The organism is Falsiroseomonas sp. HW251, assembly GCF_050563545.1.
Lineage (GTDB): Bacteria > Pseudomonadota > Alphaproteobacteria > Acetobacterales > Acetobacteraceae > Falsiroseomonas.
The window spans coordinates 1-56138 of sequence record NZ_JBNXUM010000024.1; the positions used below are offsets into that span (position 1 = coordinate 1).

Annotated in this window: 53 protein-coding genes and 3 pseudogenes (1 of these 56 running past the window's edge); 22 read left to right on the forward strand and 34 right to left on the reverse strand. The window is 69.5% G+C overall.

All coding sequences use genetic code 11. The features are described 5' to 3' along the window. Nucleotides 1-73 precede the first annotated feature (73 nt). The 7 genes and pseudogenes from ACLF3M_RS24680 to ACLF3M_RS24710 all read right to left on the reverse strand — a co-directional run bounded on the left by ACLF3M_RS24680 (nucleotide 74) and on the right by ACLF3M_RS24710 (nucleotide 6945). The gene (locus ACLF3M_RS24680) at nucleotides 74-1204 is read right to left on the reverse strand and encodes a M24 family metallopeptidase (protein WP_430659646.1); all 1131 of its coding nucleotides are present in this window, start codon (nucleotides 1202-1204) and stop codon (nucleotides 74-76) included. A gap of 11 nt (nucleotides 1205-1215) precedes the next feature. Continuing rightward, the gene (locus ACLF3M_RS24685) at nucleotides 1216-2490 is read right to left on the reverse strand and encodes a TRAP transporter large permease (protein WP_430659647.1); all 1275 of its coding nucleotides are present in this window, start codon (nucleotides 2488-2490) and stop codon (nucleotides 1216-1218) included. 12 nt (nucleotides 2491-2502) lie between these two features. Continuing rightward, nucleotides 2503-3021, reverse strand: coding sequence for a TRAP transporter small permease (locus ACLF3M_RS24690; RefSeq protein WP_430659648.1), 519 nt, complete (start codon nucleotides 3019-3021; stop codon nucleotides 2503-2505). A 4-nt stretch (nucleotides 3022-3025) separates the two neighbouring features. Next, complete coding sequence (locus ACLF3M_RS24695) at nucleotides 3026-4021, reverse strand: TRAP transporter substrate-binding protein (RefSeq protein ID WP_430659649.1); 996 nt, start codon at nucleotides 4019-4021, stop codon at nucleotides 3026-3028. 27 nt (nucleotides 4022-4048) lie between these two features. Beyond that, nucleotides 4049-5182: a M24 family metallopeptidase gene (locus ACLF3M_RS24700; protein WP_430659650.1), complete on the reverse strand. Its 1134-nt coding sequence runs from the start codon at nucleotides 5180-5182 to the stop codon at nucleotides 4049-4051. Nucleotides 5183-5694: 512 nt separating this feature from the next. Beyond that, nucleotides 5695-6470 (reverse strand): annotated as a pseudogene (locus ACLF3M_RS24705) (IS5 family transposase). 232 nt (nucleotides 6471-6702) lie between these two features. Further along, entirely contained in the window at nucleotides 6703-6945 is a 243-nt protein-coding gene (locus ACLF3M_RS24710; RefSeq protein WP_430659651.1) for a hypothetical protein, read from the reverse strand. 186 nt (nucleotides 6946-7131) lie between these two features. On the opposite strand from ACLF3M_RS24710, the gene ACLF3M_RS24715 reads away from it, so the two are divergent. Beyond that, nucleotides 7132-9090: a tetratricopeptide repeat protein gene (locus ACLF3M_RS24715; protein ID WP_430659652.1), complete on the forward strand. Its 1959-nt coding sequence runs from the start codon at nucleotides 7132-7134 to the stop codon at nucleotides 9088-9090. A 653-nt stretch (nucleotides 9091-9743) separates the two neighbouring features. Here the strand turns inward: ACLF3M_RS24715 and ACLF3M_RS24720 are convergent. After that, the gene (locus tag ACLF3M_RS24720; protein ID WP_430659653.1) at nucleotides 9744-11147 is read right to left on the reverse strand and encodes an MATE family efflux transporter; all 1404 of its coding nucleotides are present in this window, start codon (nucleotides 11145-11147) and stop codon (nucleotides 9744-9746) included. Further along, on the reverse strand, nucleotides 11144-11962 hold the full coding sequence (locus ACLF3M_RS24725) for an SDR family NAD(P)-dependent oxidoreductase (RefSeq protein WP_430659654.1): 819 nt from the start codon (nucleotides 11960-11962) through the stop codon (nucleotides 11144-11146). The genes ACLF3M_RS24720 and ACLF3M_RS24725 overlap by 4 nt, the downstream gene beginning before the upstream one ends. Before the next feature lie 128 nt (nucleotides 11963-12090). Between ACLF3M_RS24725 and ACLF3M_RS24730 the strand changes: the two genes are divergently transcribed. After that, nucleotides 12091-12663, forward strand: coding sequence for a TetR/AcrR family transcriptional regulator (locus ACLF3M_RS24730; RefSeq protein ID WP_430659655.1), 573 nt, complete (start codon nucleotides 12091-12093; stop codon nucleotides 12661-12663). A 146-nt stretch (nucleotides 12664-12809) separates the two neighbouring features. Next, nucleotides 12810-14247: pseudogene (locus tag ACLF3M_RS24735) on the forward strand (IS1182 family transposase). A 235-nt stretch (nucleotides 14248-14482) separates the two neighbouring features. Here ACLF3M_RS24735 and ACLF3M_RS24740 read toward each other — a convergent pair. Continuing rightward, a complete protein-coding gene (locus ACLF3M_RS24740) occupies nucleotides 14483-15541 on the reverse strand; it encodes a GlxA family transcriptional regulator (protein WP_430659656.1) in 1059 nt (352 codons plus the stop codon). Between the two features lie 119 nt (nucleotides 15542-15660). On the opposite strand from ACLF3M_RS24740, the gene ACLF3M_RS24745 reads away from it, so the two are divergent. The 5 genes from ACLF3M_RS24745 (at nucleotide 15661) to ACLF3M_RS24765 (ending at nucleotide 22048) form a co-directional block, all read left to right on the forward strand. Continuing rightward, on the forward strand, nucleotides 15661-16944 hold the full coding sequence (locus ACLF3M_RS24745) for a vanadium-dependent haloperoxidase (protein ID WP_430659657.1): 1284 nt from the start codon (nucleotides 15661-15663) through the stop codon (nucleotides 16942-16944). Between the two features lie 26 nt (nucleotides 16945-16970). Continuing rightward, entirely contained in the window at nucleotides 16971-17222 is a 252-nt protein-coding gene (locus tag ACLF3M_RS24750) for a hypothetical protein (protein WP_430659658.1), read from the forward strand. 34 nt (nucleotides 17223-17256) lie between these two features. Next, nucleotides 17257-17421, forward strand: a complete 165-nt coding sequence (locus ACLF3M_RS24755; protein ID WP_430659659.1) for a hypothetical protein — start codon at nucleotides 17257-17259, stop codon at nucleotides 17419-17421. A gap of 54 nt (nucleotides 17422-17475) precedes the next feature. Then, nucleotides 17476-17865: a methyltransferase domain-containing protein gene (locus ACLF3M_RS24760; protein WP_430659660.1), complete on the forward strand. Its 390-nt coding sequence runs from the start codon at nucleotides 17476-17478 to the stop codon at nucleotides 17863-17865. A 427-nt stretch (nucleotides 17866-18292) separates the two neighbouring features. Then, nucleotides 18293-22048, forward strand: a complete 3756-nt coding sequence (locus tag ACLF3M_RS24765; RefSeq protein ID WP_430659661.1) for a PAS domain-containing protein — start codon at nucleotides 18293-18295, stop codon at nucleotides 22046-22048. Here ACLF3M_RS24765 and ACLF3M_RS24770 read toward each other — a convergent pair. The 5 genes from ACLF3M_RS24770 to ACLF3M_RS24790 form a co-directional block, all read right to left on the reverse strand. Next, entirely contained in the window at nucleotides 21956-22339 is a 384-nt protein-coding gene (locus ACLF3M_RS24770; RefSeq protein ID WP_430659662.1) for an undecaprenyl-diphosphate phosphatase, read from the reverse strand. The genes ACLF3M_RS24765 and ACLF3M_RS24770 overlap by 93 nt on opposite strands. Before the next feature lie 45 nt (nucleotides 22340-22384). Beyond that, on the reverse strand, nucleotides 22385-22558 hold the full coding sequence (locus ACLF3M_RS24775; RefSeq protein ID WP_430659663.1) for an IS3 family transposase: 174 nt from the start codon (nucleotides 22556-22558) through the stop codon (nucleotides 22385-22387). A 161-nt stretch (nucleotides 22559-22719) separates the two neighbouring features. After that, nucleotides 22720-23697 carry a Bug family tripartite tricarboxylate transporter substrate binding protein gene (locus tag ACLF3M_RS24780; RefSeq protein ID WP_430659664.1) on the reverse strand — a complete coding sequence of 326 codons (978 nt, stop codon included), beginning with the start codon at nucleotides 23695-23697 and terminating at the stop codon, nucleotides 22720-22722. Between the two features lie 58 nt (nucleotides 23698-23755). Further along, a complete protein-coding gene (locus ACLF3M_RS24785; RefSeq protein WP_430659665.1) occupies nucleotides 23756-24817 on the reverse strand; it encodes an amidohydrolase family protein in 1062 nt (353 codons plus the stop codon). A 37-nt stretch (nucleotides 24818-24854) separates the two neighbouring features. Beyond that, nucleotides 24855-25610: a TetR/AcrR family transcriptional regulator gene (locus tag ACLF3M_RS24790; protein ID WP_430659666.1), complete on the reverse strand. Its 756-nt coding sequence runs from the start codon at nucleotides 25608-25610 to the stop codon at nucleotides 24855-24857. A 143-nt stretch (nucleotides 25611-25753) separates the two neighbouring features. Here ACLF3M_RS24790 and ACLF3M_RS24795 point away from each other — a divergent pair, with 143 nt between their 5' ends. The 12 genes from ACLF3M_RS24795 to ACLF3M_RS24850 all read left to right on the forward strand — a co-directional run bounded on the left by ACLF3M_RS24795 (nucleotide 25754) and on the right by ACLF3M_RS24850 (nucleotide 37770). Further along, entirely contained in the window at nucleotides 25754-26653 is a 900-nt protein-coding gene (locus ACLF3M_RS24795; RefSeq protein WP_430659667.1) for an N-acyl homoserine lactonase family protein, read from the forward strand. Then, complete coding sequence (locus ACLF3M_RS24800; RefSeq protein WP_430659668.1) at nucleotides 26653-28209, forward strand: class I adenylate-forming enzyme family protein; 1557 nt, start codon at nucleotides 26653-26655, stop codon at nucleotides 28207-28209. Before ACLF3M_RS24795 ends, ACLF3M_RS24800 begins: the two co-directional genes overlap by 1 nt. A gap of 43 nt (nucleotides 28210-28252) precedes the next feature. Beyond that, on the forward strand, nucleotides 28253-29443 hold the full coding sequence (locus ACLF3M_RS24805) for an acyl-CoA dehydrogenase (RefSeq protein WP_430659669.1): 1191 nt from the start codon (nucleotides 28253-28255) through the stop codon (nucleotides 29441-29443). A 7-nt stretch (nucleotides 29444-29450) separates the two neighbouring features. Continuing rightward, entirely contained in the window at nucleotides 29451-30575 is a 1125-nt protein-coding gene (locus tag ACLF3M_RS24810; protein ID WP_430659670.1) for an acyl-CoA dehydrogenase family protein, read from the forward strand. A gap of 1 nt (nucleotide 30576) precedes the next feature. Further along, entirely contained in the window at nucleotides 30577-31626 is a 1050-nt protein-coding gene (locus ACLF3M_RS24815) for an alcohol dehydrogenase catalytic domain-containing protein (RefSeq protein WP_430659671.1), read from the forward strand. After that, nucleotides 31620-32495, forward strand: coding sequence for a branched-chain amino acid ABC transporter permease (locus tag ACLF3M_RS24820; RefSeq protein WP_430659672.1), 876 nt, complete (start codon nucleotides 31620-31622; stop codon nucleotides 32493-32495). Before ACLF3M_RS24815 ends, ACLF3M_RS24820 begins: the two co-directional genes overlap by 7 nt. After that, nucleotides 32492-33466, forward strand: a complete 975-nt coding sequence (locus ACLF3M_RS24825) for a branched-chain amino acid ABC transporter permease (protein ID WP_430659673.1) — start codon at nucleotides 32492-32494, stop codon at nucleotides 33464-33466. Before ACLF3M_RS24820 ends, ACLF3M_RS24825 begins: the two co-directional genes overlap by 4 nt. After that, nucleotides 33456-34235 carry an ABC transporter ATP-binding protein gene (locus tag ACLF3M_RS24830; protein WP_430659674.1) on the forward strand — a complete coding sequence of 260 codons (780 nt, stop codon included), beginning with the start codon at nucleotides 33456-33458 and terminating at the stop codon, nucleotides 34233-34235. The genes ACLF3M_RS24825 and ACLF3M_RS24830 overlap by 11 nt, the downstream gene beginning before the upstream one ends. Further along, nucleotides 34228-34941 (forward strand): ABC transporter ATP-binding protein, encoded by a 714-nt coding sequence (locus ACLF3M_RS24835; protein WP_430659675.1) that lies wholly within the window; start codon nucleotides 34228-34230, stop codon nucleotides 34939-34941. Before ACLF3M_RS24830 ends, ACLF3M_RS24835 begins: the two co-directional genes overlap by 8 nt. A 73-nt stretch (nucleotides 34942-35014) precedes the next feature. Further along, complete coding sequence (locus ACLF3M_RS24840; protein WP_430659676.1) at nucleotides 35015-36169, forward strand: ABC transporter substrate-binding protein; 1155 nt, start codon at nucleotides 35015-35017, stop codon at nucleotides 36167-36169. A 39-nt stretch (nucleotides 36170-36208) separates the two neighbouring features. Then, a complete protein-coding gene (locus ACLF3M_RS24845; protein ID WP_430659677.1) occupies nucleotides 36209-37024 on the forward strand; it encodes an enoyl-CoA hydratase-related protein in 816 nt (271 codons plus the stop codon). After that, nucleotides 37021-37770 carry an enoyl-CoA hydratase-related protein gene (locus tag ACLF3M_RS24850; RefSeq protein WP_430659678.1) on the forward strand — a complete coding sequence of 250 codons (750 nt, stop codon included), beginning with the start codon at nucleotides 37021-37023 and terminating at the stop codon, nucleotides 37768-37770. Before ACLF3M_RS24845 ends, ACLF3M_RS24850 begins: the two co-directional genes overlap by 4 nt. Before the next feature lie 179 nt (nucleotides 37771-37949). On the opposite strand, the gene ACLF3M_RS24855 is transcribed toward ACLF3M_RS24850, so the two are convergent. Further along, a complete protein-coding gene (locus ACLF3M_RS24855) occupies nucleotides 37950-38156 on the reverse strand; it encodes a hypothetical protein (RefSeq protein WP_430659679.1) in 207 nt (68 codons plus the stop codon). A gap of 26 nt (nucleotides 38157-38182) precedes the next feature. On the opposite strand from ACLF3M_RS24855, the pseudogene ACLF3M_RS24860 reads away from it, so the two are divergent. Then, nucleotides 38183-38749 (forward strand): annotated as a pseudogene (locus ACLF3M_RS24860) (tripartite tricarboxylate transporter substrate binding protein); the annotation flags it as partial. A gap of 99 nt (nucleotides 38750-38848) precedes the next feature. Here ACLF3M_RS24860 and ACLF3M_RS24865 read toward each other — a convergent pair. From ACLF3M_RS24865 to ACLF3M_RS24875, 3 genes are read right to left on the reverse strand one after another with little or no spacing between them, the layout of a single operon-like run. After that, on the reverse strand, nucleotides 38849-38995 hold the full coding sequence (locus tag ACLF3M_RS24865; protein ID WP_430659680.1) for a hypothetical protein: 147 nt from the start codon (nucleotides 38993-38995) through the stop codon (nucleotides 38849-38851). 30 nt (nucleotides 38996-39025) lie between these two features. Then, nucleotides 39026-39838: an enoyl-CoA hydratase-related protein gene (locus ACLF3M_RS24870; RefSeq protein WP_430659681.1), complete on the reverse strand. Its 813-nt coding sequence runs from the start codon at nucleotides 39836-39838 to the stop codon at nucleotides 39026-39028. A 32-nt stretch (nucleotides 39839-39870) separates the two neighbouring features. After that, nucleotides 39871-42000 (reverse strand): acetate--CoA ligase family protein, encoded by a 2130-nt coding sequence (locus ACLF3M_RS24875; protein ID WP_430659682.1) that lies wholly within the window; start codon nucleotides 41998-42000, stop codon nucleotides 39871-39873. A gap of 23 nt (nucleotides 42001-42023) precedes the next feature. Between ACLF3M_RS24875 and ACLF3M_RS24880 the strand changes: the two genes are divergently transcribed. Continuing rightward, complete coding sequence (locus ACLF3M_RS24880; protein WP_430659683.1) at nucleotides 42024-42809, forward strand: enoyl-CoA hydratase; 786 nt, start codon at nucleotides 42024-42026, stop codon at nucleotides 42807-42809. Nucleotide 42810: 1 nt separating this feature from the next. On the opposite strand, the gene ACLF3M_RS24885 is transcribed toward ACLF3M_RS24880, so the two are convergent. The 15 genes from ACLF3M_RS24885 to ACLF3M_RS24955 form a co-directional block, all read right to left on the reverse strand. Next, nucleotides 42811-43785 (reverse strand): NAD(P)H-dependent flavin oxidoreductase, encoded by a 975-nt coding sequence (locus tag ACLF3M_RS24885; protein WP_430659684.1) that lies wholly within the window; start codon nucleotides 43783-43785, stop codon nucleotides 42811-42813. A 3-nt stretch (nucleotides 43786-43788) separates the two neighbouring features. Then, entirely contained in the window at nucleotides 43789-44880 is a 1092-nt protein-coding gene (locus tag ACLF3M_RS24890; protein ID WP_430659685.1) for an acyl-CoA dehydrogenase family protein, read from the reverse strand. Then, complete coding sequence (locus ACLF3M_RS24895; protein ID WP_430659686.1) at nucleotides 44877-46073, reverse strand: acyl-CoA dehydrogenase family protein; 1197 nt, start codon at nucleotides 46071-46073, stop codon at nucleotides 44877-44879. Before ACLF3M_RS24895 ends, ACLF3M_RS24890 begins: the two co-directional genes overlap by 4 nt. Then, nucleotides 46070-47041 carry a Bug family tripartite tricarboxylate transporter substrate binding protein gene (locus ACLF3M_RS24900; protein ID WP_430659687.1) on the reverse strand — a complete coding sequence of 324 codons (972 nt, stop codon included), beginning with the start codon at nucleotides 47039-47041 and terminating at the stop codon, nucleotides 46070-46072. Before ACLF3M_RS24900 ends, ACLF3M_RS24895 begins: the two co-directional genes overlap by 4 nt. Before the next feature lie 10 nt (nucleotides 47042-47051). Beyond that, nucleotides 47052-47864 carry a Bug family tripartite tricarboxylate transporter substrate binding protein gene (locus ACLF3M_RS24905; protein ID WP_430659688.1) on the reverse strand — a complete coding sequence of 271 codons (813 nt, stop codon included), beginning with the start codon at nucleotides 47862-47864 and terminating at the stop codon, nucleotides 47052-47054. An 11-nt stretch (nucleotides 47865-47875) separates the two neighbouring features. Beyond that, entirely contained in the window at nucleotides 47876-48037 is a 162-nt protein-coding gene (locus ACLF3M_RS24910) for a hypothetical protein (protein ID WP_430659689.1), read from the reverse strand. Nucleotides 48038-48056: 19 nt separating this feature from the next. Beyond that, nucleotides 48057-48956 (reverse strand): cyclase family protein, encoded by a 900-nt coding sequence (locus ACLF3M_RS24915; protein ID WP_430659690.1) that lies wholly within the window; start codon nucleotides 48954-48956, stop codon nucleotides 48057-48059. 55 nt (nucleotides 48957-49011) lie between these two features. Next, nucleotides 49012-50004 (reverse strand): Bug family tripartite tricarboxylate transporter substrate binding protein, encoded by a 993-nt coding sequence (locus ACLF3M_RS24920; protein ID WP_430659691.1) that lies wholly within the window; start codon nucleotides 50002-50004, stop codon nucleotides 49012-49014. Between the two features lie 33 nt (nucleotides 50005-50037). Further along, nucleotides 50038-50673: an NIPSNAP family protein gene (locus ACLF3M_RS24925; protein ID WP_430659692.1), complete on the reverse strand. Its 636-nt coding sequence runs from the start codon at nucleotides 50671-50673 to the stop codon at nucleotides 50038-50040. A gap of 4 nt (nucleotides 50674-50677) precedes the next feature. Further along, on the reverse strand, nucleotides 50678-51814 hold the full coding sequence (locus ACLF3M_RS24930) for an amidohydrolase family protein (protein WP_430659693.1): 1137 nt from the start codon (nucleotides 51812-51814) through the stop codon (nucleotides 50678-50680). A gap of 14 nt (nucleotides 51815-51828) precedes the next feature. After that, entirely contained in the window at nucleotides 51829-52914 is a 1086-nt protein-coding gene (locus ACLF3M_RS24935; RefSeq protein WP_430659694.1) for an amidohydrolase family protein, read from the reverse strand. A gap of 94 nt (nucleotides 52915-53008) precedes the next feature. Beyond that, a complete protein-coding gene (locus tag ACLF3M_RS24940) occupies nucleotides 53009-53947 on the reverse strand; it encodes a tripartite tricarboxylate transporter substrate-binding protein (protein WP_430659695.1) in 939 nt (312 codons plus the stop codon). 5 nt (nucleotides 53948-53952) lie between these two features. Then, nucleotides 53953-54894, reverse strand: a complete 942-nt coding sequence (locus ACLF3M_RS24945; protein WP_430659696.1) for a Bug family tripartite tricarboxylate transporter substrate binding protein — start codon at nucleotides 54892-54894, stop codon at nucleotides 53953-53955. Nucleotides 54895-54905: 11 nt separating this feature from the next. Further along, entirely contained in the window at nucleotides 54906-55889 is a 984-nt protein-coding gene (locus tag ACLF3M_RS24950; protein ID WP_430659697.1) for a Bug family tripartite tricarboxylate transporter substrate binding protein, read from the reverse strand. A 14-nt stretch (nucleotides 55890-55903) separates the two neighbouring features. After that, on the reverse strand, nucleotides 55904-56138 hold the end of the coding sequence (locus ACLF3M_RS24955; RefSeq protein WP_430659698.1) for a CaiB/BaiF CoA transferase family protein. Its footprint extends 941 nt past the window's final position; the window shows 235 of its 1176 coding nt (coding positions 942-1176); the start codon falls outside the window, past its right edge; its stop codon occupies nucleotides 55904-55906.

Genomic DNA, 56138 nt, shown 5'->3' on the forward strand with positions numbered 1-56138 from the left:
ATCACAAACCAACTCCGCGCCGGAATCCCTCACCGATTCACAGTTCCGGCACGAGGCTCTAGCGTGCTTGCTGCTACCCGATGGTCGGGATCTCGGTCGGCGCGAGGCCGAGTGTCAGCAGGCGCGTGCCGGTGTCCGTCACCACGACGAGGTCCTCGAGATGGAAGTAGGTGTTGGATTCGTCCATCACGCTGCATTCGACGTTCAGCACCATGCCTGGCGCGAATTCGGTCTTCTCGCCGGGGCGCATCACCGGCGCCTCGTGCAGCTCGACGCCGAGGCTGTGGCCCACCAGGCCCATGCGGAAGGTCAGGCCGCGCCTGGCGTATTCGCGGGCGCAGAGGGCGTGGATCTCGTGCGCCGCCACGCCAGGCTTCACGGCCTCGATGGCAAGCTCTTCGATCTCGCGCAGGGCGGCATAGGTGCGGCGCTGGAGGTCGGTCGGCTTGCCGCTGGAATAGGTGCGCGCGAAGTCGGAGCAGTAGGGGCCGTAGATGCCGCCGACGTCGAAGCGGATGATCTCGCTCTCCTGCAGCCTCCGGTCCGACGGCAGGCCGTGCGAGATCGCTGTGCGGTCGCCGCTGAGAAGATAGAGGAAGAAGGGGCGTTCGGCACCGCTGCGGGCGATGCCGTCGCCGATGCGGCCGACCATCTCCTTCTCGGTGTCCCCGAGCTTCGTCGCGCGCATCGCCTCAATCGTGGCGCGGTGGGTGCCTTTCGCCGCGGCCTCCAGCGCCGCGACCTGGGACGGCGTCTTGATCGCGCGGATCGCGGTGAGCTCCTTGTGCGTATCGACGAGCGTGATGTTGGGCAGGTGGGCCATCAGGCGCTGGCAGGAGGCGAGCGGCAGGAAGTCGGCGTCGATGCCGATGCGCGCGTTGGTCAGGCCGCGCGCGGCGAGCCGCTCCGCCAGCTTGTCCATGGGATCGTCGAGGAACTCGCGATAGGTGTTGATGGTCTCGATCCAGCTCTGGGACGCCGTCCAGGTCTTCTCGATCGCGCAGACCATCAGCTCCGGCTCACCGCGTGCGGGCAGCATGGCAAAGGCCTGGCGGTGCCGGATCAGGACCATGGTGTCGATGCGCGCGCCGGAGACGCCGGTGAAGTTCTCGGGGCTGATCGCGACGATGGCATCCAGACCGAGCTTGGCGGGCAAGGCACGCAGGGTGGCTTCCAGCGCGGGATCGGTGGCGGCGGAGGGCATGGTCGGAACTCCTAGGGCAGCAGCAGCCTGGGCAGGAAGGTCGCGAGCTGCGGCACGAAGCAGAGGATGACGACCGCGCCCGTCATCGCCCAGCAGAACGGCCAGGCGACGACGCGCCCGATCGGGATGCGCGCGATCGCGGCCGCGATGTAGAGCTGCATACCCACGGGCGGCGTCACCGTGCCGATCATGATCGTCATGATGACGATCAGCGCGAACTGCAGGGGATCGACGTGGTAGACGTCCACCAGCGGCGCGAAGACCGGCACCACGATCAGCAGCGCCGCGATACCGTCCAGGAAGATGCCGACCACCGTCAGCAGCGCGACGATAATCAGCAGGAAGGTCAGCGGGTCCTGCGTGATGCCGGACAGGAAGTCGCCAATCATGAAGCCGAGCCCATGCGCCGTCAGCATGAAGCCGAAGACGGACGAGGTGGCCAGGATGTACATCGGCACAGCCGTCATCTCGACCGCGTCGGCTAGCAGCGACGGCATGTCGGCCAGCCTGAGGTCGCGATAGACGAAGAATCCGACGAAGAGGCCGTAGACGCACGCGATGACGCCGGCCTCGGTCGCGGTGGCGACGCCGGAGAACATGCCGCCCAGGATGATGACCGGCGCCAGCACCGCCGGCAGCGCCGCGCCGATCGCGCGAAGCCGGTCCGTCCAGCCGACGCGCGGCGCGCGGGGATAGCCGCGCCTGCGGGACATGTAGGCCACCATCAGCATCAGCGTCACGCCGATCAGGATTCCGGGCAGGATGCCCGCCAGGAACAGCGCGCCGATCGAGAGGTTGGTGATGGAGCCGTAGATCACCATCACGATGGAAGGCGGGATGATCGGCCCCATCGTCGCCGCGCTGGCCGTCACGCCGGCGGCGAAGCCGGGGTCGTAGCCTTCCCGCTTCATGGTCGGGATCAGCATGGACCCGATCGCCGCGGCGTCGGCCGAGGCCGAGCCCGAGATACCGGAGAAGAACATGCTGGCGACCACGTTCACCTGCGCCGTGCCGCCGTGGAAATGCCCGACGAAGGCGCGGCTGACATCGATCAGCCGCGCGGTCAGCCCCGCGCGGTTCATGATCACGCCGGCCAGGATGAAGAAGGGCACGGCGAGCAGCGTGAAGGAGTTGATGGCGCCGAGCATGTTGTCGGCGGTCATGGTGACCGGGAAGCCCGTCACCCAGATGCTGACGAGGGAGGCCAGCAGCATGGAGTTCGCGCAGGAGACGCCGGCCAGCAGCAGGAAGGAGAAGACCCCGAGCAGCAGGCCGACGTCAGACAAGCCGCGCCCCTCTCATCGCATGGCGGCCGGCTTTCGCCGGAACTGGTAGATCAGCATCAGCAGCCCGCCCAGCGGCAGCGCGACGTAGAAGACGACCTGGGGAAAGCCGTCCAGCGAATAGAACTGCACGAAGCGGTTCTTCCACGCGACCGCGCTGCCGGCATAGATCAGCACGATGTTGCAGATCACGTCGGAGCCGAAGCCGAGCCAGTGGCTGAAGCGCCGGCCGGCATCGCCGAACCAGTCCACGACCTCCGTCACGCGGATATGGCTGCCGCGCGCGGTGGCGACGCCGCAGCCCACGAAGACCATCCAGACGAAGAGGTAGCGCCCGACCTCCTCGGCCCAGGCGCGGGGGTTGTTGAAGACGAAGCGCAGGATGATCTGGCCGACCACCAGCAGCACTGCGCAGGCCAGCAGGACGGAGGAGATGCCGAGCAGGAACCGCACGTCGCGGCGCGGTTCCACCCGGGCATCGTTGTCCTCGATCGCGACCGTCGCGAGGTCCGGAATCTCTTCGGCGTGCGTCATCCCTTTAGGGCGTCGCGGCCAGCATGTCGATCAGTCGGCCGGAATCGGCGGATCGGCCGCGGATCTCCTGCAGCAGGGGCTGCATGGCGCGCGACCAGGCCTCCGGGTCCTGGGCGGGGACGACCTGGAGGCCGCGCTGGCGCAGCGTGTCATAGGCCTGCTGCTCCGCGGGGATGGCCAGCGTATCCTCGGCCCAGGTGCCGGCCTCGCGCGCGGCGTCGCGGATCATCGCCTGCTCGGCGGCGGAATAGCGGGCGAAGCGCTGCTTGTTCATGTCGATCGCCATGATCGCGAACATGTGGCGCGTCTGCACGAGCGACCGCGTGACCTCGTTGAACTTCATGTCGAGCGCCAGGGCGGCGGGGCTTTCCAGGCCGGCGGCGACGCCGGTCTGCATCGCCATGTAGACCTCGCCCCAGGTCACCGGCGTCGGGCGCGCGCCCATCAGCTCGAACATGCGGATAAAGACGAAGCTCTCGGGCGAGCGCATGCGCACGCCGGTCATGCCGGACAGCGACGGCACGGGATCGCCGCGGAACATCATGTCGCGGAAGCCCAGGCCGAAATAGGCCAGCACTTCCGTGTTGGAGTTGGCGCGCAGCCCGTCGGTCATCGCCTGGCCGAATTCGCCGTTCAGCGCCCGGCGCGCATGGCCCCAGTCGCGGAAGACGAAGGGCAGCGCCGTTACCTCGATAGGCTGGTAGGCCTTGTCCATGATGCCGGTGGAGGTGAAGGTTATGTCGATCGCGCCGCTGTTCAGCAGGTCATAGGCCTCGCGTTCCTGGCCGAGCTGGGCGGCGGGGAAGACGCGCGCGTTGATCCGCCCGCCCGACCTTTCGCGCAGCGTCGTCGCGAGGCGGTTGGCGGCCTGGTCCACGATGCCGCCGACGGCGTGGTGGTGCGCGATGCGCACGATCTGCGCCTCCGCCCCGAAGGCGGACAGGGCGGTGGCGACCAGCGCCGCGAAGAAGGCGCGGAACAGACTACGTCTCGCGTGCATGCCTCTTCTCCCTCCGGGGGTGGCGGTTCAGTAGTCCAGCGTGCGGCCGATCACCGGCAGCTCCGGTGGCGGCAGGCCGAGGGTGAGCACGCGGTGGCCGTCCGCCGTTACCACGATCAGGTCCTCGATGTGATAGAGCGAGCCTTCCGCGTCCTTCGCGACGGGCTCGATGTTGATCACCAAGCCCTCGCGCATCACGGTCTTGTCGCCGGGGCGCAGCATCGGGTTCTCGTGCAGCTCGACGCCGAAGCTGTGGCCGACATGGGGCATGTGGAACTCGAGGCCCTGCTTCGCGAACTGGTCCTTGCAGAAGAAGAAGATCTCCTCCGCCGTCACGCCGGGCTTCACCATGTCGATCGTGGCCTTGTGGACCTTCCAGAGCTTCGCGTAGGTGTCCTTCTGCATCGGCGACGGATTGCCCGATGAATAGGTGCGCGCGAAGTCGCTGGCCCAGGCGCCGTAGGTGCCGCCGACGTCGAAGCGGATGATCTCGCCGGGGCGCGGCACGCGGTCATTGGCATGCGCATGCGCCTGCGGCGTGCGGTCGCCGCTGGCGAAGCAGACGAAGAGCGTGCCGTCAGCGCCGTTGGTGATGATGTTGGTGGCGATCCGGTCGGCCATGTTCCGCTCGGTGTCGCCCTGGTTGCTCGCGGCCATGGCATCCAGCACGGCGCGGTGCGTCTGCTTCGTGATCTTCTCGAGGTGGGCGACCTCCGCCGGCGTCTTTATCGCGCGGATCCCGGCGATGTCCTCGGTCGTGTTGACGAAGCTCGCCTGCGGCAGCGCGGCCTTCAGCCGGTCGAAGGAGCTCGCCGGAATGTAGTCGAGGTCAAGGCCGAGCCGGCCCTTCTCAAGCCCCTTCACCTTCAGCTCCTTCACCAGCGCGTCGATCGGGCTGTCGGCGAATTCGGTGTAGGTCGCGATGTCCTCGATCCAGCTGTCGGATTCCGCGAGCGAGAGCTCGATAGAGCAGATGACCAGGCTCGGCTTGCCCCGGGCCGGGACGATCGCAAAGGCCTGCCGCGGACGGATCAGCCCGACCGTCAGGATGAAGCAGCCGCTGACATAGGCGAAGTTCTCGGGGCTCATCGCGATGATGGCATCAAGCCCGCGCTCGCCCGGCAGGGCGCCCAGCCGCTCGACATCCGGCCTGAACTGCATCGCCGTCCTCCGCTGCAGGTGTGCGGGAAGGCTAGGCTTGCGGGTCGCGCGCTTGCAACGCCGAACCCGCGATGCACGCGATGCTGATTTCAGGCGGCAGTGATCGCGCGATGCGATCTGTTCCCGCGATTACCCCGGTCCAGAACCGCCGCCGGTCCTCCCGACAGATATTCCCTGGCCTGCCAAGCGACGCCGCCTTCGCCCGCAGCTTGTCCCCCCTGAGTGACTGCGTAAGCGTATCTGACTTGCGGTCGACTGGGGGCCAAGATCACGACCGTCCGTCCAACCTACGGATCGGCCTAAGGTAAGAGCCGGTCACCGGTGGCCGGGCAGTCAGCGGCTGAGCTTCGCTGCACGGCGTCGGATGCCCGCACGGCTGGTGCCAGTCGGCGCTACGGCACCATGACGGCTTTGACCCGGCCGCGGGAGTGTCCGTCGTCGAATGCTTTGAGACAGCCGAGGCGGCTTGCTAACGGAGGCTCTGGCCCATCTGGTGGTGAGGCTAGGGCCCATTAGCGCCTGCGCCAATCGGCGGTGGCGGCGAGGCAGAGGACGCCGAGGAAGGACGCGGCGGTTTTCTCGTAGCGGGTTGAGACGGCGCGCCACTCCTTCAGTCTGGCCCAGAGGCGCTCGACACGGTTGCGGTTGTTGTAGATCGGCGCTGGGCAGGCGACAGGCCCCTCGTCGCGGCGGGTCGGGATGGCAGGCCGCGCACCGATCTCAAACGTACTGGCGGAAGGCGTGGCTGCTGTAGCCGCGGTCGGCAACGACCCAGAGCGGCACGCCGGGTAGACGGGCAGCAGCGGCACGGCGTTGGGCGGTTCATGCGCCTGACCTGGCGCGAGGGCGAAGGCGACCGCGCGACCGCTGCTGTCAGCGATCACGCAGGCCTGCCATAGCCGCCACGAGAGCGGCCAAGCGCCTCACCCACGCCCCGTTCCGCCGGAGCGGCGTCTCTACCGCCGCCGCTGCCCCCTTCTGGTGGGCGCGGATCGACGTGCCGTCGAGGAACGCAATACCAAGCTCGACACCCCGCGCCCGTGCCATCTCGAGCAGCCGCTCCCACACGCCGAGCCGGGACCACCGGGTCTGACGCACTGCGTCAGACGGTCTGGGCCGCCATCCTCCACGGCCCGAACTCCTCCGGCGAGGCGCACCATTTCGGCCCGCTCTGGTGTCGCCAGAAGATGGCCGAGATAGTCCGGCGCAGATTGCTCGGCGGCACCTTCGCATGTGGACGGCACGCCTCCACCAGCGGCTCCAGCACCGCCCACTCCTCGTCCGTCAGCCCCAAACCGCCCTCCAGAAAGGCGGCTCACCGACAATGGGCTACCGCCTCATCAAACTCGGCGGACTGCAGACTCTCGCTCCGCTCGCTCATCGCGGCACAACGGCTCTCTACTTATTGCAGCTTGTACGACAGGCGCGCGGGAAAGACGGTTGCGCGCTGGCTATTGGAAATGCCTCGCTGTCGCGGCTGATACCACCGCTCTCGGCGCTGAAGGTTGTGGACCGTCTTGTCAGCGCAGCGACGTGAGATTGGTCATCACGCTACGCTCAACTTCGATCGTGGGGCGGTTGAGGGTTGCGGCGCCGATGTCGCGGCGCTGCTCCGGGCTCAGCGCTGCCAGCGTCCCGGCGGTCAGCCGGGCGGCACGCGCCGCGGCCAGTCGCGCGAAGAGGTGCGCCGCGTGCTGCAGCAGCGTAGCGCGGTGGCCTGCCGGTGCTGCGGGGATGAAGGTCTGGACGATGCTGCGCGCCATGGTGCTGCTCCTCTGCCTGGCGGGCCCCCGATCGGAGACCCTGCTGTGAGCGATGCTCCCTCCGGCGCGCTTGCCAGGCGTTCGGGTCGCGTGCTGTGACGCGGCATGCGGCGTTAAATCGTCGTTAAATGGCGGCGCGGAAGGGGATAGCTTCGCTCCATCCCATGGCGCCGGGGGACGACCCGCTTGCAGCTGCGACTTCTCGGAGGGCTTGATCTGGATGGCGGCGAGGCCTCCGCGCCCCTGCCCACGCGCAAGACCGCGCTGCTGCTGGCCCTTCTCGCGTTGTCGGCGCCGGCGCGCCTGCGGCGGGAGCAGCTCTGCGCGGCCTTCTGGCCCGACCGGGAGGAGGCGCAGGCCCGCAACTCTCTCCGCCAGGGATTGGCAGTGATCCGCCGCGCCCTCGGCGCCTCGAGGGACGACGGGCTGCGGCTTCAGAGCGACGTCGAAGCCGTGCAGCTTCGCGGGGCGCCGGCTTCGGTGGACGCCTGGCAGTTCGAGGCGCTGCAGCAGCCGGCGGACGCCGCGGGTCTGGCGCGCGCGGCAATGCTATTCCGCGGCGACCTGCTGGCCGGCATGGCCTTCGCCGAGCCGCTCGACCAGCTCTTCCTGCCGCATCGCCAGCGCTTTCGGCAGAAGGCGCTGCTGCTCGCGGAGCGGCTGAGCCAGCTCGACGCCGCCGAGGCGCAGCAGGCGGGGCAGGGCCTGGCCGAGCGCCTGCTCCTGCTCGACCCCGCGGCGGAGGAAGCGCATCGCGCGCTGATCCGGCTGCATCTGCGCCACGGCCGCGCCACCGCCGCGCGCCGCCAACTCGAGCTCTGCCGTGAGGCCCTGCGCCGCGAGCTCGACGCCACGCCGGAACCGCAGACGGAGGTGCTGCTGGCATCACCGGTCGCTGCGGCGCCGCGGCCGACCGCGCCCGGCCCCGCACCGCCGGCGCCCGATCGCGAGCGGCCGTCGGTCATCGTGATGCCCTTCGACAACCTCAGCGGGGCGGCGGACGACTACTTCGTGGACGGCGTCGTGGAGGAGGTCACGGCCGCACTGTCGCGGGTGCGCGACCTCGTCGTCATCGCCCGGCAGACTGCGTTCACCTACAAGGGGCGCCTGGCAGATGTGCGCGCGATCGGCGAGGAGCTGGGCGTCACCTATGTCGTGGAGGGCACGGTGCGCCGCGGCGGCGACCGGCTCCGCATCACCGTGCAGCTCGTGGACGCGGCGAGCCGCCAGCAGCTCTGGTCCGATCGCTATGAAGGGGCGGCAACCGACATCTTCGCCTTTCAGGACCGCATCGCGGCGCAGGTCGCCGGCGCGATCCTTCCCGCCGTGCGCAACGCAGAGATCGAGGTCGCACGCAACCGCCCGCCGGGCAGCCTGCGCGCGCATGACCTGGTGCTGCGCGCCCACCCCCGGATCTGGGCCCAGACCGCGTCGGACAACGAGGCGGCGATCGGAATGCTGCACCAGGCCGTGGAGGTGGAGCCCAGCTATGGCCGAGCCCTGGCCTTGCTCGCCTGGTGCCATTCGCAGGCAGTCGTCTATCTCTGGACCAGGGATGCCGAGGCGGATCGCCGGGCGGCTGCCGAGGCGGTGGAGTCGGCCGCCCCGCTGGTCGGAGACGACCCGACGGCGCTGGCCGCCGTCGGCGCGGCGATTAGTCAGTGCCTCGAGGATCTCGACCGAGCCGGCACCTTCATCGAGGCCGCGCTGGCTCTCGATCCCAACAATGCGTGGGCCTGGGCGCGGTATGCTTGGCTCGCGATCTACCGCGACGAGCCCGACGCGGCGATCGAGCGCTTCGAGCGGTCGCTGATGCTCAACCCGCTCGATCCGCTCGCTTTCAACCTGCGCGTCGGGATCGCCATGGCGATGTCCGCCCGCGGCGAGGCTACCGAGGCCGCTCGGTTGATCCGGGAGGTGCTGCACCAGCGACCGCGCACGAGCTGGGCCAACCGGCAGCTCGCCTTCCTGCTGGCGGAAGCCGGCGACCAGGACGGTGCGCGTGCGGCGATCGCGAACTTGCGGGCCACCCATCCCGGCGTCTCGATCGCACGCATGCGGGAATGCCACCCGTCCCGCCACAAAGGCGAACGCTTCGAGCGAATGGTGCGCGCTTGGCGGGCAGCGGGTCTGCCCGAGGATTGAGCCAGCGCGCTCCGACATCGCAGGCCAAGGGCCGCCTCGTGTTGCCCTCAGACGCCATCGACTACTGAGGGTCCGCCATCTCCAAGTTCCACTGGGCGCGCAAGATGCCGGGCTCCTACGGGGTGCGCGATCCGATGATTCGGCGCACCAGACGTGATCGGCTCGCCTGCGGAATCGGGCCACCCGTACCCTGGCGTTCCACCGCTCCGGCGAATGCGCACAACTTGCGTGTTGACCGGACGCTACAGGGCTTGCGGGGCGGCGGACGGTGCCGCCGTCCTGTTTTTGCTCCCCCGCCGGCCTGACGCGGACGGAGACGCCCCTTCCGGGGCGCCTCAACTCGACCAGGCCGTTGCTGGGCTCAGCCGTTGCCGCTCTCGTTGTATAGCGGCTCCCCAGTCTCTCGCCGGCCAACAGCGGCAGGCGCCGAGTTCTTCGGGGTGTATGCCTCGCGTAGCGCTGCCATTGGATCTGACGGTCCTTGCTGTCGGCGGATCGGTCGAGGATGTCCGCTCGGGGTCAACGCCGGCGGTAGCGCTTCCCCAAGTGAACGACTGAGGAAGTCGTGTCGCAGGCGGCGGCGGCTGCCCGCGGACGTACGCTCGCTTCAAATGCAGGCGTTGTCGCCACCGACAGACCGCCTCTGTCCGGCGTCAGCGCAGCGTCGGTCGCGCGCCGCGGAACCACACCCCGGACCGCACCGCGACCACCAGCACGCTGCCATAGAGCACCAGCGCCAGGGCCGCGGCGCCGAAGAGCGCCTCCAGCGAGCCGGTCAGTCGCAGCGCCAGCCAGCCACCGCCGACCGCCACGACCATGCGCAGAAAGCCCGCGCCGAGCGGCCAGGCCAGGCGGCCCGCGCCCTGCGACGCGAAGTATAGCGAGAGCCCCAGGCCGAAGAAGCCGAAGGCTGGCCCGACGATGCGCAGATAGGCGCTGCCGGCCTCCAGCATCGCAGGCTCGGCGCTGAACAGCGACAGCCACGCCTGCGGCCAGATCGCGGCGGCCACGCCGATCGTCTCCGTCATTGCGAAGGCGATCGCGCCGCCGACCAGCGCGATCCGCAAGGCCCGTTCCCGCTGCCCGGCGCCGATGTTGGTGCCGATCAGGGCGACGAGCGGTGCGCCAAGGCCGAAGACCAGCGGCACGAGCAGGTACTCCAGCCGCGCCCCCGTGCCGAAGCCGGCCACGGCATCGAGCCCGGCATGCCCTGCCACGAGGGCCGTCAGCAGCGCGATCGTCACGTTGGTCTGCAGCGAGGACACCGCGCCGACGCCACCGATGCGCAGGATCTCCCGGATCGGCGCCCATTGCAGCCGGACGAAGCGCGGGCGAACGAGGTTACGCCCCGACAGGATGTACCATCCCAGCACCAGCGCGCCCGCCAGGTTGAAGGCGACCAGCGCGGTGCCGCCGCCTGCGACCCCGAGCGCGGGCAGCGGTCCGACGCCGAAGATCAGCAGCGGCGAGAGTGGCACCAGCAGCAACACGCCGGCGCAGATCACCAGCGCCGGGACCAGCATATTGCCTGTGCCGCGGATCACGCTGGCCAGCCCGTTCATCAGCCACAGCAGCGGGTTTCCGAGGAAGACGACGGTCGAGTAGGTCAGCGCCGCTTCCAGCGCGGCGCCCTCGCCACCCAGCGCCCCGTAGATCGGCCGCCCGAAGCCGAGCATCAGCGCCGAGAAGGCGAAGCCCAGCGCCAGGTTGATGACGACGGCATGCAGGACCAGTCCATCCGCGGTGTCCCGCCGGCCCGCCCCAAGCGCGCGCGCAACGGCGGAGGAGATCCCGCCGCCGACCGCCCCGGCCGAGAGCATCTGCATCAGCATCACCGGCGGGAAGACCAGCGCCATGCCGGCCAGCGCATCGGTGCTAAGGTGCGAGATCCACCAGGTCTCGATCAGGCCTGTCGAGGCCTGGGCCACCATGATCAGAAGGTTCGGCACCGCCAGGCGCAGTAGCGTCGGCAGGATCGGATCCTGGAGCAGGCGCCGCGTGCGGGGATTGAGCGTGGCGGCTTGCGCGAGAGCGGGGGCGGCCGCGGCGGCGCTCATGCTGCCGACTCCGCCGCGACCGTGCGATACCGCGGCGCGGCGTGACGAAGGGAGAGGTTCGGCCCGAGCGACAGTCGCGCCGCGTCGGCTCTCGTCCAGGCCTCGGCGTCGGGCAGCGACGGGATGGTGACGAGTTCGCCGAAGTCGAGGCCGACGAGCGCCGCGTCCACCATCTCCTCGGCATCCATCACCATCTCCGGCGGCAGTCTTTCGACCGGAAGGCCCGACTTCTCCCACAGCGACGTCCGCGTGGCGCCGGGCAGGACGACCTGGATGCGCACGCCCGTGCCCGCCAGTTCGGCGGCGAGCCCTTGCGAGAGCGCGATGATGAACGCCTTGCTGGCGGCGTAGACCGCGTTGAATCGCTCAGGCGCCAGGCCCAGCACCGAGGCGATGTTGATCAGCGTGCCGCCCCCGCGCGCGCGGAACGCCGCGGAGGCCGCCGTGGCAAGCTTCGTCGCGGCGATGACGTTCAGCCGCATCATTGCGTCCAGGCGGTCGGGATCCGCAGCCGCTGCCGGGCCGGCAAGCGCCATGCCCGCGTTGTTGACGAGAAGGCCGATGGCGGGCGTTTCCGTCAGCCGCGCCGCGACGCGGGCGATGCCGTCGGCAGTGCCGAGATCCGCCGGCAGTACCTCCACACGCCGGCCCGTGGCCTGGCGAAGGCGTGCCGCGAGCTGCTCGAGCCTGGCGGTGTCGCGCGCGACGAGGACAAGATCGTGCCCGCGGCTGGCAAGACGCTCGGCGTAGATCGCGCCGATGCCGGTGGAAGCGCCGGTGACGAGAGCCACGCCGGGAATGGATTGGGGCAGCATGGGAAACTCCGTTCGGACGTAGGGTAGACCGTCCCAGGCTTATTGATGACGGTCGCCATGTTTGACATTGATGGCGAGCGCCATTAAATATGTCAAGCAGGCTTCGATGGTCTGCACCGGGAGGCGTGATGCGGGTTACCAAGCAGCAGGCGGCGGAAAACCGGACCAGGATCCTGACAGAGGCCGCGCGCCTGTTTCGCGAGCGCGGCCTGTCGGGCGTCGGTGTGGATGCCCTGACTGAGGCCGCTGGCCTGACCCATGGCAGCCTCTACAGCCGCTTCGGCTCAAAGGAGCAGTTGGCGGCCGAAGCGCTGGGCCACGCGCTCTCGACCAGCTCGCTGGCGCGGCTCCCGGAGCAGGCGGGCCGTGACGACCTGGCTGCCGCCGTGACGCGCTACCTCGCGCCGAGCCATCGGGATGCACCGGGGCAGGGCTGCGCGCTGGCGGCGCTGGGCTGCGAGATGGCACGCCAGCCCGCGGCGCTGCGGGAGGTGTTTACCGAAGCTTTGAAGGAGCGCGTGCGGGTGCTGTCGACGTCGATGCCGGGCGGCGATTCGTCCGCCGAGGCAAAGGCGATCGCGCTGCTGGCAGGCATGGTCGGCGCGATGGTCCTGGCGCGCGCGGTGGACGATCCGGCCTTCTCGGATCGCGTTCTGCAAGCGTCGCGCGACACGCTGCTGGGGCGGATCGAGGACGCCTGAAAGCGCTTGTCCCCAGTCGCGAGGGGGCTGGTCGGCACGAACTTGCCTGTACTGACTTCCGCGACAGAGCTACCGCGAATTTGGGCGCAGCTTGTGTGAAAACCGCGACCTTCGGCTAGGATTTTGGCGTTGCTGGGGAGGCCGGGATGAAGCGCTTCGTCGAAGGCGAGGACCGCTGCCAGACGGCACTGCTCCCCCCGTGCATCGACGACTAAGTCCCGGAGGAGAACCCGGTCCGGGTCATTGATGCGTTCGTCGCGAAGATCGACCTTGCCGAGCTCGGCTTCGAGGGTGTCGTGCCCGAGCGCACCGGCAGGCCCGCCTACCATCCTGCGACGCTGCTCAATACATCTACGGCTACCTCAACCGCATTCCGTCCAGCCGACGCCGGGAACGCGAGGCGGAGCGGAACCTCGAGCTGATGCGGCTGACGGGCCGGCTCGCGCCTGACTTCAAGACGATCGCCGATTTCCGGCGGGACAACGGCCCCGCGATCCGCGCGACCTGCCGACGCTTTATCCTCCTCTGCCGTGCGCTCGGCTTGCTGTCGGAGGCCTCGGTCGCGATCGACAGCAGCAAGTTCAAGGCGGTGAACGCGCGTGAGCGGAACTACACGATGAACATCGTCCGCCGTCGCATGGAGCAGACAGAGACGAGTGTTGCACGATACCTCGCCGCGCTTGAGACCGCGGACCGGCAGGAGGAGGAGACGGCGCGCCAGAGGACCGGGCGGCTGAAAGACCGGCTTGCGCGGCTCGATGAGCGCATGGCGCACCTGTGCGAGATGGAGGCGGCGGTCCGCGCATCGCCCGACGGGCAGGTATCCCTGACGGGTCCGGATGCGCCAGCGATGGCGACGACCGGCAAGGATACGGGTCTGGTCGGCTACAACGTGCAGGCCGCGGTAGACACGAAGCATCACCTGATCGTCGCGCACGAGGTGACGAACATCGGCAACGACCGCGCCCAGCTCTCGGGAATGGCGGCAAAGGCCAGCGAGACCACCGGTCATCACGCGCTGACGGTTTTTGCCGACCGCGGGTACTACGCCGGCGAGGAAGTTATGGCCTGCACGCAGGCGGGCCATGTTCCGCTCGTACCGAAGTCGATGACCTCGGGTGCCAAGGCGAACGGCCGGTTCGGCAAGCAGGACCTCGCCTACCTCGCGGAGAAGGACGCTTACCGGTGTCCTGCGGGCGGACGATGAAGTGGTGGTTCAACCGCGTCGACGAGAACGGGACGACACTGCGGCACTACTGGACGACCAGATGCCCGGCCTGCCCGATCAAGGCTCAATGCACGCCGGCCAAGCTGCGCTGCATCACACGCTGGGAGCACGAGGGCGTCCTGGATGCCATGCAGCGTCGGCTCGACGCTCAACCCGACGCCATGCGTCTACGACGACAGACGGCTGAGCATCCATTCGGCACGCTGAAGGCTTGGATGGGCGTTGCCCCCTTCCTGACCCGCACCATCAAGCGCGTCAGTACAGAGATGAGTCTGCAGGTGCTGGCCTACAACATGAAGCGGGCCATCGCCATCAAGGGCATCGGGCCGCTCTTAAAGGCCATCCCCGCCACGTAGGCGGCGCGGACTCGTCCCGCCCTGCGCCTGCCAGGTCAGCGCCAGTCTGTCGAACACTGAGCTCCGGTGCCGGCTGACGCTGGCCTCTATCCAGCCGGCGAGTTTCCAAACGGCCTCGGCGGAAAGCGGCTGTTGTGCCGGAGACGGATCCGTCTGGTATCACTCGCATGGACGAGGGCAAGTCGGACTGCCGCTTGGCCACGCGACACCAGGTAGGCCCCGCTTTTCCAGGCCCCTAGCTGCCAGCCCTCGTGGTCCGCCGCGACTGGGCGAAGTCGGGGATGCGGAACCGCCTGCGGTAGGCGCCGGGCGCGAGCCCCGTGACACGGCGGAAGAGGCGGCGGAAGAAGGCCGGATCCTCGTAGCCTACCTGCCAGCTGATTTCGTCGACGGAGCTGCTCGTCCGCTCGAGCCGGCGCTTGGCGTCCTCGATCCGCAGCCGCTGCACGTAGGCGATCGGGGCAAGCCCGGTCGCGCCGGTAAAGCGGCGCTTGAAGGTGCGCTCGGCGAGCCCGGTCCGACGCACCATCTCCGCCACCGGATCCGCCACCTGGAAATGTCCCGCGACCCAGTCCTGCGCCGCCTCGATGGCGCGGTCCCCGTGATCGCGCCGGCCCTCGAACACCATGAAGGGCGTCAGCCCGTCTTGGTGCCATTGTAGGGCGAAGAACCGTGCCACGTCCTGCGCCGCCGTCGTCCCGGCGTGGCGCGCGATCAGGTAGAGAACCAGGTCGTGCCACGTCATGGACGCGCCGGAGCTGATCAGCTCCTCCTGCCGGCCAGCGACGACGAGCACGCGCTCGGGATGAATGCGCACGTCGGGATAGGCCTCGGCGAAGGCGCGCGCGTAGCCGAAATGCACCGTCGCATCCATGCCGTCGAACAGGCCGGTCTCTGCGATCAGGAAGATGCCGGAGCAGGCCGAGCAGAGCAGCGCGCCGCTCGCATGCATCGCGCGCAGCCATCGCACCAACTCGGGGTAGCGGCCCTTCCGCCATCCGTCGGGCCCGACGACGACGGAGGGCACGATGACGATGTCGGTTGCGCCGATGGTCTCGACCGCCCGTTGGACCATCACCGGCACGCGGCTGGCGAGCTCCAGCGGCCCCGGCCTCAGGCCCACGATCTCGACCTGGAACGGCTTCGGGCCGTCGGGGTCCAGCAGGGCGAAGGCGTTCATCACGTCAAAGATGCCGCTCAGGGTGGAGACCGCCGCATCGGGCAGTGCAAGCAGGGCGACGTGACGCGCGGCACCGGCGCCGCCGGGCGCGGATGCGGTCGGGGGTCCCGCCATGGCCCTCAGCCCTTCTGGTGGCACGAATGAACCGATCCTGGGCGAAACCGGCTCTGCCGTAAACACGACCGGACCGCGAGCATGGGCGCCGTTCCACGCGTGAGGAAGGACGCCCACCGATGACCGGCTTCATCACCAACCGCCGCCTGCTCTCGCTGAGGCTGCTGCAGGGCGCGGCCCTCGCGGCGGCCGCACCATCCCTGTCTAACTACGCGCTCGCGCGCGAGGACGCACGCGCCCCCGCCAGCGCCGTTCTCCGATGGAACTCGGTCGCCTCTGGCGCCTTCGCGCCGAGCCAGGGCACCAACCCGATGGCGCAGTCGCGCGTCTTCGCGATCCTGCACGCGGCGATCCATGACGCGCTGAACGCGATCGAGCCGCGCTACGCGCCCTACACGCCCGCCGTCTCCGCGGCACCACTTGCCTCCCCCGAGGCGGCCGTCGCCGCCGCCGCGCGGGAGGTGCTCGTCGCGCTGGTGCCGCAGCAGGCCGCCGCGATCGAGACCGCGTATGGACGCGCGCTCGCCCCGCTCCGCGACGCCGCGCCGAAGACGGCCGGCCTCGCGCTTGGCCGCGCCGCGGCGCTGACGACGCTGGAGCGCCGCCGCCAGGACGGCGCCGACCGGGCGGGCGAGGCCTATGTGCCGCGGTCCGGTCCCGGCGAATACCGGTTCACCCCACCCTTCGACTTCGCCGCGCAGCCGGGATGGGGCCGCGTGGACCCCTTCGCCATCTCCCTGCGGGAGCACCGGCTTCCCGGCCCGCTGCCGCTCGACAGCGCGGACTACGCGCGCGACGTCGCGGAGGTGAAGGAGATCGGGCACGCGGAGAGCGTCACGCGCACCGCCGAGCAGTCCGAGATCGCCCGCTTCTGGTACGAGGACTCGCCGCTCGGCTGGAACCGCATCGCAAACCAGGTGATCGGACGCTCCGGCCTCGACGCCTGGCAGGCGGCGCGCGCCTTCGCCCTGCTGCATTTCGCGATGGCCGACGGCTTCATCGCCGGCTTCGCCGAGAAATACCGGCACCGCTTCTGGCGCCCGGAGACCGCCATCCGCGCGGCAGCGGATGACGGCAATCCGCTGACCACGCCGGATCCAGGCTGGCAGCCCTTCCTGGTGACGCCGCCCGTACCGGACTACCCGTCCACCCACACCGTGCTGGGCTGGGCGGCGGCCGAAGTGCTGATCGCGCTCCTCGGCGACGGGGTGCCCTACGAGCTGACCAGCCTGACGCTGCCCGGCGTGACGCGAAGCTACCGCGGCTTTTCGACCGCCGCCGAGGAGAACGGGCTCTCCCGCCTCTACGCCGGGATCCACTTCCGGCACGCGATCGCCGCAGGACGCCGGCAGGGCCAGGGGATCGGCCGGGCCGTCGCGCAGGCGCTGCCGCCTTCCCGCTGATTACGAGAATGCAGGAGACAAGGACGATGGACATGCGTGCACTCGATCCCGCGAAGCTCGACGCGATGATCGCGCGTGCGGTCGGGGGCCTCTCGGCCGGCTATGGCGGCGTGATGGTGAGCCTCGGCCACCGGCTCGGCCTCTACAAGGCGATGGCCGGCGCCGGGCCGCTCACCGCGCGCGAGGTCGCGGGCCGTGCCGGCTGGGCGGAGCGCTATGTCCGCGAATGGCTCAACGCCCAGGTCGCCGGCGGCTACGTCGCCTATCACGCCGGTTAGCAGCACCTATGAGCTCACGCCCGAGCAGGCCTTCGTGTTCGCCGACAAGCACAGCGCCTGCTTCATGCCGAATGCCTGGGCGGTGCCGGCCTCGATGTGGTTCGACGAGGACAAGGCAATCGAGGCCTTCCGTACCGGCGAGGGCATTTCCTGGGGCGACCATGACGGGCGGCTCTACTGCGGCGTCGCCGCCTTCTAACGCAATGCCTATCGTGCCAGCCTCGTCCCGGAATGGCTGCCGGCGCTCGACGGCGTGGTGGAGAAGCCCGGTGCCGGCGCCCTCGTCGCTGATGTCGGCTGCGGGCACGGGCATTCCGCGATGCTGATGGCGCAAGCCTTCCCGGCGTCCCGCTTCCGCGGCTTCGACGCGCATGCGGCCTCCATCGCGGAGGCGCGCCGGCTCGCCGCGGAGGCCGGGCTCGCGGACCGCGTGAGTTTCGAGCCCGGCCGCGCGAGCGACTATCCCGGCACGGCCTACGACCTGATTTGCTTCTTCGACTGCCTGCACGACATGGGCGACCCGGTCGCCGCCGCCGCCCACGCCATGCGCGCCCTCGCACCGGATGGCACGGTGATGCTGGTCGACCCCTTCGCCCGCGACCATGTCGAAGGCAACATCTCCCCGGTCGGCCGGCTCTACTAACGCCGCCTCCACCACGCTCTGCTGCGCGCATGCGATCGCTGATGGCGGGCGCCTGGTGCTCGGCGCGCAGGCGGGCGAGGCGCGGCTTGGCCGCTGACAGCAACGCATCTTCGGCGGTCGCAGAATGCGCCGGTCTACGTTGTGCTCGGCGACCTGGTCGCTCTGGTCGGGCTTTGCCTGGCCATTGCCTCGAAGTCGCTCACTGAGGCCTCGTGGCGTATTGTCGCCTGAGCGACCGAGGGCGAGAGGCAGCAAGGGTCCGAAATGAGCGTCGACACGCCGTTGCGATGCTGTCGTCCAGACCCGTTCATGCTTCCACGGCCGCAAGCCTAATTGTCCGTCAGGCGCATGTGCCATCGCGTTTGACTTGTCGCCTGGGAACCGCCAAAAGACCTGGCCGGCAGATCCGTTGTAAACTGGAACGTCGTTGGGAACTGACGCGAGCAATTCCGGCGCGCATGGACTGTCAGATGAGAGCCCCCGAGGCGAGATCCCGGCGACCCGGGATCGGCTGCACCTCGTCCTTGACGCTGCGGATCTCGGCTACTTCGAGCTCGACTTGGCGACGGACACGACGTCGGCTCGATCGCTGCGTCACGATCAGATTTTTGGCTATGCCGCTTTGCAGCGTGACTGGGGGCGGGCGGTAGCCGAGCAGCACGTCGTCGAGGAGGACCGGCCTGCCTTCCGGAAAGCCTTCGCCGATGCGCTCGACACCGGCAGGCTGGCCGTCGAGGTGCGGGCGCGTTGGCCGGACGGCTCGGTCCATTGGATCTCGGCGAACGGTCGCACCTACTACGATGGAGCGGGCCGGCCTGTATCCATCGCGGGCGTCGTCGCAGACATCACCGCCCGGAAGGCGGCAGAGGCCGCCCTGCGCGCAGCGGAAGCAAGGCAGGCATTCCTCGTGCGACTGGGCGACGCGCTGCGCCCGCTTGATGATCCTGCCGTCATGCAGACCGCGGCCTGCCGGCTGCTTGTCGAGGCGCTCAGCGCGGACCGCGCCAGTTTCGGCGAGTTCCGGACGACGGACGGCATAGCTCTCTACCGTGCCGGCTATGCACGCGAAGGCATCGCGAGCGTCGCCGCCTGCCGCGAGCTCGCCGACTTCGACGAGGTCGTCGCCGCGCTGCGCACGGGCGAGCCCTGCGTCATCGACGACACCGAGGCGTCGCCGCTGCTGACCGAGCGTTCACGGGCTGCCTATCGTGCGCTCGGGATGCGCGCCTTCGCGTCTGTGCCGCTCTTGCGGGCGGGTGACGTGGCCTGGACGCTGAACGTGAACACCATGGCACCCCGTGCGTGGTCACTCCAGGACATCGCCCTGCTGCGGGAAGTGGCCGAGCGCACCTGGGACACCGCCGAGCGCGCGCGCGCGGTGGCAGCACTCCGCGTCAGCGAGGAGCTGCACAGCCTGGCCCTCGATGCAGCCGGCATGGGCATCTTCGTGCGCGACCTCGATGAAGGTCGGATCGAAGCGGACGAGCGAGCGCTCGAGCTCGCCGGCCTTAATGCCTACGGCCCTCGCGACCGACGGGCCGCGCTCTTCGAACGCATCCACCCCGAAGACCGCGATCGTCACACCGCGGCCGTGATTGCTGCGACCAACCCGGGCAGCCCCGGGCTGCTGAGCGAGACGGTCCATATCGTGCTGCCCGACGGGCGTGATCGCTGGCTTTCCATCAAGGGTCGCACGACCTTCGCAGGCGAGCCGCGGCGGGCCGTGCGCATCGCGGGCGTCGTCACTGATGTCACGGATATCCGGCAGTCAAGCCGGCTTGCTGAGGAAAGCCAGGAGAGGCTGCGCCTGGCGCAGGCCGTCTCCGGCATCGGCGTCTTCGACCAGGACATGGCGACCGGCCGCATCGTCTGGAGCGAGGAGCAGGCCCGCATCTACGGGGTTTCCCTGGCCGATATCGGCGCGAGCTACGAAGGATGGTGCAGGCTGCTGCTTCCCGAGGACCTTGCTGCGACGGATCGCCAGTTCACCGAGGGAGTCGCGAAGCGCACGCCGCGGCTTCGCAGCGGCTTCCGCATTCGCCGTCCGGACGGCGAGATCCGCCACATTGAGGCGATCACCTCGATCACCTACGACGAGGCGGGCACGCCGCTGCGTCTGCTCGGCGTCAACATGGATGTGACCGACCGTGCCCGTGCCGTGGCGGCCCTTGCCGAAAGCGAGGAGCGCCTCAGGCTTTCGCAGGAGGCAGCCAGGGTCGGTTTCTGGGATCTCGATATTGCCACGGGACGCGTCGTCTGTTCGGCTGAATACTGCCTCCTGTTCGGACTCGATCCCGGCGGACCCGGTCACCGCACCGTGGACGAATGGCTAGCGCAGCTGCATCCCGGCGATCGTGACAGGGTTCGGGCGGACGCGGCAGCCGCGCGGGTCTCCGGGCGCTACGAGACGGAGTATCGCATCCTGCTGCCCGACGGCCGCACGCGCTCGCTCATGTCACGCGGGATGGTCCGCTACGACGGCAGCCGGCGGCCGGTTCGCTTCATCGGACTGGTCGCGGACGTAACCGCCCTGCGCGAAAGCGAGCTTCGGATGCGGCTCGCGATCGAGGGCACCGGTTTCGCAACCTGGGACCACGACGTCCAGAGCGGGAAGACCGTCTGGTCGGCGAACCACTTCACGCTGTTCGGCTATGAGCCTGACCCGACCGGCCGGGCCACCTATGCCATGTGGGAAGACTGCCTCCATCCCGAAGATCGGGATTCCGTGAGGAATGTGTTGCAGGCCGCACGGCAGGACGAGCCGTTCCGGATTGCCTACCGGATTCGGCGCGTCGGCGACCGCGCCGAGCGCTGGATGGAGAGCTTCGGCTGCGTGGTGGAGAGCATGCCAGACGGCCCGCCACTGCGCAGGCTCGGCGTCACCATGGACATCACTGAGCGACAGAAGCTGGAAGCCGAGCTGCGCCAGGCGCAAAAGCTCCAGGCGCTGGGTCAGCTCGCCGGCGGCGTTGCGCATGACTTTAACAACGTGCTGCAGGCCGTCACTGGTGGCGTCCGGCTGCTTCTGCGCCAGGCCGGCGACGCGGACGCGGTCAGGCGCTACGCGGCGGTGGTTCTGCAGTCGGCCGACCGCGCCGCTGCCATCACGCGGCGCCTCCTCGTTCTCGCGCGCCGCGGGGAATTGCATCCTGAACAGGTGGATGCGGCGGCGCTGCTCGGTTCCATGCGCGACATGCTGGCTTCAGCAATCGGTCCGGGCATCCGGCTGCGGCTTGCCGCGCCGTCCGGGCTGCCGCCGCTGCTGGCTGATCAGTCCGAACTGCAGACGGCCTTGATCAACCTCGCGACCAATGGCCGCGATGCGATGCCTGATGGCGGCACGCTCTCGTTCGAGGTGGAAGCGGAGCGGCATGGCGCGGACACTCCATCGCCCCCGGGCCCGGGGGCGTGGATCCGGATCGCGGTGCGCGATACCGGCGTGGGCATGGACCCCGCGACATTGTCCCGCGCGCTCGAGCCGTTCTTCTCGACCAAGCCTGTCGGCCAGGGCACGGGGCTGGGGCTGCCGATGGTCAAGGGCTTCGTCGAGCAGTCCGGCGGCTCTCTCGTCCTTGACAGCAAGGTCGGACAGGGCACGACGGTGACGCTGTGGCTGCCACAGGCCGGCGGCTTGGCTGACGGGCGCGAGGCGGGGGCGGAGGCGGAACCGAGCGTCGCCGCGGTCCAACGCATCCGCGTGCTCGTCGTGGACGATGAAGAGCCGGTCCGGGAGACGCTGGCCGAGGAACTCGATTATCTCGGCTGCACCGTGACCACGGCCGCGTCAGGGCTGGAGGGGCTCGCCAGGCTCGACGAGAGCCCGGCGATCCAGGCGATGATCGCCGACCTCGCGATGCCGGGCATGGACGGTCTTTCTCTGATCCAAGAAGCGCGCAAGCGGCGCCCCGGCCTGCCGGTCGTCCTCCTCACGGGCTATGCGGGCGACATTGCCGAGCCCGGGACAGCTGGAACCGAAGCGCCCTTCCGGCTTCTGTCCAAACCCTCGTCCGGCACGCACATCGTCGAGGCTCTGACCGATCTGCTCGGAGCGCGACCGGGCGAACGCGTGAATGTCGCGGATCCTGCAGACCTAGCGCTGCGCCGACCAGACCAGGATCAGCAGCCCCAGCGCGATCCGATACCAGCCAAAGGGGGCAAAGCCGATCCGGCTGATCTTGGCTAATATCCACCGCAGCACGGCCAATGCGACCACAAAGGATACCGCAAAGTCGATCATGAGCTGGCCCAGCCCGACTTCGTCCAGCGATGCGCGTCCCTGCCACAAGCTGTAGACGGTGGCGGCCAGCATGGTGGGGGTGGCGAGCATGAAGCTGAGCTCCATGGTCGTGCGGCGATCCACCCCAGCCAGCAGCGCCACGATGATGGTCGCCGCGGAGCGCGACGTGCCCGGGATCATGGCCAGTGCCTGCCCGAGGCCGGTCAGCAGCGCCGTCGAGGCTCCGATCTCCAGCACCGAGCCGATCCGGCGTGTGGGCTTCCCCCGCCTTCGCGGACACTGTTACCCGGCTGATGCCGCGCGATGGAACGCTGCTGCTTTCTGCTCGGGCGCGACATAGGCGAGCGCGGAGTGCGAGCGGCGTCGGTTATAGAATTCCTCGATGTAGTGGAACACGTCAGCCCTGGCCTCGTCGCGCGTCTGGTAGTCGGCTTCCTCGACGAGCTCGCCTTTCACGTGGAAGAGAAGCTCTCCATCGGCGGCGTTCCGCCGAGCCTGGAGCAGCGCCCGATCGGTCGGCCCCTGGGCTGCTCGACTTGTCGACTATCGGCCGTGGGCTGTACCAGCCCCTCCCGAATCCTCGGCAAGCGTTCTCGACGTCGCAGCAGGCTGGGTCGTCATTCCACGCGAATGCCGAGACGCCTGATCAGCGGCCCCCAGCGGTCGTATTCGGACCGGATGTAGCGCCCGAGATCGTCGACTGTCGAGCTCTGCGGCACGAAGCCCAGCTGCGCGAAGCGTTCCTTCGTCACCTCGGACTGGACGGCGGCGGTGACGGCGGCGTTGAGGATCGCGATGGTCTCGCGCGGCGTCGCGGCGGGCGCGACGACCGCGAACCAGGTGAAGGCCACAAGATCGGGATGGCCGGATTCCGCGAATGTCGGCACGTCGGGCACGACCGGCGAGCGGACGTCGTCGAAGTTGCCGATGATGCGGATGTGCCCCGACGCATGCAGCGGTGCCAGGGTGGCGAGCGCGTCGACGAGCGCATCGACATTGCCCGCTGCGAGATCGTTGAGCGCCGGCGCCGTGCCGCGATAGGGCACCTCGGTCATGTCGAGCCCGAGCGAGAGATTGGCGAGCGCATTCACGAGCTGCGAATTGGCGCCGGTGCCAGGCGAGCCGTAGTTCAGCCTGCCCGGCCTGGCGCGCACATAGTTGCGGAACTCGGCGATCGTGTGCACCGGCAGGGCAGTCTTTACCGCCAGGCCCAGCGGCACCTTCACCGCCATACCGACCGGAGCGAAGTCCTCCACCCGATAGGGCAGCCGTGCATAGATGTGCGGGTTGGTGCAGAGCGTCGTCGTCGGCACCATAAGCAGCGTGTGCCCATCAGGCGTCGCCGTCGCGACGGCACGGGCACCAAGGATGGTGCTGTCGCCCGGCCGGTTCTCAACGATGACCTGGGTCCGAAGAGGTGCTCGCATCTGCTCGGCGATCACGCGCGATGCGACATCGGTCGGTCCGCCCGCCGCATAAGGCACGACCAGCGTCACCGGGCGGTTCGGGAATCCCTGGCCCCGGGCCGGTCCGGCGGCGAACGCCGCCAGGCCCATTGAGGCCGCGAGCGCGCCCCGGCGCGTCGTCGCCGTCATGAACGTCTTCCTCCGACTTGCCTTTGTGGGCCGAGGCTCGTGCAGGGGTAGTCGAGAGTCAATCCGAATTTTCCTCGGAAATCAGCTGCGGCAGGCTGTAGGTCCGTGCCGCCGTGTCGTGGAACAACGCCGCCTTTTCGTCAGCCGAGGCGTCGGCCGCGATGCGCTTGAAGGCGTTCCAGGCCACGGCATAGGAGAACATGGCCTTGTCCACCGGGAAGTTGCTCTCGAACATGCAGCGCGCGGCGCCGAAGGCCTCGATGCAGGTCGCGAACCACGGCCGCCAGCGCGCCGCGAGTTCGGCCGAGCCAGGCGGCACCGGCCGGTCATGGTGGCGTGCGCCGGTGATGATCATGCCCAGGCCGCCGAGCTTCACGACGACGTTCGGGCACCGCGCCAGCGCTTCGATGTCGTGCCGCCACGCCGCGAAGATGTTCTCTGGCTGCGTCTGATAGGGACCGATGCCCAGCGGGCACCCCAGATGGTCCAGCACGATCCGCAACCTCGGCAGCGACTGCGCCACCGCCGTGAGTTCCGGGAGCTGCGCGTGGTAGAGCATGGCATCGAAACTCAGCCCGAGCCTGGCGAGCACGCCAAGCCCGGCCCTGACCTCCGGCGTAGCCAGCATGCCCGGCGGCGCGGGGCGGAGCACGATGCCGTCGGGGAAATGCTCGTCGCGCGCGAAGCTCTGCCGGACGCCGCGCAGGCTTCCCTGCGCAGCGGCCAGATGCGCTTCGATCACCTCCTCGACCTTCTCGCCGAGCCGGAGGTCGGCATGCACCACCATGCCGGCGGCGATGGCGGTACGGACGCCTGCGGCCCTCGCGGCCTCGGCGATGGCGACCACGCTCTCGGTTTCGCCGACCGGCCGCAGACGATCGGGGCCGGTCTCGCGATAGGCGTAATGCGCCTCGACGAAGACGGTCGCGCGGACGTCGTGGCCGCTCGCGAGGTCGGCGGCGATCTCATCCCGCAGATAGGGCACGCCATCCTGCACCCAGAGGTGATGATGCGGGTCGATGATCGGCTGGCCGGGGTCGAGGATTGCCTCTTCGTGCAGCGCGAGCCAGGCGGGGCGGGGCGCGGGATAGCGATAGGGGCCCGTCACGTCGAGCGCCATGGCGTGGTCTTCCCTCTTCCGGAATGGGTGTCGGTCTCTACGGCCGCTTGGCAGTCCGGGCGCGGGGACGCGCCGGCAGGCGCTTGGTGTCGGGAAGCGGCGGCAGCAGCGCCGCGATCAGCCGTCCCAGAATGGAATTGGTGGCCTTCATGAGATCCCGCGGCTTGCGGTAGATCAGCCAGGTGATGATGATCTGGTTGACAGAGCCGTTGAGGATGGTCGCCGTCTCGTAGGGATTGGCATCGGCGGCCCACTCGCCCTGCGCCTCGCCCTCCCGAAGGAGCCAGAGGATGACGCGGACGTAGTCGTCCACGGCGTGCCTCACCGGGCTGTCGCCCACCAGCACGCTGGGCCAGATCTCGAGGTAGAGCGTCCGCGCCCAGTCGGGATTGCGCCGCGCGAAGTCCGCGGCAAGCCAGAGATACAGCCGCAGCCGTTCCCGCGCGCTCAGGGTCGCCGGCGCGACCTCGGCATACTCCCGGTAAAACCGCGCAAGGTGCGTGCTGGGGACCGCGAAGGCGATGTCTTCCTTGCTCGGGTAGTACTCGTAGATCGAGGAGACCGGCACGCCCGCCTCGGCCGCGATGTCGCCGAGCCGCGCGCGAGAGATGCCATCACGCGCGAAGACCAGCAGCGCCGCGCGCAGGATCTCCTGCTGGCGCTTGCGCGAGCGTTCCTGCTTCGGCTGCTCGCCGGATGAAGCGGGCTCGCGCGCGAGCCCGGCCAGGAAATCGGTCCAGCCCGCCGGGGTCATCGACCCGGTCACGGCGCGCGCCGGATGTTGGCTGGTCATCGGGCGTGCCTTGCCTTTCCACTGAGGGCCGGCCCGCCGGGACAGGGGGCGACGCCGGTCGATGCCTACGGGCGACGGCGACGGACCGCAAGCGCCGCGCGTCGATGTGGAATCACTAAACTGAATAATTTTCGGTTTTATGCTTGACGTCAACGGCGGCTTGCCCGGAAACTGCCGCCTGCCAAGAGCAAGATCGATCGGGGAAGGATCGCCCATGTGCCATCGCCAGAGCATGCCAAGGTCGCGGCCGGGCTGACGCGCCGGTGTTCGAGATCCATACGCTGCGGGTGGGCGAACTGCTGCTGCCGCATAACGGCGGCATCCTCCGCGATCCGATTCATGCCTGGCTGGTCACGGACGGCGCGAGGTCGATCCTGGTCGACAGCGGCATGCCGGACATGGCGGAAGTCCGCCGCCGGCTGAACGTGGACGGCAGCGGCGGCGGCCATGAATCGCTTCGCGAGGCCCTCGCCCGCATCGGCAGGAAGCCGGAGGACGTCAGCCACGTCGTGCTGACCCACCTGCATTTCGACCACGCCTGGAACCTCGACCTGTTCCCGCAGGCGTGCGCCATCGTGCAGCGCGACGAGGTAATGCACGCGATCGACCCCGTGCCGACGCAGAGGATCTACTATCTGCGGGAAGCCGTGACGGGCCTGCTGGGACGCAAGCGGCCTTCGGCGTTCCGCCTGGTCGATGGTGACGTCGATTTCCTGCCGGGATTTCGACTGCTGAAGACGCCCGGACACACGCCGGGCATGCAGGTGGCGATCGTCGATACCGCGCGCGGTCGGGTCGGCCTTGTCTCCGATCTCGGCGATCACTACCGGTACTGGTACCCCGCGGATCCGCGCGCCAACGAAGCGCCACTGCGCTTCCTGAGCGGCAGCTTCATGCCGGGTCCGATCCGCAGCGAGGGCGAGCTGGCCTATGCCGACAGCATGCGACGGGTGAAGGATCTCGCGGAGATCGTGGTGCCTGCGCATGACGCGCGCATCCCGGTGCAACTGCCGCGCGACTGGTTCGAGCTTCCGCCGGGGTGATGGCAAGCGTCATGGCCAATCTCGCCGACCATCTCTTCCGCCAAGCCGCGACGCGGCCGGACAAATGCGCGCTGATCTTCGGGGAGCGGCGCTGGACCTATGCCATGCTCGCGACGGAGGTCTCGCAGCTCGCCGGCGATCTCGGGCGGTTCGGCATCAGCGCGGGAACCCGTATCGGGCTGATGGTCAGCGCGCGGCCGGAGTTCATCCTGTACCAGCAGGCGGCCTTCGCCCTGGGCGCGATCGTCGTGCCGCTCAACATCTTCTATCGCCACGGCGAGATCATCCACGCAGTGACGAGCTGCGACCTCGAATGGCTGGTGATGGATGGCGCCTACCGCGAACGCCTGCCGGACCGGGCGGAGGTGCTGACGCTGAAAGGCGTGCTGCTGCTCGACGAACTCGGCGACAACGGTTGGGTACGGGCCGCCTCGGGCATCGCCGGTCTTGGCGCCAGCCTGCCGGCCCCGGTTCCGCGCGCCCCGGACGATGTCTGCATGATGCTGAACACCAGCGCCACGACGGGCAAGGCCAAGGGCGTGATGCTGACACTGGCCAATATCCGGGCGAACTACGACCCGACACCGGGCTGGCTGGGGCTCGACGAGCACACTGTGACGCTCTGCGCGCTGCCGCTCTACAACACCTTCGGCCTCAACCAGGGCATCAACGCGCTGATGGTCACCGGCGGCACGATGGTGCTGATGCCGCGTTTCGATGCCGAGGCCTGCCTCAAGGCGATCCACGAGCATCGCTGCACCTTCTTCCCGGCCGTGCCGACCATGCTGCAGAAGCTGGTCGATCACCCCGACGCGCCGCGCTACGACCTGCGCTCGATCAAGGTGATCATGACGGGCGCCGCGCCCGTGCCGGCGGCGCTGCTGGAGCGCATCGACGCGACGATGGGGCGCGACACCCGGGTGATGACGGGCTATGGGCTGACCGAAGCCGCCGCGATCGTCTCGCTCGAGCGCGTGGAACTCGATGCTGCCGGCCGCGTGGCACGGCCGAAATCCATCGGCCGCGTGCTGCCGGGTATCGAATGGCGCATCGAGCGCGAGGACGGCACCATCGCCGCGCCCGGAGAAGTCGGCGAGATCTGCATCCGCGGCCCTGGCGTCATGGCCGGCTACTACAAGCAGCCCGAGGAGACCGCGAAAGCCATCCGCAAGGGCTGGCTGCACAGCGGCGACCTCGGCCTGATCGATGCGGACGGCTACGGCTACATCGTCGATCGCAAGAAGGATGTCATCATCCGCGGCGGGCAGAACATCTATCCCGCCGATGTGGAGGAAGTAATCTACCACATCCCCGGCGTGCGCGAGGTCGCGGTGATCGCGGCACCCGACGACGTCCTGGGCGAGATCGTCGTCGCCTATGTCGCCGCCGAGCCCAGTGCGGCCCTCGACGAAGCCGGCGTCATCGCCCGCTGCAAGCAGGAACTGGCGATCTACAAGGTGCCGGCTTCCGTGCATTTCCTCGACGAGCTTCCCAAGGGACCAACCGGGAAGATCCTGCGCCGCGGCCTGCGCCACATGCGGGCCCCCGCCACATGACCAGGACCTGCGGTTTCATGAATGATGCAACGGAGGCCGGCCGATGACGATGGCCGACACACCCGAGGAAGCACGCTTCCGCGACGAATTGCGGGGCTGGCTGCGCGACAACCTGCCGGAGGGCTGGGGGCGCACGGTCTTCGAGCCGAAGGACGAGGATGAGCGCGCCCGCTTCCGGCTGGAATGGGAACGCAAGCTGTATCGCGGCGGCTGGAATGGCATCGCCTGGCCGAAGGAATACGGCGGCCGCGGCGCGACGCTCAGTGAGCAGGCGATCTTCGCCGAGGAGATGGCGCATGCCGCCGCACCTGAGGCGATCAACATCATCGGTCACAACCTGACCGGCCCGACCCTGATCCATCACGGGACGGAGGCGCAGCGCCGTCGCTTCCTGCCCCGGATCCTGTCCTGCGAGGATGTGTGGTGCCAGGGCTTCTCCGAACCCAATGCGGGCTCGGATCTCGCTTCGTTGAAATGTCGCGCGGTACTCGATGGCGATCACTTCGTGGTCACGGGGCAGAAGGTCTGGACCAGCTTCGCGCAATACGCGGATTGGTGCTTCCTGCTGGCCCGCACCGACCCGACCGCCCCGAAGCACCAGGGCATCAGCTTTCTGCTTGTGGACATGAAGAGCCCGGGCATCACGCTCCGCCCCCTCAAGCAGATCTCAGGCGAGAGCGAGTTCAACGAGACCTTCTTCGACGAGGTCCGCGTGCCCGCGGAGAACCTGGTCGGCGAGCTAAATGCCGGCTGGAAGATCGCGATGACCACGTTGACCTATGAGCGCGGGCCAGAGGACGCGCTGGGGCGGCAGATCCGCTTCAAGCAGGAGCTGGATCGCCTGCTGCACACACTGTCGGGGCTGAAGCACGCGGGACGCAGCGTGATCGAGGATCCGCTGACGCGCCAGAAGCTGGGCAAGGCGATCGTCGATCTCGAAGTCATGCGGCTCAACTGCCTGCGGAGCTTCAGTCGGCTGCTGCATGGCGGCCCACGCGGCGCGGATGCCTCGATGAACAAGCTCTACTGGAGCCATGTCTGCCAGGACATGTACGAACGCGCGCTCGACACGCTCGGTCCCCTGGCGCCGCTGGAGGATGGTGACCCGCTGTCGCCGGCCTCGGGGCGCTATGCCCTGTCCTGGCTGCATTCGAAGGCCTTCACGATCTATTCCGGCTCGTCAGAGATCCAGCGCAACATCGTCGCCGAGCGGGTGCTCGGCCTGCCGCGGTAGGTCCGTCATGGATTTCGAGTTCACGCCCGACCAGCGGCAGATGCAGGAGAGCATCCGTGCGCTGCTCGCCACGCGGTACGATCTGGCGCGGCTGCGGCAGATAACGGATGAGAAGGGCTTTGATGAGACGCTTTGGCAGGCGCTGGCCGAGGCCGGCGTCTTCGCCGTGATGGTCCCGGAGGCGCATGACGGCCTTGGCCTGGCGCCGGTGGATGCGGTGCTTCTGGTCGAGGAGTTCGGGCGGGCGCTCGCGCCCGCGCCGGTGGTCGAGACGATGCTGGCAGCGGTGCTGATCGCGCGCTTCGGCACGCCGGACCAGCAGGCGACGTATCTGCCACGTATCGCAGGCGGCGCCCTGCGCGTGACGCTGGCTCATGCCGAGGCGGAAGCCGGTCCTGGCAGCGAGGATATTGGTCTGCGCGCCGTCGAGCAGGGCAACGCGTGGAAGCTGCATGGCGCCAAGATCCTGGTGCCGAATGCCGGCGTTGCAGACCTGCTGCTGGTGACGGCCCGCTTCGGCGAGGCCGGTCAGCTGGGCATCGCGCTCTGTGAACCCGGAGCAACGGGCCTCACGCGGCGGGAGCAGGCGACGTTGGATCTAGCCTCCCGGCATCATGCGCTGGAGTTCGCCGGTGTCGTCGCGGATGTCCTCGGCGGCACTCCGGACGCGGCGGCGGTCGAGCTTCTGGTGGATCTCGGCGCTGCGGCCGCGGCGGCGGAGATGGCGGGTATCGCCTCGCGCGTGCTGGATGACAGCGTCGCCTATGCGGCGCAGCGCGTCCAGTTCGGCAAGCCCATCGGCAGCTTCCAGGCCATCAAGCACAAATGCGCCGACATCGCGACCGCGGTCGAGGGTGCGCGCTCCGCTGCCTATGGCGCCGCCCTGGCGATGTCAGGCACCGGGGACACGATCAAGCCCGTCTCCATCGCCAAGGCCTTCGCCGGAGAGACCGCGCGCCGCGCCTGCAACGACGCCATCCAGATCCATGGCGGCATCGGCTTCACCTGGGACCTCGGCCTGCACCTCTGGCTGCGGCGCACGCGACTTCTCGAGACGACCTACGGCGATGTCGCCTGGCACCAGGAACGGGTGCTGGCGCGATCGCTGGTCGAACTCGGCCTGGGCGGCTGACATGCGCGCGGTCACGCTCCCTCGCTTCGGTGGCCCGGAGGTCTTTGCCTGCGAAGACGTCGCGCCGCCGCGTCCCGCCGCGGACCAGATGCTGCTGCACGTCGCGGCCTGTGGCGTTTGCGGCCACGACCTGCTTAACCGCGCCGGCCATTTCCCGCATACCAGGCTGCCCGCGGTGATGGGCCACGAGATCGCCGGCACCGTCGTCGAGGCAGGGCCGCTGGTCAGCCGCTTCAAGGCGGGCGACCGCGTCGCGGTGATCCAGCGCATGCCCTGCGGCATCTGCCACCTCTGCCGCGAGGGGCGTGAGAATGTCTGCGTCTCCGGCCCCGGCTTCTACGGCGAGGGGATTTCCGGCGGCTACGGCGAGTTCGTCATTGCTTCCGAGCGCAATGCGGTGCGCGTGCCGGATGGCGTGCCGCTGGATATCGCGGCGGTACTGAGCTGCGCCATCGGCACCGGCTACCACGCCCTGCGCCGCGCTGCCCTGCGCGCCGGCGATACGGTGGTCGTCACCGCCGCGAGCGGCGGCGTCGGGCTGCACACGCTGAAGCTGGCGCGGCTGATGGGGCTGCGCGCGATTGCGATCTCGTCCTCGGCCGGCAAGGGCGACCGCTTGCGGGAGGCTGGGGCGGCGGAAGTTGTCGTCGCGCCCGACTTCAGCTTCCACGCGCAGGTCCGCGCCCTGACCGATGGCCTCGGCGCAGCCGGCGTCATCGAGATCGCAGGCGCGCCGACCTTCGCCTCCAGCATCCGCGCGCTGCGCCTGGGGGGGCGGATGGTGATGGTCGGCAATGTCGCGCCGGGAAGCGTGGCGTTGAACCCCGCCATCTCGATCCTGCGGGAGATCGACATCGTCGGCAGCGGGCACGCCACCGTCAGCGACCTGGAGGCGGTGATCGCCCTCGTTTCGCGCGGCGAGATCATGCCGGAGATCGCCGCCCGCTTCCCGGTCGAACAGGCCGGCGACGCGCATCGGCTGATGGAACAGCGCGGTGCGACGGGCCGCGTGCTGCTGATGCATCCGGAAGCCGAGGTCGCGCCATGCTAGCGCAGCAGCTCGCCAACGGGCTCGTGCTCGGCGCCATCTACGGCTTGTCGGCGCTGGGCTTCACGCTGGTCTTCGGCGCCGCGCGGATCGTCAATTTTGCCTATGGCGAGATCCTGATGCTCGGCGCCTTTTTCACGGTGGCCCTGACCAGTGCGCTGGGCCTCGACTTTTTCCTGGCGTTACCCATCGCCATGGCCGGCGCCGCGGCGCTCAGCGTGGCGATGTTCTACGTCGCCTTGCGGCCGGTCATGCGCGGTTCCCACACCAGCCTTCAGGCCGAGTTGCAGATCATCCTGGTCACCCTTGGCCTGCTCTACCTCCTGCGCGAGGCCGCCGTCATGATCTGGGGCACGGCGCCGCGGCAGCTCGATCTCGGCGTGCCCGGCATCGTCGAGATCGGTGACGTCATCATGACGAACAGCCGCCTGGTGGTGCTGGCGATCATGGCGGCGCTGGTGGTGGGCCTGTACTGGCTGCTCTATCGCACGCGCATCGGCAAGGCGCTCCGCGCCATCGCGCAGAACCGCGACGGCGCCCTGGCCATCGGCCTCAATCCCGACAGGATCATCGCCTTCGTCTTCGCCGTATCCGGGGCGATGGCCTGCGCAGCGGGCAGCCTGCTTGGCTCGCTCTATGCGGTGGAGCCAGCGATGGGCGGGCCGCCGCTGCTCAAGTCCTTCGTCATCGTCATCTTCGGCGGGCTGGGCAGCGTGCCCGGCGCCATCATCGGCGGGCTGGCGATCGGCCTGATCGAGACAATGGCCGGAGCCTATCTCAGCTTCGCCTTCAAGGACGTCTACACCTTCCTGGTGCTGATCGCGGTGCTGGTCGTGCGCCCGGCAGGCCTGTTCGGGCGGGCATCGCCTTGAACCCCAGGCTTCTCCTCGCGGCATCGGCAGTGCTGCTGCTGGGCCTGGCGCCGCCGCTGCTCGGCGACTACCAGGTCTATCTGCTGACGCTGACACTGATCTGGGCGATCCTGGCGCTCAGCATGGGGCTCGTGCTCGGCTATGTCGGGCAGATCAACCTGGGGCAGGCGGCCTTCGTCGCCATCGCCGCGTATCTCTCCAGCCTGCTGAGGCTGCGGCTCGGCCTGGATTTCTGGACCGCCGGCGCCATCGCGCTGGCGGCGGTCGTCGTCACCGCGGGGCTGGTCGGGCTGCTGACGCTGCGGCTCAAGGGGCCGTTCTTCGTGCTCGTCATGCTGGCCTTTGCGGAGATCGTGCGCCTTGTCATCGCGAACTGGCAGGAGGTGACGAACGGACCGCTCGGCCTGCGTGGCATCCAGCCGCCGGAGGGCTTTCTCGGCCTGTCCTTCGACAGCAAGACGGGCTTCTACTACCTCGTCCTCGCCACGCTGGTGGTCTGCTGGCTGGCCCTGGCGCGGCTCGTGGTCAGTCGCACGGGCCGCATGCTGGTCGCGGTGCGAGAGGACGAGTTGCTGGCAGAATTCACTGGCATCCCCGTCATGCGGCAGAAGGTGATCGGGCTGTGCATCGGTGCGTTCGTCGCCGGGCTGGGCGGCTTGCTGCTGGGTCCGTTCCTCACGGTTCTGGCGCCGAACCAGTTCTCGCTCTTCGCCTCGATGGACATGATCGTCATGGTCGTCGTCGGGGGGGTCGGCACGGTGGCGGGGCCGCTGCTGGGTGCGCTCTTCCTGGTCTACGTGCCGGAACTGCTGTCCTTTGCGAGCCAGTACCGGCCCATCATGATGGGCGTGCTGCTGATCGTGATGACGATCTTTGCGCCGCAAGGGCTGATCGGGCTCGCGACCAGGCTGTGGCAGCGGGTCGCACCGTCGCACGACAGCCTGCCGGGGAAGCGCCGTCATGCCGGGTGATGCGCCGCTGCTGGCCGTGCAGGGCATCTCCAGGCGCTTCGGCGGCCTGCTCGCCGTCAACGATGTTTCGTTCAGCGTCGCCGCCGGCGAGATCCTCGGACTGATCGGCCCCAACGGGGCCGGGAAGACCACCACGTTCAACCTGGTCTCTGGCCGATATGGCCTGACCACCGGCGAGGTCCGGCTGGATGGAAGCCGCATCGACGGGATGCGGCCGGATCGCATTGCCGGCCTCGGCATCGCGCGTACCTTCCAGGGCACACGCCTGTTCCCGCGCCTGACCGTCACCGAGAACCTCTGCACGGCGTTGCTGGCACATCAGCGCGTTGGTTTCTGGGAGGACTGGTTGGGCCTGCCGCGGGCTCGCGCCGCACGCCGCGCGATGCTCGCACGCGCGGAGGAGGTCCTGGCCTTCGTCGGCTTGACGGAGCAGGCCGAGGCGATCGCGGGATCGCTGCCCTATGCGCATCAGAGCCTGCTCGGCGTCGGCCTCGCGCTGGCGCCCGAGCCGCGGCTGCTGCTTCTCGACGAACCCTTCGCCGGCATGAACCCCAGCGAGACGATGGCCGCCGCCGGGCTAGTGCGCCGCATCCGCGACCTCGGGATCACCGTGCTGCTCGTGGAGCATGACATGCCCGCGGTGATGGGGCTTTGCGATCGCATCGTCGTGCTCGACCGCGGCAGCAGGATCGCCGAGGGCACGCCGGCCGAGATCCGCTCCGACCCGGGCGTGATCGAGGCCTATCTGGGGACCGAAGAGGATGCTTGAGGTCGCAGATCTTTCGGTTGCCTATGGCCCGATCGTGGCGCTCCGGCAGGCATCGCTCGTCCTGGAGGAAGGCGAGATCGTGACGGTCATCGGGGCGAATGGCGCGGGCAAGTCGACGCTGCTGCGCACGATCTGCGGAATCCTGCGACCGCGATCCGGCAGCATCCGACTGGAGGGCCAGGAGATCGGCGGCCGGCCTTCATCGGACCTGGTGCGACGCGGCATTGCCCTGGTGCCGGAGGGGCGGCACGTCTTCGCCGAGATGACGGTGCGCGAGAACCTCGACCTCGGCGCCTACTACCGGCGCGACGGGGCCGCCGTCGCTCGGGACCTGGAGCATGTGCTCGAGACCTTCCCGATCCTGCGGGAGAAGATCCGGCTGTCGGGCGGCGGGCTAAGCGGGGGACAGCAGCAGATGCTGGCGATCGGCCGCGCGCTGATGAGCAGGCCGCGGCTGCTCATGCTGGACGAGCCGTCGCTGGGCCTGGCGCCCGCGATCGTTCAGCAACTCGGCCGCATCATCCGCGACCTCAACGCCGCCGGCACGACGGTGCTGCTGGTCGAGCAGAATGCGCGCATGGCGCTGCGCCTGGCGCATCGCGGCTACGTGCTGGCCACCGGGCGCGTCACGCGTACCGGCACCGGTGCCGCGCTGCTCGCCGATCCGGCGGTGCAGGAATCCTATCTGGGCGGGCTCGCCGCATGAAGCCAGTGTGCCCGACGGTGCAGATCCACCGCCGCCCGGCCGCATTGATCGAGTGGACATAGGGAGTGAAGCAATGACCGACCAACCGCTTCTGTCACGTCGAGCCGCGATGACGCTGGCGGCCGGCAGCACCATACTCGCACGCGCTGCCTTCGCGCAGGACGAGGCCGTGCGCTTCGGCTCGATCTTCGCGCTGGCCGGGCCGAACGCCTCGATCGGGCGCGAAGCGCTCGGCGGCGCGGAGTACGCCATGCGCAAGCTCAACGCCGAAGGCGTCGAGATCGCAGGCCGCAGGCGGCGTTTCGAGCTGCTGAACGTCGATGACGAATCGCGCACCGAACGCTCGGTTGCCGCGGCCGAGCGGCTGATCACGCGCGACAACGTCCCGGTGCTGCTGACCCCGGTCTCCAGCACCACGACGCTGGCCGTCCTGCCCATCGCCGAGCGCAACAAGCGCCTGGCGATGAGCTTCGTCGCCGCGGCGCCGCAGGTGGTCAGCCCGGAAAATCCATTCAGCTTCCGCAACACGCTGACCGCGACGATGAATGTCGCGCCGTCCGTCGAGTACCTGGCCAAGGAGCGCAACGCCAGGACCATCGCGTATCTCGGCCGCAACGACGATTGGGGCCGCGCCGCCGGGCGGGAGATCAAGGAACGCGCCCAGGCGCTGGGCGCGCGCGTGGTCGTGGAGGAGTATTTCGAGCCGGGATCCACGGACTTCTTCGGCCTGCTGACCCGCGTGCGCGCCGCCAATCCCGATGCCGTCATCGGCGCGGCCTTCACCGAGGACGGCGTGGCCATGCTGCGCCAGTACCGGGAGCTGCGCATGCGGCCGATCTTCCTGAGCGTCGCGGTGATCTGGGCCTCGCCGGTGTTCATCAACGCGGCCGGCGACAACCTGAACGGCGTCCTGATCGCGTCCGGCCCGACGACCGCCGACACCCCCGAGCTGGCTGCGTTCCGCGAGGAGTTCCAGCGCGCCACCGGCAGCGCGCCGCTGCCCTACAACACCACGGCCTACGACACCGTGCGGCTGGTTGTGGCGGCCATGCAGGCCGCCGGCAGCACCGATCCCGAACGGGTCGCCGACCGCATGCGGAACTTCGAATACAAGGGCGTCCTGCAGACCTATCGGTTCAGCAACGGCAACCAGTCGCAGGTCTTGATCACCATCAACGAGGTGACAAACCGCCAGGTCCGCGTGGTCTCGTCACTGATGGCGACCTGACGCCGACAGTCGAGGCCAGCAGACACGAAGGGAAGCGAGATGTCGGACGACGTCGTCCTGTATGACACCGATGGTCCGGTCGCGACCATCACCATGAACCGCCCGGCCAAGCTGAATGCGCTGAACCATGCGATGCTCGACGGGCTGCATGCCGCGCTGGACCGGGCGGAGGCCGATCCGGCCGTCCGGGCTATCATCCTGCGCGGTGCCGGGCGTGCCTTCTGCTCCGGCATGGACCTCGACCCTTCGGCGGGAAAGATCCCGGAGCAGTTGGGCATCGCCGACGATCGCGACGACCTCCGCCGCGCTATCGCGACCTTCGTGCGCTTCTGGGACTGCCCCAAGCCGACCATCGCCCAGGTGCACGGCTTCTGCATCGCCGGCGGCACCATGCTGGCCATGGCCTGCGACATTACGCTGGTCAGTGCGGATTGCCGCATCCGCTTCCCCTCGATCCCGGTGGGCGGCGGCTTCGTCAGCAGCTTCTGGACGCTGTTCGTCGGACCGAAGAAGGCGAAGGAGCTCGATTTCGTTGCGGGCAGCGAGGTCACCGGCGCTGACGCCGCCTCCTGGGGCTTCGCGAACCATGCGCTGCCCGTCGAGGAGGTCGAGCCGCGCTCGCAACTCCTGGCGCGGCAGATCTCGCGCACGCCGCCCGATCTCCTGCGCATCAAGAAGGCGGCAATCAACAGCGTCTCGGAACGCCAGGGCTTCCGCCAGGCGATGATGGGCGGCGCCGATTGGGACGCCATCTGCCATTTCAGCCAGGGCGCCCTGGAGATGCGGCGCCGGATCGGCGAGATGGGGCTCAAGGGCGCCATCGCCTCGCTCGACCGCGACGCCGGGCTGGCGTGAGCGATCTGCTGGAAACGCGTGAGGGGGACGTCGTCCGCCTCACGCTGAACCGGCCGGACCGGCTGAATGCGCTGTCGGATGCGATGACGACCGGCCTGCGCGACGCGCTGTCCCGCATCGCCGACGATGCTTCCGTGGGCGCAGTGGTGCTGACCGGGGCCGGTCGCGGCTTCTGCGCCGGCGGCGACGTGCAAGCGATGTCGGCTCGCGAGGGCGTGTCGGAACTGCGCGCCAATGCCGAGATCACCCGCCTGCTGGCCGAGATGCCTCAATCCATCATCGCCGCGGTCAACGGTGCCGCCGCGGGCGCCGGGCTGGCCTTGGCTCTCGCATGCGATTTCCGCCTGGCCGGCGCGTCCGCGCGCTTCGGCACCGCCTTCCTGCGACTCGGGCTGGCCAGCGACATGGGCGCGGCTTTTTTCCTGCGAGAGCTGGTGGGTGCGGCGAAGGCGAAGGAACTGTTCCTGCTGCCGGACACGCTGGACGCGCAGGCCGCGCTGGATCTCGGCCTGGTCAACCGCCTGGTGCCAGACGAGCTGCTCCAGCAGGAAGCGGTGGCCTTGGCGCAACGGCTCGCCGCGGGACCGCGCGGAGCGCAGGCCGCCCTGAAGCGACTGCTCGCCCCCGCCGAGCCGCTCGGCGCCTGGCTGGCCCGTGAGGCGCAGGCCCAGGCGGATTGCGTCCTTAGCGCTGATCACCGCGAGGCGGTGAGAGCCTTCATCGACAAGCGACCGCCGTTCTTCTGAAGGCACTGATATCCCGGAAGGACGAACGATGGCGGCACATCTGACGAGGAGAACCCTGGCCAGCGCCAGCTTCGCCCTGCTGCCCGGCCTGGCCCGCGCGCAGCCTGCCTATCCCGGCCGCCAGCCGATCTCGCTCGTCATTCCCTACACCTCGCGGCATCCCCCCCCGATGTCTTCGCTCAGGCGATCACGCAGGCGCTGCAGGCGCGGCTCGGCGGTACCTTCGTCAACGACCACCGCCCAGGTGCGAGCACCATGATCGCCTCGCGCTCCACCGCGCGGACCAGGCCGGACGGGACGACGCTGCTGATGTCCTCGATCGGCAGCATGGTGCTCGGGCCGCCGACCATCCGCAGCGCAGCCTTCGCTCCGCCGACGGACTTCACCCATCTCGGCATGAATCGGCGGGGCGCTGTTCTTCTTCGTCGCCCATCCGCGCTGGGAAAGCCTTCAGCAGCTACTGGCGGAGGCGAAGGCCACGCCTGGCACCATCACCTATGCGAGTTGGGGCATCGGCTCCGCCGCGCACATGGCAGGAGTGGAGCTCGAGCAGCGCGCCGGTGTGCAGATGACCCATGTCCCCTATCCCGGCGCCGCGCCCTCCCTGCTTGACGTGTCGCAAGGACGGATCGACTTCTCCCTGACCGCGCTGACGCCGGCCAAGCCGCATCTGGACGGTCGGCGCTTGCGGGCGTTGGGCATGGCCACCCCGGTGCGGTTCAGCGAGATGCCGGACGTGCCGACGCTGATCGAACTCGGGTATCCCGATTTCGTCGTCAACAACTGGACGGCTGTCTCCGCACCGGCAGGGCTTCCGCCGGCGATTGCGTCGGCGCTTGAAGGCGCCTTGGCCCAGACCTTCTCGGACTCCACTGTCCTGGCGCGACTGGCGCCGTTCGGCGTCCTGCCGACGCCGACCGGCGCGGCCGCGATGCGGGAGCAACTGGAGAAGGATCTGGTGCAGTACCGCAGGATCCTGCAGCAGATCGGGGTCACGCCCGAATTGCGCCGCGCTCCCGCTAGGACGCAGGACGGCGGCGACGCGCGCGAGCGCGCCCGCGCACATCGCGCTCCGCGATCAGGACCAGGTCTCGTCCCTGATCGCCATGCCGAGGCGGTCGAGTTCGGCGCCCATCTGAAGGTGGTCGAAGATGCTCGATCCCTTCGCGACGGCGGCCTGCATCTCCCCGTCCCGCCCGATGCATTGGCCCGAAGGACCGCTCACCGCCCAAAACAGACTCTCCACGCGTCCCCCTCACGCCAACCCGGCATCGGCATCCAGAGAAGCAATAGCCCCCTTCAGCCCGTGCTGCACGATGCGCCGCCGCATCTCCAGCGCGCCTTCGCTGAAGTGGCACAGCGCGTCCCAGTCCGCGCCGCCCAGCATGGCCTGGCGGAAGCCCTGCATCTCGCAGATGCGGTTGATGGAAAGCTTCTTCAGCTTCAGCAGGTCGGGCGGCGTACGTGCGATCTGCCGCGCCATCAGCATGCTGCGTGCGGGCAGCGCCTCGGCCGGCAAGGCATGGTTGGCGAAGCCCCATTGCGTCGCTTCATCGCCGGTGATCTCGCTGCCGGCGATGAAGTCGAGCTCCTTCGCCTTCTTCGGCCCGACGAAGAGCGTCCAGAAGCTGCTGACAAAGCCGCCGCCAATCGGGATCGAGGGAAAGCGGATGCGGCAATCCGCGGCGACCAGCGTGATGTCGCAGGCCATCGCCAGCATGGTGCCGCCGGCGATGCAGAAGCCGTGCACCTCCGCGATGGTGGGCTTGGGGAATTCCCAGAACCGCATGAAGCCGCGGATCGCGTCCTCGAGGCGCTCCCGGTCCGGGCCGACGCCCATCTGCTCCGGCGTCGCGCCGGAGGGATCGAGGTCCATCCCCGCGCAGAATGCGCGCCCGGCGCCGCGCAGCCGCACGACGCGAATGGCGGGATCGGCTTCGGCCCTGTCGAGGCCGCGCTGGATACCGTCGCGCAGCGCGGCGTTGAGCGCGTTCAGCTTGTCCGGCCGGTTCATCGTGATGGTGGCGACGGGGCCATCCGTCTCATAAAGCGCGACGTCATCGGCCATGGCGGCGGTATCCCTGGTTGATGAGGAGCATTTCAGGCGCGCCGGACGATCAGGGCGTCCACCGCGACGATGCGGTCGCCCGCGCAGATCAGCGGGTTGACGTCCACCTCGGCAATCGTGGTCGACAGGTCCGCAGCGAACTCCGATAGGCGCGCGAGCACCTGCGCAAGTGCCGCGACGGAGACCGCGGGCAGGCCGCGAAAGCCGTCCAGCAGGCTCGCACCGCGCAGGTTGCGCAGCGCCATCTCGGCCTCGGCCGGCGTGAAGGGCGCAGGCAGCAGGGCGGTGTCCTTCAGCAATTCGACGAAGATGCCGCCGAAGCCGAAGGCGACGAGCGGGCCGAAGGCGTGGTCGTTGGTGACGCCGGCCACTATCTCGATGCCCTGCGGCACCATGGGCTGCACCAGCACCCCCGAGATGCGCGTGGGCGGCGTCACCGCGCGGGCCTTTGCCATGATCGCGTCGTAGCCGGCGGCGACCTCCGCCGCGTCGCGCAGGTTCAGGCGGATCACGCCGGCCTCGGTCTTGTGCGGGATGTCGGCGCTTTCGACCTTGATCGCGACGGGGAAGCCGAGTTCGGCGGCGGCCTCCGCGGCCGCGGCGGCGTCCTGCACCAGGATCTCGCGCACCACGGGAATGCCATATGGCGCGAGCGCCGCTTTCGCCTCGCGTTCTGTCAGCGTGCGCGACGGCGCGACAGCGAGCGCAGCGGAGGCCTGGCCCGCAGCGTCGGGCGAGGACAGCCGCGCGGCGGCGGGCAGCGCGCGATGCGCCTCGAGGTCGTGCCAGGCGCGGACCGCGCGGAACAGGCGGCGGAGCGAGCGGAAGGTCGCGATGCGCGGCTCGGCCTCCAGCATCTCGGCGCCGATGCCTTCCAGCCATTCCGACGCCCAGTAGTTCACGACGGGCTTGCCGTGCCGTTCCGCGAGGCGCCGCCAGACCGGCACGCGCGACGTCCCGAATTCGTCGGCATAGGGATAGACCACCAGCAGCGCGCTGTAGGCGGGATCGGACAGGAATGCGTCGCAGCAGGCCTCGAAGGCCGTGTCGTCGTTCAGCGTCATTGCGGTGACGTCGCAGGGATTGCGCAGCGCGCCGAATTCCGGGACGTGGCGCTTCAGCGTCTCCAGCGTCGCGCCTTCGGGCTGGGGCAGGGCGACGCCGTGCTCCTCGGCCTTGTCAGCGGCGGCGACGCCGATGCCGCCCGAGCCCAGCACGATGCCGACGCCGCGGCCGGTCGGCCTTCCCGCCTTGGCGAAGAACTGCGCGGTCTCCATGACGTCGTCGAGATCGTCCACCATGACGGCGCCCGCGCGTTCCAGCACCGCGCGGAAGGATGCGTGCGAGCCCGCCAACGCGCCGGTATGCGACAGTGCCGCCGCCGCGCCCTGCTTGCCCACCGCCATCTTGTGCACCAGCAGCGGCTTGTCCGCGGAAACCGCGAGTTCGGCGGCCTGGACGAGTTGGCGCGGATCCTCCACGCCCTCGAACACCGTGACGATCGCCTGGCAGTGCTCGTCGGCCGCGAGATAGGCGATGAGGTCGGCGATCCCGACATCCGCTCCGTTGCCGACGGGAATGGAATGGCTGATGGGCACGCCGCGCTCCATCGCCTGCGCCAGTGACATGCCGACCGACCCAGATTGCGTGACGATCCCGATCGCGCCGTGGTGCAGCGGACGCGGCTTCGGCATGCGGCCAAACATGATGCGCGCGCCAATCGCGTAATTGTTGATCCCAAGGCAGTTCGGGCCGATCAACCGGGTCGGCGTGCCTTCAACCAGGCGCAGTAGCTGGTCCTGAAGCTGGATCAACTCCGGCCGGCCAGTCTCGGCATAGCCCGAGGCATAAAGCACGATGCCGCCCACGCCGCGCGCCACGCATTGCGCGATGGTCTCCTTTACGGCTTCGCGGTTGAGCGCGATGACGGCGCAATCCGGGGCCTGGGGAAGCGCGGCCAGGTCCGGGTAGCAGCGATGGCCTTCGACCGCGTCGTAACGCGCATTGACGGGGTAGACCGCGCCGTCGAAGCCGGCGAGGTTGCGGATCGTCCGCAGTCCGAAGCTGCCGGCGCGGGTGGAGGCACCGATCACCGCGATGCTGCGGGGATGCAGCAGCCGCCGGAGCTCGTCATGGGTATAAGGGGCGCGACTGCCGTTCATCGCTTCACCACGGGGATTGCCGCATGACCGAGACCGTCCTGGAACGCCGCGACGGCGCCGTCGTCACTTTCACGCTGAACCGGCCGGAGCGACTGAACGCGACGGTGCCGGAGATGACGGCGTATCTGCGTGACCGCCTGCCCCGCATCGCAGAGGATGGCACCGTCGGCGCCGTGATCCTGACCGGCGCCGGCCGCGGCTTCTGCGCCGGCGGCGACGTGCAGGGCATGGCGAACCGCGGCGAGATCCCGCTGACCGAGCGCACCGCGATGCTCCGCCGCAACGCGGAGATCTCCCGCATCCTGTCGGAGATGCCGCAGGTCTCGATCTGCGCGGTGAACGGCGTGGCCGCCGGCGCGGGGCTCTCGCTCGCGCTGTCCTGCGACCTGCGGATCGCGGGCGAAAGCGCGCGCTTCACCACGGCGTTCGTGAAGATGGGACTCTGCACCGATCTCGGCGGCGCCTATTTCCTGCGGCGCCTGGTCGGCATGGCCAAGGCGAAGGAGCTGTTCTTGCTGGGCGAGATGCTGCCGGCCGCCGAGGCGCTGCGCCTCGGCCTGGTCAGCCGCGTCGTCCCCGATGCCGATCTTCAGGCCGAGGCGGCTTCCCTGGCCAAGCGCCTGGCGGAGGGGCCGCGCGTCGCGCATGGCTACCTCAAGCAGGTGTTGCACGCCGCGGAGACCGACACGCTGTCCGAGTGGCTCGACCTCGAGGCCTGGGCGCAGGCCTGCTGCGTGATGACGGCGGACCACAAGGAAGCGACCCGCGCCTTCGCGGAGAAGCGCCCACCACGCTTCGAGGGGCGCTGACCTAGCCACGCGCGGCGTCGACCATGCTCGGCGTTTCGCATGCCGCCACGTATTCCTGGCGGAGGCGCTGGACGAGCTCCGCCACAGTCGGGATATCGCGGATCAGCTCGATCCCCTGGCCCGCGCTCCAGACCGTCTTCCAGGGGCGCACGCCCTCGGGCAGGTGGTCGTAGCGCATCCTGCCGCTGGGCTGCGGGAGGTCGTCGGGATCGAGGCCGTTCTGGCGCAGCGATTCGCGCAGCCACATGCAGTCCACGCCGCCGAGCGCGGGGGTGTAGATCAGGTCCGTCGCGCGCTGGCTGACCAGCAGGTCCTTGTAGCCCTGCGGCACGCCGGATTCCTGCGTCGCGATGAAGCGCGTGCCGAGATAGGCGAGGTCCGCGCCCAGCACCTCCGCGGCACGGATCGCCGCACCCGTGGTCACCGCGCCGGCCATCACGATGGTGCCGTCGAACATCTCCCGGATGCTGGGGACGAGCGTCAGGTGCGAGACGACGCCGGAATGCCCGCCGCCCCCGGCGCCGATCGCGACGATTCCGTCCGCGCCGGCGCCGATCGCCTTCTCCGCAAAGCGCAGGTTGATGGCGTCGCAGAAGATGCGCGCGCCGAAGTCCTTGACGCGCCGGATCAGCTCCACGGGGTTGCCGGTCGCGCTGATGATGAGCTTCACGCCAGCTCGCCGGCAGGCGTCGAGGTGTCGCTGCGTGTCAGCCTCGTCGAGTGCGGTCGGCAGGTTCACCGCGACGGGGCCGATGACTGCGTCCGGGTGTTCCGCGCGGTGCGCGTCGAGTTCCGCGCGCATGGCGTCCAGCGCGGCCTCGAAGCCTTCGAAGTCGCGAAAGATGCCGCGCGGCAGGCCGCCCAGGATGCCGGCCTTGCAGGATTCGACGACAAGCTTCGGCGTGCTCGCCAGGAACATCGGCGCGCAGACCGCGGGCAGGACCAGGCTGCGGCGGAGCGCGGGATCGAGCGCCATGCGTCAGGCCTCCAGCTGCTCGGCGAGGCGCGCCAGGTGCCACTCCGCATCGCCGAACATCAGGTTCGCGACGGTCAGGAAGCGGAGGTAGTGGCCGGCCGCGTATTCCTCCGTCATGCCGATGCCACCGTGGAGTTGCACAGCCTGCTGCCCGACGAACCGGCCGCAGCGCGCGACCACGACCTTGGCGCGGGAGAGGTCGGCGGTACGGCGCGCGGGATCGGGCTCGGCCAGCGCCTCGGACGCCATCGCGGCCATGCTGCGGGCTTCCTCCACCGCGACCAGCATGTCGGCGGCGCGGTGCTGCAGCGCCTGGTAGGAGCCGATGGCGCGGCCGAATTGCTGGCGGGTCTTCATGTAGTCGACCGTCAGGCCGAGCGCCGCATCCATCGCGCCGACGCAGGAAGACAGCAGCGCGGCAAGGCCCGCCTGTTCCGAGGCTTCCAACGCGGCCGCGCCGTTGCCGTCCAGCTTCTCCGCTGGCGCCTTGTCGACGATCAGGTCCGCAATGCGCGTGCCGTCCTGAAGCCTGCCGCCGTGGCGCACCAACCCCGCAGCGTCGGGTTCGACGAGGAACAGACCGGTCGCGCCATCCGGCAGCCGCGCGCTGACCACCAGCAGCCCCGCGCTGTCGCCGTGAAGCACATTCGCCTTGCGCCCCAACAGCCGCCACGCCTCGCCGTCGCGCGACGCCGCGGTGGCGATCGCTCCGCCATGCCGCGATCCCGGTTCCGCATGGGCCAGCGCCAGGCGCAGCGAGCCCTCCGCGACCTGGGGCAGGATGCGCGCCTGCTGCGCGTCCGACCCCGCGCGACTGACAGCGGTCGCGCCGAGCACCGTGCTCGCCAACAGCGGTTCCATCGCCAGGGCGCGGCCGAAGGCCTCGAAGACGATCGCCAGTTCCTCCACCCCGCCCAGCCCGCCCTGCGCCTCCGGCAGGCCGAGCGCGGTCAGGCCGAGCCCGGCATAGCGGCCCCACATCTCGTCGCTCCAGCCCTGCGGCGTCGCGAGGTAGCGCTTGCGCGCGGCGAAGTCGTAATGCGCGGCCAGCATCTTCGTCACGCTGTCGCGCAGCATCGCGGAATCGTCGCTCATCGCAGTCCCAGGCTCGCCTTGGCGATGATGTTGCGCTGGATCTCGCTGGTGCCGCCGAAGATGGACTGCGCGCGCGAGTAGAAATAGGAACTGCCGGCGGTCGCGCCCCAGTCCGGGATGTCGTCGGGCTCGTTGCCCTTCATCCCGTCGCGCAGTCCGGACAGCCCCGCGACCTCGGCCAGCGTCTCGACGCAGCTCTGCAGGATCTCCGACCCGCGCAGCTTCAGGATTGCACCCAGCGTGTCCATCGCCTTGGCGTCGCCCGCCGGGGTGGAGGCGAGCCGTAGCTCCGTCATCTCCAGCGCAACGAGCTGCGCCTCCAGCTCCGCGATTCGGCGCCGCCAGGACGCGGCCTCGATCAGCGAGCGCCCGTCCTGCATCACCTCCGCCGCCAGCGCGCGGGCGCGGCGCAGGCGTTCGCGCGCTCGGCCCGTCCGCGCGATCCCGACGCGCTCGTTCACCAGCAGGTATTTCGCGTAGTCCCAGCCCTTGTTCTCGTCGCCCACCAGATTGGCGGCGGGCACGCGCACCTGGTCGAAGAAGACCTCGTTGACGTGCTGCTGGCTGTCGATGGTGCGGATCGGGCGCACCGTCACGCCCGGCGTCGCCATGTCCACCAGCAGGAAGCTAATGCCGAGCTGCGGCTTGGCGGCGTTCGGGTCGGTCCGCACCAGACAGAAGATCCAGTCGGATTCCGTCGCGAAGGACGTCCAGATCTTCTGGCCCTGCACGACATAGTCGTCGCCGTCGCGCACCGCCGAGGTGCGCACGGCCGCCAGGTCCGATCCCGCGCCGGGTTCCGAAAAGCCCTGGCAGAACGCGATGTCGAGGCGCAGCAGCTTCGGCAGGAAGAAGTCCTGCTGCGCCTTCGTCCCGAACTCCGCGATCACGGGACCGACCAGCCCGATGTTCAGCGTGTGCGGAGACGGCGCCGGCGCCAGGTCGAGCTCGCGCTGGAACAGCAGGCGCTGCCGCAGGCTCCAGCCCGTGCCGCCATGCTCCATCTTCCAGGACGGCGCGCCCCAGCCGCGTTCCTGCAGCAAGCGCTGCCAGATCCGGAGGTCCGGCGTGTGCGGCGCCAGCCCCTTCGCGCAGCGAGCGCGGATGTGGTCGGGCAGCTTCGCGCGGACGAAGTCGCGGACCTCCGCGGTGAAGGCGCGCTCCTCGGTGGTCAGGGACAGGGTCATGCTCATTCCGGCCGGATGTTCGCCACGCGGATGACCTCGGCCCATTTGGTGACCTCGGCGCGGAGGAAGGCGTCTGTCGCCTCGGGCGTCGTCGCCTTCATGCGGAAGCCCATACCGGTGAAGCGCTCGCGGTTCTCGGGAAGCTGCAGGATGTCGTCGATGGCGCGGTGCAGCGCTGCGATGCGGTCGCGCGGGGTCGCGGCGGGGACCAGCACCATGTACCAGCTCGCGACCTCGACCCCTGGCACGCCGAGTTCGGCGACCGTCGGGATCTCCGGCGCCGCGGGGTGGCGTTCCGACGCGGCCATCGCCAGCCCGCGCAACGTGCCGCCGCGATACGCCGCCAGCATGCCGGAGAGGTCAAGGAAGGCGAAGTCCACCTCGCCCGCCAGGATCGCGGTCTGCGCGGGCCCGGCCCCGCGATACGGCACATGGGTGAAGCGCACGCCCGCGCGCATCTGCAGCAACTCGGCGGCCAGATGCGGCGTGCCGCCGATGCCGGTGGTGGCGAAGTTCAGCCGCCCGGGCTGGCGCCGCGCGGCGTCCAGCACGTCGGCGAAACTGCGCAGCGGCGATTCCGTCCGCACCCAGAGCGTGGAGGGCGATTCGAACATGTTGGTCACGCCCGCGAAGTCGCGCGGGCTGTCATAGGCGATGCCCGGCACCAGCGTCTGCAGCACGCTGCCGGGGCCGGGCGTGGTGATGATGACGGTGTAGCCGTCCGGCGCGGCGCGGGCGGCGGCATCCATCGCAATCGCGCCGCCGCCGCCGCTGCGGTTCTCCACCACGATGGGCTGGCGGCGCAGGCGCGACGGCAGCAACTGCTCCAGCATGCGCGCGACCATGTCCATCGGGCCGCCCGGCGGGAACGGGATGATCACTTTGATGGGCCGGTCGGGCCAAGCCGCGCCCTGCGCCAGGGCGGGGGCGGGCAGGGCGGCCGCGAGGATCGCGCGGCGGGTCAGGGGGATCATCGCACCCTCCTCAATCCGGCCGCAGCCCGATGCGGTCGATCAGCGTGCCGAAAGCCTCGATCTCTGCGGCGACGAACCGGCGGGTCTGGATGAGGTCCATGGGCTGGGTGGACATGCCCATCGCGGCCAGGCGTTCCCGCACCTCCGGCAGCGCAGTCGCGGCGCGCACGGCGTCGTTGACGGCCTGGCAGAGCGGATCGGGGGTCGCGATCGGTGCCGCCAGCACGGACCAGCTGCGCGCGACATAGCCGGGATAGCCGCTCTCGCCGATCGTCGGCACGTTCGGCGTGGTGGACGTCCGCTGCTCGCCGCCCGTTGCGATTAGGCGGAGCTGCCCGCCCGCGACGAGCTGCTGGACGCTCGACAGCGCCATGATCGCCATGTCCACGCGGCCGGCCATCATCTCGTTCAGCAGCGGCGCGTCGCCCTGGAAGGGCACTTCCAGGATGTCGATGCCGGCGCGCAGCTTCAGCCCCTCGAAGCTCAGCTGGTAGCTCGACGCGCGACCCGCGGAGCCGTAGGTCAGCCGCCCTGGGCTCGCCTTCGCCAGCGCCACGATCTCCGCGATGCTGCGCGCCGCCAGGTCGGGCCGCGCGACGAGCACGAACTCGATCACGTTCATGAAGGCGGCATAGGTGAAGTCGCGCAACGGCGTGTAGCCCAGCCGCGTGTTGAGCTTCGGCAGTACGGCCAGGTTGCCGACGCCGCCCAGCCCCCAGGTGTAGCCGTCGGGCGCCGAGCGCGCGACGTATTCCATCCCGATTGCGCCCGCGGCGCCCGGCCGGTTCTCCACCACCACGGACTGGCCGAGCGTCTTCGCCATCTCCGCCGCGATCAGCTCGTCGGCGTGTCCGTGGACCCGCCCGGCGTGAAGGGCACGACGATGCGCACCGGGCGCGTGGGGAAGGACTGCGCGCGGGCGAGGCCGGGCAGGGCGAGCGCCGCGCCGGCGGCCAGCAACGCGCGCCGCGCCAGAATCGGGCTTGTCCGGATCATCGTCCCCTCCTGCTTCGCGTCAGCAGATCGCGAGCGGATTGATCGGGCTGGCCGACCCGCCCGTGATCCGCAGCGGCGCCGCGACGAAGAGGAACTCCCACACCTTCTCCGCCGCAAGGTCGTCCAGCACCATGAATTCCATGAGGTAGACGCCGTAGTCGCGGATCAGGCGCTTGTGCACAGGCGCCATGGTGCGGTCGTGGGTCGGCGCGACCTCCACCGCGAAATTGTCCATGCCGATGGCGGCGAAGCCCTTCGACCCGATCCACTCGCCGGCCGCCAGGCCCGGCCCGGCCTCGCCGGCGAAGGACGCGGCGGGGTTCTTCTCGTCATAGGCGCCGAGCCAGCCCGTGCGGACCAGCAGGATGTCGCCCTCACGGAGTTCGACGCCCTGCGCGGCGGCGCAGGCCTCCAACTCCTCCGGCATGAATTCCGTGCCGGGCGGCACCGGCGTCTGGCCGCGGTGGCGGCACATGTCGAGCAGCACGCCGCGGCCGACGAGATGCGCGATCTTCTCCGCGCCCAGATGCCTTGCGCCGCCGCTGCGGACGGAGCTGCCGGGGAAGCCGTTGAACAGCTTGTCGCCGTACCAGACATGCGCCAGCGCATCGACATGCGTCGTGCCGTGCGAGAACATCGCGATGTAGTCGTCCGAGGACTGGAAGCCGCCGCTGCGCTTCAGCCCCGCGGCGAAGTCGCCGCCGTCCAGCGTCATGAAATGCAGCGGCGCGCTGCGGCGAGGGAAGACCGGCACGCCGGTGGACTGCACGGGCAGGCCGAGCGGAAAAACCTTGCCCTTACGGACCAGCTGGCTCGCCTGCACCAGGCGCTCGGGCGTGAGGTAGTTCGCCGCGCCGCGCTCATCCGTCTCGCCCCACTTGCCCCAGTTGTTCGGCAGGGGCTTGGCGTCGCCATCCATGATGCGGGTTCCCGTTGCTTGGTCGTGTGAGCGTGACGTGGTGGTGGAGTAAGCGCTAGCCCGCGCGGATGTTGGCGCGGCGGATGACGTCGGCCCAGAGCGGCACTTCCTCCGCCATGCGGGCGCCGAAGCGCTGGGGGTTCAGGTCCTCGGTGTGGATGCCCTGCGTCAGTAGGCGCGCGCGGACATCGTCGTTGTCGAGCGACCAGCGGATGTCGTCATACATCCGCTCCGTCAGCGGCTGCGGCATGCCCTTCGGGCCCATCATGCCGAACCAGACCGGCGCCTCGAATCCCGGCAGGCCCTGTTCGGCGATGGTCGGCACGCCCGGCGCGTCCGGCGAGGGGCCGGGGCTGCCGGCGCCGAGCACACGCAGCCGTCCCGACCGCACATGCTCCATCACCAGCGAACCGAGGAAGAGGATGTTCACCTCCCCGTTCAGCACCGCCAGCACGTTCTGCGCGGAGCCGGAATAGGGGACGTAGGTCAGCTCGATCCCGCCCCGCAACGCAAACAGCGCGGCGGCGAGATGCGGGACCGAGCCGACGCCGATCGTCGCCGCGGTGACCCTGCCGGGATCGCGCTTCGCCAGCGCGATCAGCTCCTGCACGTTCTGCGCCGGCACCGAGGGATGGCAGACCAGGAACATGTAGTAGGAGGCGACGCGCATGATCGGCGTGAAGTCGGCGAGCGGGTCGTATTGCAGGTTGGGGATGAGCGTCGGGTTCATGACATGCGTGTTCGTCGCCATGAGCAGCGTGTAGCCGTCGGGCGCTGACCGCGCGACGAAGGTCGCGCCGATCGTGCCAGCGGCGCCGATGCGGTTCTCCACCACGACGGGCTGGCCCCAGCGCGACTGCAGACGTTCCGCGATCATGCGGGCGATGATGTCGGCGGGGCCGCCGGCGGCGAACTGCGAGACGATGCGGACGGGCCGGTTGGGGTAGCGGTCCTGCGCGCGTGCGGCGCCGGGCAGGATGGCGGCGGCGGACAGCGCGCCGGTGGTCAGCAGCAGCCTGCGGCGCCGCGGATCATGCGTCCCACTCATCCCCTCTTCCCTTCCCTCGTCGTTCTTCGTTGGTCAGCGTAGCTTCGATATGGCCGTCGGTATCCAGAGTTCGGTGCGGAGATTCTCGCTCAGAAGGCCCGGCGCGCCGGGGGCGGGCCAGGCGCCGGTGGCGAATGCTTCCTCGCGGAGGCGCTCGCGGTCGGCCAGCGTGCGATAGGCCCAGACATGGATGAAGCGCGGCTCGCCATCGAGCGAATGCATCGCGGTGACCAGCGGCGAGAGCTTCACGCGCGGCGGCACGCCCTTCTCCCAGGCGGCGATGGTGGGCGCGAGTCCGCCGATCTTCAGTACATAGGTGCGGAATTCGTAGTAGGGGCCCGGTGCGCCCGGCGCGATCGGCGGCAGGAAGGGGAACTGCCGAAAACTCTCGAAGGCGATGCCGGCCAGCATCTCCGCCGGGACGAAGGGTGATGCGCTTTCCAGCACGCGCAGGCGCTCCGCCAGCATGGCATCGAGCGACGCGTAGGTCCGCAGCAGCAGGATGCGGTTCTGCGGCCCGAACTCGTTGATCCAGCTGCCCAGCAGGTTGTCGCCCGCGGGCGAGGCCGCGACGAAGCCCGCGATGGCGTCGAGCGCCTGCGCCAGCCGCGCGGGATTGCGCAAATTCCCCGATCGCAGCGTCAGCGTGACGAGCTCGCAGGCCTGCACCGCGCTATTCCGCCGCCAGCGCCTGGGGATGCGCCAGGATCCCCGAATTCGGCTTCAGCTTGATGCCGTAGAGCTTGCTGGCGTTCTCGCCGAGGATGCGCCGGCGCCGTTCCATCGGGTGATACGGCGTCATCACCTCGCCCGGCGCGTCGAAATCCCAGTGCGGATAGTCCGACGCGTACATCAGCTTGTCGGCGAAGCCGCTCTCCTCGAGCATGTGGTACACGCCGTCGAGGTGCTCGGGCTTCTCCGGCTCCTCGAGGGGCTGGCTCGCGAACCAAAAGTGGTCGCGCATGTATTCCGACGGGCGGCGCTTGAGGTGCGGCAGCTCGCCGCGCAGCCGGTTATAGGTCGCGTCCAGCCGCCACGCCAGCATCGGCGCGAAGGACCAGCCGAGCTCGATCAGCGCGATCTTCAGATTGGGGAAGCGGTCGAAGACACCTTCGAAGATCATGCTGGGGATGATCGTCATCGGGAAGGCCGCGAGGTTCATGTGGAGCTCGCAGTAATAGGTCGTCGCCCCGCCGGCGGTGCCCTTGGGCCCGGTTGGCGGCACATGCGCGGCGATCGGCAAATTGTAGTGCGCGCAGGCCTCGAACAGGTCCCAGTAGCGCGGCTTGCCCAGCGGTTCCTGCCCGGCCGGCGAGATCAGCACCTGCACGAAGCGGTTGCCCCATGGGCCTTCCTTGCAGCGCCGCACCTCGTCCACGATGCCGTGCAGGTCGCGCGCGATGGCGATGGAGCCGTGGTAGCGCGGATCGAAGTCCAGCCAGGTCTCGGCCACGGAATCGTTGAAGGCGGCGTTCAGCGCAATGCCAAGCTCCGTCGGCCGGTTCGGCCCGCAGGGCGGGAAGGGCGACACGCAGGTCAGGATCGCCGCCGTCAAGTCATACTGGTCCAGCACCTGCGTCTTCGCGAATGCCGGGTCCACCGCGACGCGCCCGCTGCCGTCGATCGCGTCCAGCCGGTGCGTGTGCTCACGCTGCGGCGGCGTGCCCATCAGCGTCTGGCTGCCGAGGCCGAGGCCGTAGCGCGCGACGTAATCCCTCCATTTCGAAGGCAGGAACTTCGACACGTTCGCGTCGAAGAAGCGCGGCATCGGGTGGAAATCCACGTCGATGACCGGGATCCGCTCGCTCATCGCCTCTCTCCCCGTCACAGCCGGTACCAGCGCCGCGCCGTGTCTGCCATCACATTGGCCCGCATCGTCTCCGGCATCAGAGCCAGCAGCGCGTCGATGTCGTCGTGATGCAGATGCGGATAGTCGCTGGCGAACATCAGGATGTCGTCGGTGCCGAGCCAGTCCAGGATCTGCTTCATGTGGGCGGGCGGCCCCATGTCCACCGGCGTGGTGGAGAAGCGGATATGCTCGCGGATCAGCTCCGAGGGCGGGCGGTTGACCCAGGGGATCTCGCGCCGCAGGCCCTTCCACTTCTTGTTGAGGTTCCAGGCCCAGGTCGGCATCCAGCTGAAGCCGCCTTCGAGCATCGAGACGCGCACCGTCGGGAATTTCTGGAACAGGCCTTCGATGATCATGCTGGTGAGCTGCGCGGCATAGACCTGCGTCTCCGCCACCATCTCCTCGGCGTAGTAGGAGGCATAGCCGGTGGGGGATGGCGCGCCCTCGGACTGGCCGCCCCAATGGATGCCGGCGACCAGGTCATGACGCGTGATCGCCTCGAAGATCGGCCAATAGGCGCGCTGGCCATAGAGCCCGTTGGTCCGCACGGGCAGCAGCACCTGCACGAAGCCGGGATGCGCGGCGCAGCGGTCGATCTCGCGCGCCGCGGCGACGGGGTCGCGCGCGGGGATGACGATGGAGGCGCGCAGCCGCGGCTCCTTCTCCAGCCAGTTCTCCCGCACCCAGTCGTTGACCGAGGCCGCGAGCGCCGCGGCCCAGTCGGGATGACGAAGCCCGTCCACGTAGTAGTAGCAGTTCAGCACCGCCTTCTCGACCTTCCAGGGATCGAGGATGTGCCGACGCAGCATCGACACGTCGGTGGCGGGCAGTCCCGTCGCGGGCTTCCATTCCGGCCGCGCCGTCGTCTCGGCTTCCGGCGGATAGGTCACGCCGACGACCGGGCCCTTCCAGCCGCGCTCGCGCGTGAACTCCACCCAGAGCGGGTCCTGGTACCTGAACAGCGTCTCCAGCGACGGGACGTTGGCGTGGACGTCGCAGTCGACGACCGGACCGTTCCAGCTTCGCGCGCCGCCGATGCGGGCCTCGGTCGTCGCTGACATCACGGCCTCCCCGAATTCTAGGCCAGAGATGGCACGGGCCGGCCATCACCGGAAATCGCATTGCTGGGGCGAGGCATAAGCACGGTCTATTCCCTCATTCCGCGCGGATGCCGGCGCGCTGCAGCAGCGGCACCCAGCGGTCGAATTCGGCGGCGAGTTTCGCGCGGAAGGCGTCGGCGCCCATGGGCTCGCTGACGCCCCCGTCGGCGAAGCGCGGCGCGACATCCGGCTGCACCCGGGCCGCGGCGAAGGCGGCTTCCAGGCGTCGCATGACGGGCTGCGGCGTGCCGGCGGGGGCGAGGATGCCGTACCAATTGCTCATGTCGAGCTGCGGCATCCCGACCTCCGCGGCGGACGGTACGTCCGGCAGCTGCGGCGACCGGCGCGGGCTGTACACCACCAGCGGCACGACGCGGCGGTCCAGCACGAATGGCCGCAGCACCGGCAGGTCGGCGTTCATCATGTGCACGTTGCCCGCCAGCATGCCCGCCATCGCCGGCGGCACGCCGCGATAGGGCACATGCGCGACCGGCGTACCCGCCGCGATGTTGAAGAGCTCGCCGGCGATATGCATGGTCGAACCGACGCCGGCGGAGGCGTAGTTCATCTGGCGCCCGCTGCGCGCCATGGCGACCAGCTCGGCCATGCTGGTCACGCCGAGCGTCGGGGCGACCACCAGCAGCGTCTGCACCTCGCCGAGGAAGTACAGCGGCTCGAAGTCGCGCCGTGCGTCGTACGGCAGGTTGGCCATGGTCGCGGCGGTGATCACGAAGCTCGATGTCGCGATCAGCAGCGTGTTGCCGTCCGGCGCCGCGCGCGCCACCGCCGCCGCCGCGATCGTCGCGCCGGCGCCGGCCCGGTTCTCGATCACCACGGGCCGGTCGAGCAGCTGGCCCAGCACGGGGGCCATGACGCGGGCGAGCTGGTCCGTCGGCCCGCCCGGCGCGAAGCCCGAAACCAGGCGCAGCGGATCGACGGCCTGCGCCGGCAGCGCCGCCAGCAGCAGCAGCAGGGCGAGGAGGGCGCGTCGCATGGCCGTCAATCCGCCCTGATGCCGAGGCGCTGGATCAGGCCCGGCCAAGCCGCGAAATCCTGCTGCAGCCGCGGCTTGAAGTCGCTGGCGGGGCCGGCACCGACCAGGCCGCGTGCCGCCAGCGCCTGCTGCATGGCGGGCTGGCGCACTACCTCCAGCACGTCGCGTTCCAGCGCGGCGCGGGTCGTCTCCGGGACGGCGGCGGGCACGAAGAGGCCGTACCAGCTTTCCATCACCCAATCCGGGAAGCCGGCCTCCGCCGTCGTCGGCACGTCCGGCACGACGGGCGAGCGGGTCGGGCTGAGCACCGCCAGCGCGCGGGCGCCGTGGCCCAGAATCGGCAGCAGGCCCGGCGCCTCGCCGGTCATGGCGGCGATCTGGCCGGCCAGCAGGTCCTGCATTGTCGGCGCCAGGCCGCGATAGGGGATGTGCGTCAGCTCGATGCCGGCCATGGACCGCAGCATCTCGACCGTGATGTGCGTGGACGTCCCCGGGCCGGAGGAGCCATAGGCCAGCGGCGGGTTGGCGCGGCGCGCATACTCCACGAATTCCCGCAGCGTCGTCGCGGGCACGCTGTCGCGCACCACGAAGATGGTCGGCACGAAGCCCAGCAGCGCCACCGGCTCGAAGCCGTTCAGCGCGTGGTAGCCGGGGTTCGGGTTCAGCGCCCAGGACAGCAGCTGCGACCCGATCTGGCCGAGCAGCATGACGGAGCCATCGGCCGGAGCGCGCGCGACGCTCGCCGTGCCGATCACGCCGCCGGCGCCGCTGCGGTTCTCCACCGCGATGGTGTAGCCCTTGGTCCGCATGTTCTCCGCCAGCAGCCGCGCGACGACGTCGGCCGAGCCACCGGGCGGAAAGGGCACGACGAGGGTGACGTTGCGGGGCTGCGCCGCGGCGCCGCCGGCGATGAAGACGGCCAGCAGCGCGGCCAGGATCCAGCGCATGGCGGCTCTCCTCAGCGGAGCGTGATGTTGGCGCGGCGGCCGAGCTCGCGCAGCCGCGCGATCTCGGGCTCGAGCGTGGCGCGGAATTCGTCGGGACCGAGGCCGGCGATCTGCTGGTCTTCGTAGCCCGCGCGGCGCAGGCCGGCGCGCGTCTCGGGATCGTCCAGGCAGGCCGCGACCGCGCCGTGGATCTGGCGCACGATCTCCGGCGGCGTGCCGGCCGGCGCGAAATAGCCGTACCACAGCATCCCGACCCAGGGCGCCATCTCCGGGATCAGTTCCGCCAGCGTCGGGACGTTCGCGCGCTGCGGCAGGCGTTCGCGCGCGTTCAGTGCCAGCATCCGGATGCGCCCGGTATCGAGGGCGGCCTGCGCGCCGTTCATGTCGGTCAGCACTAGCTGGATTTCGCCCTGCATCAGCGACGTCAGCATCGGCGGCGTGCCCTGGGCGTAGGTGACGTGGACGATGTTCAGCCCACCCGAGGCGACGGACAGCGCCTCGGTCGCGAGCTGGTTGACCGAGCCTGGCCCGGTCGAGCCGTAGTTCAGCGCGCCGGGATTGGCGCGGATGCGCGCGATCATCTCGGGCAGCGTCTGCACCGGCAGCGCGGAGGGCACGTAGACGCCCTGGATCGCAGTCGCGACCTTCATGATCGGCTCGAAGTCGCGGCGGACGTCCATCGGCGGGTTGTCGATCAGCGCGGCCATGATGGTCAGCGCACTCGCGTGGAACAGCAGGGTGTAGCCGTCGGGCCGCGCGTTCTTCACGGACAGCGCCCCGATGTCGCCGTTCGCGCCGGCGCGGTTGACGATGACGACGGGCTGGCCGAGGCGCGTGGTCATGCAGGGCGCGAGGATGCGCGCGACCATGTCCACCGGCCCGCCCGCGCCATAGGGCACCACGACCTGGATCGGGCGATCCGGGAAGGCGGCCTCCGCGGGGCCGAGGCAGGCCAGCAGCGCCGCGGCGGCGAGCCCGAGGATGGTCCTGCGCATATGCTCCCTCTCCTTCAGATCGCGCCATTCTGTCGCAGCGCGGCGATGTCGCCGGGGCCGTAGCCGAGTTCGGCCAGGATCTCGTCGTTGTGCTGGCCGAGCCTCGGCGGCGGCGTGTCGATGCGCGGCCCGTCCTTGGCGAAGGCGAAGGGCGCGTTCGGGACGCGCACGCGATCCGCGCCGGGCATCGGCGGCAATTCCTGCATCAGGCCGCGCGCGGCGACCTGGGGGATGGCGATGGCGTCGGGC

Coding starts and splice junctions, on each gene's coding strand:
- ACLF3M_RS24915 (WP_430659690.1), bottom strand. CDS start 48,956: ATGGATGGCGACGCCAAGCCCCTGCCGAACAACTGGGGCAAGTGGGGC.
- ACLF3M_RS24940 (WP_430659695.1), bottom strand. CDS start 53,947: ATGCGACGCGCCCTCCTCGCCCTGCTGCTGCTGCTGGCGGCGCTGCCG.
- ACLF3M_RS24945 (WP_430659696.1), bottom strand. CDS start 54,894: ATGCGCTGGATCCTGGCCGCGCTGCTGGCCGTCTTCATCGCCGGCGGC.
- ACLF3M_RS24845 (WP_430659677.1), top strand. CDS start 36,209: ATGTCGGACGACGTCGTCCTGTATGACACCGATGGTCCGGTCGCGACC.
- ACLF3M_RS24730 (WP_430659655.1), top strand. CDS start 12,091: ATGCGGGTTACCAAGCAGCAGGCGGCGGAAAACCGGACCAGGATCCTG.
- ACLF3M_RS24830 (WP_430659674.1), top strand. CDS start 33,456: ATGCCGGGTGATGCGCCGCTGCTGGCCGTGCAGGGCATCTCCAGGCGC.
- ACLF3M_RS24870 (WP_430659681.1), bottom strand. CDS start 39,838: ATGGCCGATGACGTCGCGCTTTATGAGACGGATGGCCCCGTCGCCACC.
- ACLF3M_RS24815 (WP_430659671.1), top strand. CDS start 30,577: ATGCGCGCGGTCACGCTCCCTCGCTTCGGTGGCCCGGAGGTCTTTGCC.
- ACLF3M_RS24805 (WP_430659669.1), top strand. CDS start 28,253: ATGACGATGGCCGACACACCCGAGGAAGCACGCTTCCGCGACGAATTG.
- ACLF3M_RS24680 (WP_430659646.1), bottom strand. CDS start 1,204: ATGCCCTCCGCCGCCACCGATCCCGCGCTGGAAGCCACCCTGCGTGCC.
- ACLF3M_RS24950 (WP_430659697.1), bottom strand. CDS start 55,889: ATGCGCAGGACCATCCTCGGGCTCGCCGCCGCGGCGCTGCTGGCCTGC.
- ACLF3M_RS24900 (WP_430659687.1), bottom strand. CDS start 47,041: ATGATCCCCCTGACCCGCCGCGCGATCCTCGCGGCCGCCCTGCCCGCC.
- ACLF3M_RS24910 (WP_430659689.1), bottom strand. CDS start 48,037: ATGATCCGGACAAGCCCGATTCTGGCGCGGCGCGCGTTGCTGGCCGCC.
- ACLF3M_RS24880 (WP_430659683.1), top strand. CDS start 42,024: ATGACCGAGACCGTCCTGGAACGCCGCGACGGCGCCGTCGTCACTTTC.
- ACLF3M_RS24725 (WP_430659654.1), bottom strand. CDS start 11,962: ATGCTGCCCCAATCCATTCCCGGCGTGGCTCTCGTCACCGGCGCTTCC.
- ACLF3M_RS24790 (WP_430659666.1), bottom strand. CDS start 25,610: ATGACCAGCCAACATCCGGCGCGCGCCGTGACCGGGTCGATGACCCCG.
- ACLF3M_RS24820 (WP_430659672.1), top strand. CDS start 31,620: ATGCTAGCGCAGCAGCTCGCCAACGGGCTCGTGCTCGGCGCCATCTAC.
- ACLF3M_RS24840 (WP_430659676.1), top strand. CDS start 35,015: ATGACCGACCAACCGCTTCTGTCACGTCGAGCCGCGATGACGCTGGCG.
- ACLF3M_RS24800 (WP_430659668.1), top strand. CDS start 26,653: ATGGCAAGCGTCATGGCCAATCTCGCCGACCATCTCTTCCGCCAAGCC.
- ACLF3M_RS24810 (WP_430659670.1), top strand. CDS start 29,451: ATGGATTTCGAGTTCACGCCCGACCAGCGGCAGATGCAGGAGAGCATC.
- ACLF3M_RS24695 (WP_430659649.1), bottom strand. CDS start 4,021: ATGCACGCGAGACGTAGTCTGTTCCGCGCCTTCTTCGCGGCGCTGGTC.
- ACLF3M_RS24875 (WP_430659682.1), bottom strand. CDS start 42,000: ATGAACGGCAGTCGCGCCCCTTATACCCATGACGAGCTCCGGCGGCTG.
- ACLF3M_RS24780 (WP_430659664.1), bottom strand. CDS start 23,697: ATGACGGCGACGACGCGCCGGGGCGCGCTCGCGGCCTCAATGGGCCTG.
- ACLF3M_RS24935 (WP_430659694.1), bottom strand. CDS start 52,914: ATGTCAGCGACGACCGAGGCCCGCATCGGCGGCGCGCGAAGCTGGAAC.
- ACLF3M_RS24700 (WP_430659650.1), bottom strand. CDS start 5,182: ATGCAGTTCAGGCCGGATGTCGAGCGGCTGGGCGCCCTGCCGGGCGAG.
- ACLF3M_RS24690 (WP_430659648.1), bottom strand. CDS start 3,021: ATGACGCACGCCGAAGAGATTCCGGACCTCGCGACGGTCGCGATCGAG.
- ACLF3M_RS24905 (WP_430659688.1), bottom strand. CDS start 47,864: ATGGCGAAGACGCTCGGCCAGTCCGTGGTGGTGGAGAACCGGCCGGGC.
- ACLF3M_RS24710 (WP_430659651.1), bottom strand. CDS start 6,945: ATGGCGCGCAGCATCGTCCAGACCTTCATCCCCGCAGCACCGGCAGGC.
- ACLF3M_RS24895 (WP_430659686.1), bottom strand. CDS start 46,073: ATGAGCATGACCCTGTCCCTGACCACCGAGGAGCGCGCCTTCACCGCG.
- ACLF3M_RS24720 (WP_430659653.1), bottom strand. CDS start 11,147: ATGAGCGCCGCCGCGGCCGCCCCCGCTCTCGCGCAAGCCGCCACGCTC.
- ACLF3M_RS24890 (WP_430659685.1), bottom strand. CDS start 44,880: ATGAGCGACGATTCCGCGATGCTGCGCGACAGCGTGACGAAGATGCTG.
- ACLF3M_RS24745 (WP_430659657.1), top strand. CDS start 15,661: ATGACCGGCTTCATCACCAACCGCCGCCTGCTCTCGCTGAGGCTGCTG.
- ACLF3M_RS24835 (WP_430659675.1), top strand. CDS start 34,228: ATGCTTGAGGTCGCAGATCTTTCGGTTGCCTATGGCCCGATCGTGGCG.
- ACLF3M_RS24930 (WP_430659693.1), bottom strand. CDS start 51,814: ATGAGCGAGCGGATCCCGGTCATCGACGTGGATTTCCACCCGATGCCG.
- ACLF3M_RS24920 (WP_430659691.1), bottom strand. CDS start 50,004: ATGAGTGGGACGCATGATCCGCGGCGCCGCAGGCTGCTGCTGACCACC.
- ACLF3M_RS24785 (WP_430659665.1), bottom strand. CDS start 24,817: ATGGCGCTCGACGTGACGGGCCCCTATCGCTATCCCGCGCCCCGCCCC.
- ACLF3M_RS24750 (WP_430659658.1), top strand. CDS start 16,971: ATGGACATGCGTGCACTCGATCCCGCGAAGCTCGACGCGATGATCGCG.
- ACLF3M_RS24885 (WP_430659684.1), bottom strand. CDS start 43,785: ATGGCGCTCGATCCCGCGCTCCGCCGCAGCCTGGTCCTGCCCGCGGTC.
- ACLF3M_RS24740 (WP_430659656.1), bottom strand. CDS start 15,541: ATGGCGGGACCCCCGACCGCATCCGCGCCCGGCGGCGCCGGTGCCGCG.